The sequence below is a fragment of the Sphingomonas rhamnosi genome, assembly GCF_036663615.1.
In the GTDB taxonomy this organism is placed as follows: domain Bacteria; phylum Pseudomonadota; class Alphaproteobacteria; order Sphingomonadales; family Sphingomonadaceae; genus Sphingomonas.
In genome coordinates this window covers 346,030-403,700 of sequence record NZ_JAXOJJ010000003.1, presented here as the reverse complement: position 1 = coordinate 403,700, position 57,671 = coordinate 346,030, and the positions used below count along the sequence as shown (strand labels likewise).

Below are 57,671 nucleotides of genomic sequence, written 5' to 3'. Positions count from 1 at the left end.
ACGAGTTGCCCGACCTTGAACCCCATCCGGTCGATGTCCGACCGGTTCATGAGGATCACCTGGCGGGTGTTCTTGATGCCGCGGAAGCGATCGTCATAGCCGTAGACGGTGGTGTTGAACTGGTCGTTGCTGCGCAGCGTCATCAGCCGGAACGTGTCATGCCCGTCGCCGGGCATATCCGCATCCTCGTCGAGCCCGGTCGGCGTCACGAACTCGGCGAAGCCGCTCTTGGTGCGCCATTCGCGCCGCTTGACGGGCATGTCGCGCTGGAAGCCGCCCGGCTCCCACATCCGTGTCTCGTAATCGTGGAAGTCCGCGGGCAGCGTCTCGCCGATCTCCTTCCGGATCTCGGCATAGTCGGCCATGTAATCGTCCCAGCGCACGCGCGGGTTCGCGTCGAACACGCGCTTGCCGAGTTCGCAGATCAGCCGGATCTCGCTGATGAGATGCGGCGACGGCGGCGTCCGCAGCCCGCGGCTGCCATGCACGCAGGCGGTGGTGTCCTCGATCGACAGCACCTGCTGCCCGGCGCTGGTCTCGTCGATCTCGAGCCGGCCGATGACCGGCAGGATATAGCTGATCTCGCCGGGCAGCAGCGCGCTGCGGTTCAGCTTGGTGATGACGTTGACGGTCAGGCGCAGCTTGCGCCACGCCGGCTCCATCTGGCTGTGATCGGGGATCGCGCGGACGAAATTGCCACCCATCATGATGAACGCCTGCACCTCGTCGCGCAGGATCGCCTCGCACGCCTCGACGGTGTTGTAGCCGGGCTCGCGCGGGGGCTCGAAACCGAATTGTTCGCCGAGCCGGTCGAGCGGGAACAGCTCGGGCTTCTCGGTCACCCCCATCGTCCGCTGCCCCTGCACATTGGAATGACCACGCACCGGACAGATGCCCGCGCCCGTGCGCCCCATATTGCCGCGCATCAGCAACAGGTTGACCAGCATCCGCACGGTCTCGACCCCGGCATGATGCTGGGTCAGCCCCATGCCATAGACGCCGATCGCCGCGGTCGAATGCGCATAGACCTTGGCGGTGGATTCGAGGTCCGCGCGGGCGAGCCCCGAATGCCGTTCGATGTCGCCCCAGTCCTGCACGCGCAGCCAGTCGGCGAAACCGTCGAACCCGCGGGTGTGCTCGGCCAGGAACGCCGTATCGAGGATCGCCGGTTGCCCGGCCGCGACGGCCGTGTCGTGTAGCGCCAGCACCGCCTTGCAGATGCCGGTCAGCGCGGCGAGATCGCCGCCTGCCCGGACCTGGTGATATTGCGAGCTGATCCGCGTCTCCTTCCCGGTCAGCATCTCCACCGGCGACTGCGGGTTGACGAAGCGTTCCAGCCCGCGCTCACGCAGCGGATTGTAGGTGATGATCGCCGCGCCGCGCTCGCTCGCCTCCTGGAGCGGATGGAGCATGCGCGGCGAGTTGCTGCCGGGGTTCTGGCCGAAGAACATGATGCAGTCGGACTTTGCGAAGTCCTGCAGGTCGACCGTACCCATGCCCTGCCCGATGCTTTCCGGCAACGCGACCGAGGTCGTCTCGTGACACATGTTCGAACTGTCGGGCAGGTTGTTGTTGCCGTACAGCCGCGCGAACAGCTGGTAGAGATAGCTGCCTTCGTTGGACAGGCGCCCCGAACTGTAGAACACCGCGCCTTTCTGTTTGTCCTCGACCGCGCGCAGTTCGCGCGAGATCTCCTCGAGCGCATGCCCCCAGGAGACCGGAACATAGCGATCGGACTCGGCATCGTAGCGCAGCGGATGGGTCAGGCGGCCGGGCTGTTCGAGATGATAATCGTCCCAGCCCAACAGCTCGGTGACGGTGTGCTCGGCAAAGAAGGCAGGCGTGCAGCGATGCGCGGTGATCTCCCAGGCGACCGCCTTGACGCCGTTCTCGCAAAATTCGAACGGCAGCGGGCTCGCCGGCTTTACCCAGGCACAGCTGTTGCACTGGTACCCGTCCACCTTGTTGTGGCGGGTGAGCGCGAGCGCGCCGCTCGCCGCGACGCCCTCGCGGGTGAGGATCTCGCGCACGGAGTTCGCGGAGCCCCAGCCGCCGGCGGGAAGGCGATACGGCTTGAAGGTGGTTTTTTTCAACGGAAATGCCCCGAGCTGGGAGGAAAGGCCGGGAAACATCCCGCATGCCCTGACGTTCTTTCCGACGTTGATCCCGGCGTCGTTTACATACGTTGCTATGATGCGCCGGTTAGGGAGAATGGTGATGACCGTCGGACGCGATTATCTGCTGAAACAGCCCTCCGGGCCTTCCGCGCCGAAACTGTTTCTCGACACGCGAATAATACCGGGTGCGGTGAACCTGGCCGGCGGTTTCGAAGTCGCGCTGGATCGGATCGCGAAACGGACCGGCCTGCGCCCCGCCATGATCTTCACAGGCGGCATCGCTGCCGCCTGTTTCGTCATCTTCGGCCTGCGGCGCCCACGAGACCGCGCGACGGCGGCGCACCGCGATCGCGCCATGCCCGCGTTGATCGACTGACCTTCGACGGCCATCCGATCCTGCGGGACCGGTGCTCATGACGGCCGAGTCTTACTCTACCTGTCCGGCATGCGATGCGGGTCCGTCCTGACGCAGCACGGTTTTGAGGTTCATGAATTCATGTAACCCGAACGGGCCGAGTTCGCGGCCGTGCCCGGACCGCTTGATGCCGCCGAACGGCGCCTCGGGCGAAGAGGCGAGCATCTGGTTGATCGCGGTCATGCCTGCCGCGATATCCCGCACGAACCGCGCCTGCTCTTCGGGATCGTTGGTCCACACCGACGATCCGAGGCCGAAGGGAATATCGTTCGCGATCCGGATCGCATCATCCAGGTCCGCGGCGCGGAACAGCATCGCGACCGGGCCGAAAATCTCTTCGTGCAGGAATGTGCTATCCGGCGGCACGTCCACCAGAATGCCTGCGGTCAAATAGGCGCCGGGCATGTCCAGCCGTTCGGCACCGAACAGCAATTTGGCGCCCTGGCTTTGCGCTTCCGCAACCTGATCGATCACGGTGTCGCGCTGCGCGATGCTCGACAATGGGCCCATGTCGGTCGCGGGATCGAGCGGATCACCCGCCTTCACCGCCTTCATCGCCGCGGAGAACCGATCGAGGAACGCGTCATAGACATCGGTGTGGACGATCATCCGCTTGGCGCAGATGCACGATTGCCCGCTATTCTGGATACGCGCCTTCACCGCCTGCGCCACCGCCGCGTCCAGATCAGCCGATGGCATCACGACGAACGGGTCGGAACCGCCGAGTTCGAGCACGACCTTTTTCAGCGCGCGACCGGCCTGTTCCGCGACGGCGACACCGGCCCCTTCGCTTCCGGTCAGCGTCACCGCCGCGACGCGATCGTCGGCGATGATGGCGGCCACCGCGCCCGACTTGATCGCGAGGTTCTGGAACACACCTTCCGGCGCGCCGGCGGCGATCACCATCTCCTCCATTGCAGCAGCGACGCCCTGCACGATGCTCGCATGTTTCAGCAGCGCGACGTTGCCCGCGAGGATGGTCGGGGCGAGGAAGCGCACCGCCTGCCAATAGGGGAAGTTCCAGGGCATGATCGCGAGCACGGGTCCCAGCGGAAGCCAGTGCACCTCCGCCGTCCCGCCGCCGCCGAGAGCGAAGGTTTCGGGCTCCAGCAACGCCACGCCCTTGTCGGCGTAATAGCGAAACGCCGCCGGGCATTTCTCCACCTCGGCGATGGCAGACGCCAGCGTCTTGCCCATTTCGGCGGTGGCGAGTCTGGCAAGACGATCCTTGTTGGCGTCATATTGGTCGGCGATGCGGTGCAACAGCGCGGTCCGATCGGTCAGATCCGTCGTTCGCCACTGGGCGAAGGCGCGCGCCGCTGTTTCCAGCTTGGTCTCGACCTCGGCGTCGGTCAGTTCGGCATAGGTAGCGATCTGTTCGCCGGTTGCCGGGTTCACGCTTCTGAACATGGACTATCCTTTTCGGTGATGTGGTGCGCCAGTCGACCGCGCGGCAGTTTCCGTCTCTCAGCACCCGAGCCCCGACGGCGAACAGGACCCACAACGGTTTGGCGGCAATGCCCAACGTCCAACGCCTGGCGGTCGGCTTGTGCCCAACCGACGCACCGAATTCCGCGCTGGCCGGACTTTAACATGGGTGATGGGACGCTCTGATTTTCCCAACTAATCAGCCGTGACTTTGGGCTGGCGGGACGCAGACGAATAATGACCACTCGGCCAGCACGCCATTTAGCCGGAACTATCGTCCTTGTTGCGGAAGAAGACTATACGACGGCAGAGATTCTAAGGGAAAACCTCGTCGACAGGGGCGCGATCGTCGTCGGTCCTGTCGACAACCTGTCCAGCGCATTACTCATTGCCGAAACCGTCAGCCTAGACGGCGCAATCGTAAATTTGACGTTGCAGGGAGAATTTACCTACCCCTTGCTCGATCAGTTGTCCGCCAGAGACATCCGTTCATTTGTCATCACCGACTCCGATCATGCTGCGCTGCCAGCATATTACCGTAGCGTCACCATCCTGCGGAAGCCTGATCCTCTTGGATCCTTGCACCAACATCTAAGGCCGGTTCGGCCATACGGCAGTACATGAAGGCCCCTGCCCGTGTTGGCAGCGGCTTGATGCGTACCGCGACATGATGCAGGCGTGCGCGCCAGAGCGGAACCGAGGGTCATTCTTCCGGGCGGGACGATGAAAACCGACCGAACGAGCAGCCGCGCCGCCGCGAGGTCGGCGCGGGCCGCGACGAACGCGTAGCCGACCCCACCGCGTAATGAAGTCGGGGACATGAAGGTGGGAGACATGGCAGACACGGGAGCGCCCCCGATCCGCATCGGCTGTTCCGGATGGGTCTATCCGCATTGGCGCGGCCGCTTCTATCCCGAGAAGCTGGCGGCGAAGAATTGGTTCGCCTTCTACGCCGAGCATTTCGACACGGTCGAGATCAACAACAGCTTCTACCGCCTGCCCAAGCCGGAAACGTTCGACGCATGGCGCGATCAGGCGCCGGACGGGTTTCGCTATGCGGTCAAGGCCAACCGTTTCCTGACCCAAGCGAAAAAGCTCAAGGATTGCGAAGAGCCGCTCGCGCGGATGATGGCGCCGTTCCGCCATCTCCAGCCCGCGCTGGGCCCGATCCTCTACCAACTCCCGCCGCGCTTTCGCGTGAACCTCGACCGGCTCGAGCGCTTCCTGACGCTGATCCCCAAGGACGTGACCAACGTCTTCGAATTCCGCGATCCCAGCTGGTATGTCGATGGAGTGTTCGCGCTGCTGGACCGGTACGGCGCGAGTTTCTGCGCGCACGACATGCTGGACCTGCAAAGCCCGCGACTGGCCATCGGCAGCGCTGCCTATGTCCGGCTGCACGGCGGCGAGGGAAAATATTGGGGGCGTTACGCAGACGAGCGGCTGCTCGAGTGGGCGGACTGGCTGGTCGACCAGACCCACCAAGGCCGCGGCGTCTGGGTTTATTTCAACAACGATATCGACGCCCACGCGATCCACGACGCGCTGACGTTGAAGGCGATGGTAGCGCAGCGTCCGAGGGTAAGCTCCGCCCCTCTTTAAAACGCATGATGTTAGCCCAAATCCGTCCGTCCGAGCGGAGGCAACGGATACCGCTGGGCCTGGACGCTCGGATTTCCCCGGAACGCACTAGGCTATCGGCGCGGCGCCAGGATCCGGTCGAGACGCCGCACCTCGGCGATCGGCTCGAAATGCGGATAGCGCAGGCCGTGCGTGTAAGCGATGTCCACGGTGCGGTGCCGTTTGCCGTCCTTGACGATCAGCAAAAGTGGTTCGCCGTCCGCTGCCCCTGCGATCGCGCGTTTGAGGCCGTCGGGCGTGTAATCCTGACCGTTCACGGCGAGCAACGACGCGCCCGCTACCAGTCGCGCATCGAACGCCGGGCTGCCCCAGATCACCTCGTTCAGCACGCCATCCGACGATACGGTCAAGCCGATCGAGAACATCAGGTTCAGCGACCCCATGGCCGCATCGGATCTGGCGCCGTAATCGGTCGGCGTGTCGCGATAGACGAGCCGGTAGCCGCCACGCTCGACTCCGCCGAGCGGCGCGCCACCGCCCTTGCGTTCGAGCTTCTCGGTCAGGAACCCCGCCCAGTCGTGCGCGGCCAGTTCGTCCAGCGTCGCTACCACCTCCGCAAAGTCGTAGGGCCGCGTAACGTAGCTGCCGTCGTCCATCCCGAAGAACGACGCCGCAAAGTCGTCTAGCGAGCGCACGTCGTCGCTGAATTCGCGGATCATCGTGTCGATCTCGAGCCAGACCAGCTGGCCTTCCGAATAATAATCCTCGCTCCGCTGCCAGCTGGCCCAGGGCAGCGGCGCGCGGGCGGCGATGATCGGGTCGCGGGTGGTGTCGCTCATCGGTCGCCAGTTGCGCCCGCGGCGGATGTCGTAGCTCGCGGCGGTCTGGGCGATCGCGCCGATCGCCATCTCGGGCGTCCACAGCCCCGATCGCGCCGCCAGCACCTGCCCCCAATACTGGGTCTGGCCCTCATACACCCACATCAGGCTGTTGCGGATCGGCTTTTCGAAGGTAGGCGTCCAGCTGTCCGCGCCGCGGCGGAATTTGCCGTTCCAGCTATGCGTGTATTCGTGCGCGATCGTGTCGCGCTTGGGTGCGCTGCCTTCCCAGTCGGTAAAATAGTTGGGCACGGTCGCGGTCTCGCTGGAGCGATGATGTTCGACGCCGATCCCGCCGAGTTCGTCGCTGAGCGCCAGCAGGAAGTCGTAATGATCGTAGTGCCGCGCACCGAACAACAGATCCGCCTCGGCGACGAGCGCGCGGTGTGGTGCGACCTGGTCGTCGGTGAACGCCAGCTGGTCGGCGCGGTCGGCGACGATGTTCATCCGCACCGGACCACGGGCGTCCAGTTCCACCCGGCGAAAATGCCGCCCTGCGAACATTGGCGAGTCCACCAGCACGTCAAGCGAGACGGGCTCGAACAATGTCGTATCCCCAGATACCGACGCCACCGCGAGTGCGCAGCCGAACTGCCATTCCGGCGGCAGCGTGACGCCCGCCTCGACGGTGATCTGCCGCGAATAATAGCCTGCGGGATAGAGGAGGACGGTGTTCCATTGCAGGTTGAGCATCGCCGGGGTGACGACGACCCGGCCCTGCGCCGAACTGGTCGGCGACAGAAATTGGAATTCCGCCTCGATCTCGTCGGTGCCATCGGGCACGTCGATGTGGAAGGCATGCACCTCGACCGGGTCACGACGCCAAGCGAGCCGCTCGCCGCCTGCGGTGATCACGAGCCCCGCGAACAGCTCGATCGGCGCCTCGGGCGAATGATAACCCGGAAGCCATTTTGGGTAGAGCAACGTCGTCAGACCAGCGCGCGCAACGGGAATCGTCTGGCGGGCGTTGAAGATCCGCCGGTCGGTGTCGGTCGCGTCCACCTGCACGCGGAGCGTCCCCGGATACGGCACGTCTTGCGGGCTGACGATGGGAACGGGTTCTGCAAAGGGTTTCGGGAACATGGTCATGGTGCCGGGTCGCATACGCGCGGCCACGTCACGACAATGTATGTGTATGACTGGAACCAATGCGGTTGATCCAAGGCAGTCTGACCGAGGTCACCCCGTCGTTTTGACAACGTCGTGCGGGTTCATACACACGAACGATACAACGACGATGCCGACAATGATCAGCATGAACACCACGGTCTCCGTAAGGCCATGGCTCGACGGCTCGCGGAAGGCGGCGAGAGCCAGCAGGCGATCAAGGCCGTCGGCGGCTGGAAGGGCGATGCTGAGGTGACGACGTACACCGCCAGCGCCGATCAGCGGCGCCTTGCGAGCGGTGCGATTGGCCGGGTTTCGTCAGCTGCTTTGGCTAACCGTGCTGACGAGTTAGCCAAACGGGCATCGCAAACCCCCGAAAACAAGGAGTAAACTGATGGTGGTGGCGGAGCGGGAGGGAACCGTCATTTAGGTCTTAGTTATTGAACTGTAGGCTATTTCTTCAGGGATTTTTCATTGATACCATGTATTATACCATGCCGATTGATTAGCTGCCTGGACAGCGTGTTGTTCAGCCTGGTCTGGATTCTCGCTGACCTCAATGCACGGCAGCTGCGCCGTCTGGCGGTGGCGCACAAGCGGTGGGGTGACCTTGGGGCCTTACAGCTAGATAACGACGGCACACTCAGGAACTTCCCGTCGTAATCGTCGAAGAAGCCAACGCACGCGGAACGATTGGCGACAAAGAGAGGAGTCCGAGGTCGTGCACAGTCGCCGTCCGGCCCCGAACCTGTTCTACCACATCCGTACCGTCCCAAGGCATATGTCGGTGCCGCGCTCAAACAACAGGTCTCGACGTTGCGCAACGATAGCGGGAACCGGGCGTACATCAGTACGACCAGCCGGATCAACTCGTACGACGAATTGAAGTAGCGGAACGGACTAACGGGTTTGCGCGGACGAGGCATTTGCGCCCTCTACCCGGCTTCGCCTAACGATCGGTGCATTTGATCTGACAGTACCCACGCCAACCCTAACCATCGGAATATCGGCTGACGGTGCCCCGTAGAGTAAAAAATAGGGCGGCGCGGGGTACGCGCCGCCCTAGGCGGGGGGGACTAGGAAGGGGGCGTCAGAAGCGGACGCGGGCGCCGAACGCGTAGCGGCGGCCGGTGGTACGGTATTCCTTGGTCCGGCTTTCGACCGTCGAGTAGATGAACTCGTTGGTGTCGGTGAGATTGAGTGCCTCGGCGGTCAGCGACACGTTACTGGTCAGCGCCAGCGAGACGCTCGCATCGAGCTGTCCATAAGGCGCGAAATACTCCGGATCGCCGTTACGGCCGCTGGCGACCTGAAGGAAGCGGTCGCGCCAGGTATAGGCAATGCGTGTCTGTATCGGTCCCTTTTCGTAGAAGCCGACGGCGGAATAGGAGTTCTTCGACAGGCCGGCGAGGCCGTAGCTGACGCCCGTGACCGCGTTGGCATAGTTCGCGTTGCTGCTCGTATAGGTATAGCTCGCCTCCGCGCCGAAGCCACTGAACAGACCCGGTAGGAAATCGAACACCTGGCGATAGCCGATCTCGACACCCTTCACCGTCGCGCCAAGGCCGTTGGTCGGCTGGGTCACTTGGAACGTCACCTGATCGACCCGCTGCGGCGTGGTCTGCAACGCGACGAACGAGTCGATCGACTTGTAGAAAGCGGTCGCCGACAGCAGGCCGAGCTTCTGGAAATACCATTCGAGCCCGAACTCCGCCTGCGACGCGCGGAACGGCTTCAGGTCGGGATTGCCGCGGCGGATGGTCTCGTTGCCCGGGTTGGTCTGGATGCTCTGCGCCGGCGACAGGTCGGTCAGCGTCGGCCGGGTCATCACCCGCGACGCGGCGAACCGTGCGACGAGCTTGGGCGTCACGTCGAGGCGCACGTTCGCCGATGGCAGGTAATCGGTGTAATGCCCCGAGAAGTCGATCGGGACCACCGGGCTGACCGTGATGAGGTTCTGGCCGAGACCGTTGGGTGCCGCGCTGAGGATCGTTCGCGCCGCACCCGAAGAGGTGAAGCGCGTATCCTCGATGCGGACGCCGGTGTTGGCGGCGATCGGCATGCCCGCGATCTCGCCCTTCAGGTCGAGCATGACATAGCCGAGCCAGACGCGTTCGCCGACGCGCGAGCTCTGCGAGGGATCGTAGCTCGCGTCCTCGAACAGCGATTTCCCGGCCGGCGTGCGGAAATCGCGCAGCGCCTGGACGAGCGTCGCCGGATCGTAGTTGATCCAGTCGCGGACGATGTTGGCGTCGCTCTTGCCGAAGAAATTATAATTGGTCGGCGTGAACAGCGTTGCGGGCATCGGATAATAGGTCGTGCCGCCGCAGAACGCGCACTGGCCGTTGAACGACTGCGCGGTCGTATCCACCGTCTTGTTGCGCAATTGCCGCGACGCGCCGACGCTGATCGCCACCGGGCCGCCATTGTCCCACTTGCCGTCCAGCTTGTATTCCAGCGTGTCGTCGCGGCGTTTGTCGCCGCCGACGATGAAGTAATGCGCGCCGATATGCTGCGTATCGACGGGTGCGTTGGCGTAGTTCGGGCTCGAGAACGCGTAGTCGTAGAGCGGGCTGCCCGAGCGGCGATCGTAGGACATCGTCATGCCGGTACGGCGGATCGTCGTGAAGTAGTTGTCGTCGCGGACGTTGGTGTCCGCCTGCGAGTAGGACACGTCGCCGACCAGGCGGAAATCGCCGGTCTTCCATTCGAGGTTGCCGCCGATCTGATAGGTGTCGGAGCGGCGCGGAGTCTGCTGGATGATCTCGTCGACGGTGCCGCCCTCGATCTTCTGATAGACCGCCGAGCCGTTCTCGACGACCTGATCGACGATCCGCCCGCCGCTGAAATCATAGGCGAGACCGATATATTTGTCGGTCTGGCGCAGCCGCGAATAGAGACCGTCGACGGTCAGCGTCAGATTCTCGACAGGGCGATACTGCATCGTGCCATTCAGGCCGAGGCGCTCGCGATCGCGGAACACGAAGAAGGGCGAGAGGTTGGACGGCATGTCGACATTGGAGAAGGGCGTGACGCCAGGCCCCGTGCGGTTGTAGAAATAGTCGCCGGGATTGATACTGCTACGCTTCACATGGCCTGCGCCGATGGTGAATTCGTCGCTGCGCTGGTCGCGGTTCTCGTAGGACGCGACGACCGCGACGCCAAAGGTGCCGGCCTTGTTGTGGTAGCTGACCACCCCCGACAGTTCGGGGCCGACGTCGCCCGACAGCTGGTTGTAGAAGCCGCGCGCGGTGCCGGCGATCACCAGCGGCTTCTGGTCGAGCGGACGGATCGTGCGGACGTTGACGGTCGCACCGATGCTCGCGCCGTTGATCGCCGCGGTCGGGCTCTTGTAGACGTCGGCGCCGACGATGAGCTCGGACGGCAGGATGTCGAAGCTGAAGCGGCGGCCGGGGTTGTCGGTGGCGATGGTCCGCCCGTTGACGGTCACCGCGTTGAAATCGGGACCCAGCCCGCGCACCGAGATGAACTGGCCGTCGCCGCGGTTGCGCTCGATCGTCACGCCGGGAACGCGCTGCAGCGATTCGGCGACGTTCTGATCGGGCAGCTTGCCGATATCCTCGGTGGTGATCGAATCGACCGAGTTGACCGAGCTGCGCTTGATGTCGAGCGACTGCTGGATCGTGCGGCGGATGCCGGTGACGATGATGTCCTGTTCGCTGGCGTCGGTGGGCATCGTCGCGGCCGACGATGCGGGTGAGGTCGGATCGTCGGCGGGCAGCGTCGTCGCGACGGGCAGGTCCTGGCTGGCCGGGCTCGTCTGTGCCAGCGCAGGCACGATGAGGCCCTGCGCCAGGACGCCCGTCGCCACGCCTGCCAGGATACGGAATGCGGTCGCCTTCATCATCACTCTCCCCAGTTTCGGTCGCCTTGGGCTTGACCGAGAGATGCCAACTACACCTTCTGATATTTCATAGTAGACACGTGAAATTTGTGGTGCAAGTGGAGAATGCAACGCCGCGGATGTGATCCGTGGCAGCAAGGAGAACGCGATGACCAGCACGCCTCAGCACGATATCTGGCCGCGCGACGCCGCCGCGACGCTGATCGGGCGTATCGATCTCGGCCAGGGGCCGACCCCGGTTCTGGTGCGCGATGGCGGCGTGTACGACATGTCCGCGATCGCCGGCACCAGCGCCGAACTGATCGAGGAACGGCTTTTCGCACCCGAAGCGGGTACCCGCCTGCCCTTCGCCGTCGATGCGCTGTTCGCGGCCGATCCGCCCGCGCGGCTGCTGAGCCCGATCGACCTGCAATGCATCAAGGCCGCCGGAGTCACTTTCGCGGTGTCGGCGATCGAGCGCGTGATCGAGGAGCAGGCCCGCGGCGACCCCGACCGCGCCGGCAACGTCCGCGCGCGCCTGGAATCCGCGCTCGGCGGATCGATCCGCTCGGTGATCCCCGGATCGCCACAGGCGGACGCACTCAAGGCCGCGCTGATCGCCGAGGGCGCCTGGTCGCAATATCTCGAGGTCGCGATCGGCCCCGATGCGGAGATCTTCACCAAGGGACCGGCGATGAGCAGCGTCGGCTGGGGTGCCGAGATCGGCGTCCGCGACGATTCCGCCTGGAACAACCCCGAGCCCGAGATCGTGCTCGCGGTCGCCGGCGATGGCACGCCGGTCGGCGCGACGCTCGGCAACGACGTCAACCTGCGCGACTTCGAAGGCCGCTCCGCGCTGCTGCTGGGCAAGGCGAAAGACAACAACGCCGCCTGCGCGATCGGACCGTTCATCCGCCTGTTCGACGCCGGCTATTCGATGGCCGATGTCGACGCGGCAGAGGTTTCGCTGACCATCACCGGCACCGACGGCTATCGTCTCGACGGGCACAGCTCGATGCGCGAGATCAGCCGCCCGCCCGCCGAGCTCATCCGCCAGGCGCTCAGCCAGCACGATTACCCCGATGGCTTCGTGCTGTTCCTGGGAACGCTGTTCGCACCGACGCAGGACCGCGACACGCCGGGGCGCGGCTTTACGCACAAGATCGGCGACGAGGTACGGATCGGCAATTCGTCGCTCGGGACGCTGGTCAACCGAGTCACGCATTGCAACGCCGCGCCGCCCTGGACGATGGGAACGCTCGCGCTGATGCGCAATCTCGCCGGCCGTGGCATGCTGCGCGCATGACGGCCCTTCTCGTTCCCGATCGCCGGCTGGTCGCCGCCGGCCTGTCCGCCGCACTCCTCGCGCCCGCTGCCTGGGGCAAGGCCGCCTCCCCGCTGCTGTACGACGTCCGTCGGTTCGGCGCGCGCGGTGACGGCCGCACGATCGACAGCGCCGCGATCAACCGCGCGGTGGTCGCGGCACATCGCGGCGGTGGCGGCACAGTCGTAATTCCGGCCGGACGCTATCTGTGCTTCTCCATCCGGCTGCTCGATCATGTCTCGCTCTACCTCGCGGCAGGCGCGATCGTCGAAGCCGCCGATCCGGCGACGCACGGCGCGCAGTACGACCTGACCGAGAACGACCTGGACGAACAGTTCCAGGATTTCGGCATCACCCATGTCCACAACAGCCTGGTCTATGCCGACGGTGCGACCAACATCGCGATTCTGGGGCCGGGCATGTTCCACGGCCTCGGGCTCGACCGCGAGGGGACCGGCGATCGCTGGCACGGTCGCGCCGGCTGGCAATCGCCCGCCGCGCTGGGGATGACGCCACGCGAGGCGCGGCTGCGCGATCCGGCGGAACGCGCGCAGGAGGGGCGCGCCAACAAGACGATCGGCATGCGCAATTGCCGCAACGTCATCCTGCGCGACTTCACCGTGCTGCAGGGCGGGCATTTCTGCGTGATCGTGCACGGCATGACCAACATGCATATCGACAATGTGACGATCGATACCGACCGCGACGGCATCGACGTCGACTGCAGCCGCGACGTGCGCATCACCAACTGCGTCGTGAACGCGCCGAAGGACGACGCGATCGTGCTGAAGAGCAGCTATGCGCTCGGTCGCAAGATCGCCACCGAGGACGTGACGATCAGCGGGTGCAAGACGATGGGCTTCCGGATGGGAACCCTGCTCGACGGGACCTACCAGCCATCCGACTATGGCGCGCCCGACAAGCTCGGGCCGCTCGGCCGGATAAAGCTCGGAACCGAAAGCAATGGCGGCTTCCGCAACATCCAGATCACCGACTGCACCTGCACCAACAGCCGCGGGATACTCATCGGCGTGGTGGATGGCGGCACGCTGGAGGATGTGCGGATCGCGGGCATCGTCCTACGCAACCCGGTCAACCATCCGCTGTTCGTGCACCAGGCCGCGCGGATGCGCGCGCCGGCGGGTACGCCGGTCGGCCAATGCCGTCGCGTGCGCTTCAACGACATCACCGTCTCCGGCGCCGATCCGCGTTTCCCCTGCGGCGTCGCCGGCATCGCCGACGCGCCGGTCGAGGATATCAGCTTCTCCGGCATCCACGTGCAGCATCGCGGCGGCGGTACCGCGGCCGATGCTGCGCTGGTCCCCGAGGATCGCCGCGTCACCAGCCTGGAGGTGAGCTTCATGCGTACGCTGCCCGCGTTCGGCTTCTATGCCCGCCATGCGCGGCGCCTGACGCTGCGCGATTTTCACGTCTCGACCGATACGCCGGACGCGCGTCCCGCAATCGCGCTGGACGACGTGCAGGGCGTCCTGATCGACGGGCTCGTGTCGCAGCGCAACCGCAAGGACGCGGTGGTCGCGCGCGGCAGCAGCGGCGTTTCGCTCGGTGCGGTGGAGCAGCGGTCGTGAGCGCACGTCCGCGCCTGCTCGTCACGCGCCGGCTGCCCGAGGCGGTCGAGCAGACGATGGCCGAGCGCTACGATGCGACGTTCAACACGGACGATGTGGCGTTGACGGCCGACCAGCTCGGCGACGCGCTGGCCACTTACGATGCGATCTGCCCGACCATCACCGACCGTTTCACGCCAGCGATGTTCGAGCGGCAGAACCGGTGCCGCATCCTGGCGAACTTCGGCGCGGGGTTCGAGCATATCGATCTGGATGCCGCGCGCGCCGCGGGGATCGCGGTCACCAACACACCCGACGTCCTGACCGAAGCGACCGCCGAACTCGCGATCCTGCTGATGCTCGCCGCCGCCCGGCGCGCGGGCGAAGGCGAGCGTCAACTGCGCGCCGGCGACTGGCATGGCTGGCATCCCACCCACCTGATTGGGCAAGGGTTAAGCGGCAAGACGCTCGGGCTGGTCGGGTTCGGACGCATCGCGCAGGCGACCGCGCGGATCGCGAGCGCCGGGTTCGGCATGAATATCCTCTACACCAGTCGGCGGCGTACCGACCCGGAGGTCGAGCAACGGCTCGAGGCGACCTTCGTCGAGCGTCTCGACGATCTCGCCGCCAGCGTCGACGTGTTGTCGCTGCACGTCCCCGGCGGCGCGGAGACGCATCACCTGGTCGACGCCGCGCTGCTGGCACGGATGCAGCCGCATGCGATCGTCGTGAATACCGCGCGCGGGCCGGTGATCGACGAGGCCGCGCTGGCGCACGCGCTGGCAAACGGCACGATCGCAGCCGCGGGGCTCGACGTCTACGAACGCGAACCGACGGTTTCGCCCGCGTTGCTCGCCTGCGGCAACGCCGTCCTGTTGCCGCATCTCGGCAGCGCTACGATCGAGACGCGCGTCGCGATGGGAATGCGCGCGCTCGCCAATCTCGACGCATTCTTTGCCGGACAGGACCCGCCCGACCGTGTCGCCTGACGCAGCGGGGCTGATCGCGCGGCTGGCGACCGATGCCGCGAACGCGAGCGACGGACCGGTGGTGATCGGCGTGTGCGGCGCGCAAGGAAGCGGCAAGAGCACCGCCGCGGCACTGGCTGCCGCCACGCTGACCGCGCACGACCTGCCCACCGCGATCGTTTCGATCGACGATATCTATCTCACGCGCGCCGATCGGCAGAGACTGGCGGCCGACATCCATCCCTTGCTGCGCACGCGTGGCGTGCCCGGCACGCATGATGTGGCGTTGGGGCTGGAGGTGATCGACGGGTTGAAGGACGGCCAGTCGGTCCGCCTGCCCCGCTTCGACAAGGCGAGCGACGATCGCCGACCGATGCGCGACTGGCCGCTGTCGCCACCCGGCTGCCGCGTGATCCTGTTCGAGGGGTGGTGCGTCGGCGCCAGGCCACAGGCCGACGCCGACCTCGTCGCACCGGTGAATGCACTGGAAGCATCGGAAGACACCGACGGTCGTTGGCGCCGGCATGTCAACGCGCAGCTTGCCGGCGAGTACCAGGCACTGTTCGCGAGGCGTGATCGGCTGATGCTGCTCGCTGCGCCCGACTTCGCCGTGGTGGAGGCGTGGCGTACGCAGCAGGAACGCGACCTGCGTGACGCTAGCGGTGGCGGGGGCCGGGGCGGCATGACGGATGCCGAGATCACCCGCTTCGTGCAGCATTACGAACGGCTGACGCGCCATATCCTGCACGATATGCCCCGCTACGCAGACATGACCGCATATCTCGACACCAATCGCCGCATCACTGATATCTCTATTGATCGATCTGATCTCTCGGCTTAAAGTCGGTCTCGCGGCGCGCTCGACATCGAAGCGCGCTTGAGAGGAGCCGAGATGGTCGCGTTATACGACCGCCAGTACAGCGCGCGGGATCTTGCGGAACACGGTGGCAGCCTGTCGCAATTCGCGGGCGTGCGGCTGATGACCCTGGGCGACGGCGTCGAGCGCGGCATCCGGCTGCTGGAGTTCCGCACCGGCACCGGCCTGCGCTTCACCGTGCTGGTCGACCGCTGCATGGACATCGCCGATTGCGAGCATCGCGGCCGGGCGATCGGCTGGCATTCCCCGACCGGTTTCCGCCATCCGGGCCTGCACGACTATGAAGGCGAAGGCGGCCTCGGCTGGCTGCGCTCCTTCTCCGGGCTGATGGTCACCGCCGGGCTCGACCACACGCTGTTCATGCACGACGACGATGCCGGCCATTACAATTACGGCCCTCGCGCAAAAGTGGCGTCATCGCTGCACGGGCGCGTCGGCACGATCCCGGCGCGACTGACCGGCTATGGCGAACGCTGGGAGGGCGACCGCTGCATCCTGTGGTGCGAGGGCGTGATCCAGCAATCGACGATGTTCGGCGAGGACCTGCATCTCCACCGCCGGATCGAGGCGGATGTCGGCGGCGACAGCATCCAGCTACACGACCGCGTCGTGAACCACGGCTTCTCGCCGACGCCGCACATGTTCCTCTATCACATCAATCTCGGGCACCCCGTGCTGGCCGAGGGCTCGCGCTATCTGGCGCCGCTGCGCGAGACGGTCTGGGCGGCGCATGCCGGCGCCGATTATGCCGCGAGCGGGGTCGGGTATCGCCACATGCCAGCCCCCCAGGCACGCTTCCATGAACAGGTCTGGCAGCACGAGATGGTGGCAGACACCGAAGGCCGGGTGCCGGTTGCGCTGGTCAACGACGCGCTCGGCATCGGCCTGCTGGTCGAGACGCGCAAGGACCAGTTTCCCGCCCAATATGAATGGCAGGCACTTCAGGCGGGCCAGTACGCGCTGGGCATCGAGCCATCGACCAACCACGTGCTCGGCAAGGGGTTCGCGCGCGAGCGCGACGAGCTGATCTGGCTTGAACACGGCGAGGATCGGCACTACGACACGGTTTTCACCGTGCTCGACGGCGGGGATGCCATTGCGGCGGCCGAAGCCCGGATCCGTGCGATCCACGATCAGCCGGGCGAGGATTTTCCCGAGCCGAGCAACGTCTACCCGCCGATCCGCGGGCGCGAGACCGCGGCGTGAGCATCGCGGGCAAGCGCATCCTCTATACCGGAGCTGCCGGCGGGCTTGGCGCGCCATCGACGCTGCACTTTCTTGAGGCGGGCGCTACGGTCATCGCCGCCGACCACAGCCAGAACAAGCTCGACGCGCTTGCTGCGACGGTGCCGGAACAGGCGCGCGCGCGCCTGGTGGCGCTGCACACCGACCTGTCCGATCTTGCCCGGTTTCGCGCTGATCTCGACGGCGTCCTCGCGGACATCGGCGGCATCGACGTGTTCATCAACAACGCCGCGATCTATCCGTCGAAGCGCTTCGAGGACTATACGATCGAGGAGCATCAGGCGGTGCAACGCGTCAACGTCGACGCGGGGATCGTCGCGGTGCAGGCTGCGCTGCCCGGCATGAAGCAGCGCCAATGGGGCCGCATCCTCAACATCGCCAGCGTCACCGCTTATGGCGGCTGGGCGCTGCTGTCGCCCTATGTCGCGTCGAAGGGCGCGCTGATCGGGCTGACGCGCGCCTGGGCCCGCGAGTTCGGCGGCGACGGCATCACCGTCAACGCGGTCTCGCCCGGCGCCTTCCCGACCGATGCGGAAAAGATCCATCCCGATCCTGATGGTTATGCCCGCTTCGTGCTGGATCACCAGGCGGTCAAGCGGCGCGGCGCGCCCGCCGACATCGCCCGCGCCCTCGCCTTCCTCGCGTCCGACGACGCGGGTTTCATCACCGGCCAGACGCTCAACGTCGATGGCGGCTGGATCATGCACTGAGGATCTTATGGGTATTTTGAGCGGCTATCGCGTTCTCGACTGTTCGATCGCGATGGCGGGGCCGTTCGCGGCCCAGCGTCTGGGCGACCTCGGCGCCGACGTAATCAAGGTCGAACCCGTCACCGGCGAATGGCAGCGCTTCCGCTCCGCAGGCGGCGCGCTAGGCAATCGCATAAACACCTCCTTCCTATCCCTAAACCGCAACAAACGCAGTCTCGCGGTCGACCTGAAGAGCGCCGAGGGCAAGGCGATCCTGCTCGAAATGGTGAAGACCGCCGACGTCTTCATCCAGAACTACCGCCCCGGCGTCGCCAAGCGGCTGGGCGTCGATTACGCCACGCTCAGCGCGATCAATCCGAAGCTCGTCTATGTCTCGATGTCGGGGTTTGGCGAAAGCGGGCCCTATGTCGACCGACCGGGCCAGGACCTGATCCTGCAGGCGATGTCGGGCGCGATGCTGTCCGCCGGCCGCGAGGGCGATCCCCCCGCCCCTGCCGGCCAGTTCCTCGCCGACGCGGTCACCGCCTATTCGGCGTTCGAGGGCGCGTTGGCCGCGCTGCTCCACCGCGAGCGCACCGGTGAAGGCCAGCTGGTCGAGGTCAACATGCTCGACGCGGTGGTGACGTTCCAGATGCAGGAGATGTCGGTCTTCACCGCCGGCGGCAAGCCGCAGACCCGCTCGGCCGAACCGCATGCGCACAGCTATATCCGCTCGCCCTACGGCGTGTTCGCGACCGCCGACGGTTTCATCGTCGTCGCCTTCGCCAGTCTCGCCAAGTTCGGCGAACTGATCGGCGAGCCGAGCTTTGCCGCGTTCGAGGACGAGGAAAGCGACAGCTGGACGCACCGCGACGCGATCTTCGCCGCGACGCGCGAACGGCTGAAGCATCGGCCGAGCGCCGAATGGCTCGAACTGTTCCGCGCGCACGACGTCTGGTCGGGCCCGGTCTATGGCTATGCCGACGTGGTCGCCGACCCGCAGGTCGCGCACAACCAGACCTTCGTCGAATATGACCACGACAGCGAAGGGCGCGTGAAGACCCCGGGGTTCCCGATCCGCTTCGCCCGCACGCCCTCCACGGTCGAGCGCGGCGCGCCGCAGATCGGCGAGCACAGCCGCGAGATCTTGGCCGAGGCCGGCTACGACGACGCTGCTATCGAGCGGCTGCTCGCGGCAGGCGCGGTGCGGCAGGATTCGGGCGCGGCCTGATGCACTATCGCGGCCTGACCTGGGATCATCCGCGTGGCTATCGCGCGCTACAGGCTGCCGCCGCGGGGCTGACGGAACGCGAGAACGGGCTGACGCTCGACTGGGATACGCATTCGCTCGAAGGGTTCGAGGCGCATCCGATCGCCGATCTGTGCGCGCGCTACGATCTGGTCGTGCTCGACCACCCGCATGTCGGAGAGGCAGTGGACGTCGGTTGCCTGGTGCCGCTGGAAACGCTGTTCGACGCGGAGCAGATCGCCGATTGGGGGGCCGCCTCGATCGGTCCGTCGCTTGTCAGCTATCGCTATGCCGAGCGGCACTGGGCCTTGCCGCTGGATGCCGCGACGCAGGTGATGGCGGCACAGGCAGATCTGCTCGACGCGCCGCTGCCGGAGACCTGGGCGGAAGTGCTCGCGATGTCCGAGCACCGGCCGGTCGCACTGTCGCTCACCGGTCCACATGCGGCGCTCACCTTCCAGTCGATCGTCGCCGCGATCGATGGCGCGCGCGTGCGCGATCCTGACCGCTTCGTGCACGACAATAGCGGGGCAGCGGCCCTGGACATCATGGCGCCGCTCGCATCCCGGACGCCCGACACGGCGCGCGACCTCAATCCCATCGCGCTGCTTGAGCGGATGCGTCACGACGACGACGTGGTGCTGTGCCCGCTGGTCTATGGCTATGTAAATTATGCTGCGCCCGTCGACGGCGGCCGGGCGATCCTGTTCGGCGATGCCCCGGCCACCCATGCGGGCGGTCGTCGCGGCTCCACCCTGGGCGGCACCGGCATCGGCATTTCCACGCGCGCCGAAGTCTCGCCGGCCCTGCTCGACCACCTCCGCTGGCTGATCAGCGACACCGCGCAACGCGACTTCATCCCCACGCACGACGGCCAGCCGAGCCGGCGCTCGGCGTGGAGCGACGACGCGGTAAACGCGCGCTGGGGTGATTTTTATCGCAACACCGCCGCCACGCTCGAGGACGCGTATGTCCGCCCGCGCTTCCCCCACGCGATCGCGCTGCAGACCGAAGTGTCCGCGATGCTCCGCGACGGACTCGCAACGGGGACGCCGCACGCGACGCTGCTGGGCGCGATGCAGGATGCCTATCGCCGCCATCGCCCGCTGGCCGCCGAACTCTAGGATCACCATGACCGACAATATCCTGTTCACCGTCGATGGCGCCGTCGCGACGATCACGCTCAACCGGCCGGAGAAGCTCAACGCTGCGACTCCGGCGATGTCCAAGGCGATCGTGGAGGCGGTGGGCGAGTGCAATCGCAGCGACACGATCCGCTGCGTGATCCTGACCGGTGCCGGCCCGAAGGCGTTCTGCGCCGGCTCCGACATCGCCGAACTCGACAGCTACGCGACGCCCTGGGACTTCCGCAATCGGGACGATTATTGCGACGCGATCCACACGCTGCTGAAACCCACCATCGCCGCAGTCAACGGCTATGCGCTCGGCGGCGGGCTCGAGACCGCATTATCGTGCGACATCCGCATCGCGTCGTCCACCGCGCGCTTCGCGGCGCCCGAGATCAAGCTCGGTTGGATCGGCGGCGGCGGCATGGCGGCGATGCTGGCGCACTCGATCGGCATGTCGAACGCCGCGCTGATGATCATGACCGGCGATCCGGTCGATGCGGAAACCGCGTTGCACTGGGGCCTGATCAGCGAAGTCACCGCGCCCGAGGCGTTGATAGACCGCGCGCGTGCCATCGCCGAGGCCATCGCCGCGCGAGCGCCGATCGCGGCGGAGACCGCAAAGCTCAACCTGCGCGCAGCGGTGTCGATGCCGCTCGACAAGGCGATGGAGTATGAGCGCGACCTGCAGACGATCTGCTTCGCCACCGCCGATGCGGCGGAAGGCCGCGCCGCCTTCAGGGAAAAGCGTGCGCCGATCTTCCGGCGCCGCTGATTACTTCACCGAGCGGATCGGCAGGACGAACATCGAGCCTGCGAGCACGAACAGGATCGCGGCGACGAAAAGCACGCGATAATCGTTGCCCGACACGCTCAGCATCCACGCCGCCATCACCGGGCTGAGTATTTGCGGGATGTTGACCGCGGTGGTCAGGATGCCGAGATCCTTGCCGGTCGCATCGTCGTCCGCAGCCCCGTCGGCCCGTGTGGGCAGCACCTGAGTCATCAGCGCCATGTCGACCGACATGAACGCGCCGTACCCGAGGCCGATCAGCACCGCGTAGATATACATGCCCTGCATCGTCGGCATCAGCAGTGGGACCATCAGCGCCACGCCCATCGTCAGGCTCGACAGGAACACCAGCGGCTTGCGCCGGCCGATGGCATCGGAGACCAGCCCCGATCCGAACCCCGACAGCACCAGCGCAACGAAGGTGATCGACGACAACGTCGCGATCGTCCGGTTCGAGTCGGCGACACTCAAATGGATATGGTCCTGCAGGATGTAGAGCAGGTAGGTGACGATCCCCTGATAACCCATGTAGATCGTGAACCGGCCGAGGAACGCCCAGGCGAAATCAGGATGCGCGCGTGGGCTGATCCAGAAGGATTTGAAGAACGACCGCAAGTCGAGCGGCGCGCGGGGACGCGGCGATTCCGTGATGCGCGGTTCGGGGTTGAGCAGCACGAACAGGATGCAGACGACCGCGATGGCGCCAGCGAACAGCGCATAAGCGAGCACGATATGCGCGGCGATCGACCCGGCAAGGACGATGCCCACTGTTCCGCCCGCGGTCATCCCGGCGCCGACGAACCCCGACGCGGTGCCGCGCTCCTCGGGACGGAACCGGTCCGCGACGATCGTCGTGATCGCCGCCTGCATCGAATTCAACGCGACCGCGGCGACCACCCACAGCGTCGTGATCAGCCAGAGGTCACGCACCTGCGACACCGCGAACAGGCTGGCACCGCCGATCAGCGCGCCCGCGACGATCCACGGTGTCCGCCGGCCCCAGCGCGTCCGCGTCCGATCTGAAAGTGCGCCGGCAATCGGAGTCGCGAGCGTGCTGAACACCGAGGTGACCGCGAAGACGATCGCGAGATCGCGCGACTTGTGCTCATGGTCCAACGCCTCGATCTGGTTGGGCAGCAGCACCGACAGCACGCCGCAATAGAGCGCGAGGAGGACGAAGAAGACCGCGGTCAGCGACCCAAGCAGCACCCACTTGGCGCGCCCCACGGCATGCCGTTCGCCCGCCAGCAGCGCCGCGGCATCGTCCGCCCGCATAGCCATCGCTTCGTCCATCGGTCTTCTCTCCCTGGGCCTGCGACGGGTTCGTCGTCAGGCGCTCGCCAGCCGTGGCAGCATCGGTGGCGCGCCCATGGCGCCGCGATCGACCAACATCGGACGGTGCCAGTCCCGCCGTGCCGTGTCGCTCAGCACCAGCCCGTGGCCGGGCGCCTCAGATCCCCAGATGAACCCGTCGCGCATCGGATAGGTCGTCTCGACCAGATGGTCGAAATTCTGGTAGCTGTATTCGAGCCAGTCGACCTCAGGCAGCGCGAGCGCCATGTTGACGCCGATCTCGAGGAAGCTGTTCCCAAGCGAGACAGGCACACCCATGTCGGCGGCCAGCCAGCCGATCCGCATGACGTCGGTCACATGGCCATGCACGTTGAGCATGTCGGTCGCGCCCGCTTGCATCAGCGCGCGCTTGCCCGATGCGTCGAGATATTCGCCCGAATTGACCAGCGTAGGCCCAGCGGTTTCGCGCAGCACGCGCAGGCCGTCGAAATCATGGCGCAGCACCGGGTCCTCAACCCAGAAGATCGGATGCCCGGCGGCGCGCATCGCGTCGAGGTTGGCGATCGTCTGCTTGGGCGACCAGGCTTCGTTGGCGTCGATCATCACGGTCGCGCTCTCGCCGACCGCTTTGCGGAGCAAGTCGAGGCGGTGGATGTCGCGGTCGAGGTCGGGATGCCCGGCCTTGATCTTAAACGCCGTGAACCCCTGCGACGCGGCGATGCCGAACAGTTCGGAGAAGTCGTGATCGGACAAATGGAAATCGAGCCCGCTGGCATAGGCGCGCGCCTTGTCGCGACGCGCGCCGAGCAGTTTCCAAAGCGGCAGCCGGACCGACTTCGCGAACAGGTCCCAGACCGCCTGCTGCAACGCCTCCTCGCACGGCAGCGACAAGCGCCGGATGTTGCCCCCGCGCGGCCGTGAGACGCGGTGCGCCACCGCCCCGGCCAGATCGCCCTCCAGCGTCGGCCAGACCTCAGTACGGAACATGCGCACCATCTCGGCTTCGTCGGGCAGCGGGTGGAACAGGCTCTGGATGAAGCCCAGGCCCACCGAGCCATCCTCGCCGACGAGTTCGAGCGCGGCGACGTTGACGTCGTCGGCGCGGACCTGACTATCCCCGATCAGGCGATCGCGAAGGAACTGGAATCGGGTGATTCGGAAGTCGACTATGCGCATGATCGACGGTACACTCTTTCCAGATGGTCGTTTTGAAATATCAGTACTAAGGTGAGATATGGCAGCTAAGGGAACGGTGCAAGCGCAATTTTCGGGCGTCGAGAGCACTGCCGTCATACCGGTGGAGACGGTGCGGCTGAGCGATATCGCCTATCGAAAAGTGCTGGAAGGACTGTTCGACCGGACGGTGCCGGCCGGCGCGTTCGTGTCGCAGAACGACCTCGTCAACCTGCTCGACATCCCGGTCCAGCCCTTGCGGGATGCGCTTCGGGTGCTCGAGGCGGAGGGCGTGCTGACGATTCATCCGCGCTCAGGCATCCAGTTTCTCAAGCCCGACCTGGAGCTTGCGCGCAGTACCTATCAGTTCCGCACGATCATAGAGCGGCCCGCCGCAAAGACCTTTGCCGAGACGGGCAGCGCGCAGGAGATCGCGCTGCTGACCAAGGATCATCGCACGCTGATGAAGCGTATCGAGGAGGGCCAGTTCGACGCGCGAGTCACGGCGCGGTTAGGCGAACTGGAGGAGCGGCTGCACGGCGGGATGATCGCCAGCTTGCGCAATCCGTTGGTCGAAACGACGGCGCGGCGGCTCAAGAACTATGTCACGCTGATCCGGCTCGATCGCCTGATGACGCCGCCGTTGGCGCTGCGCACGCTGCGCGAGCATCTCGATATCCTCGAAGCCGCCGGCGCCCGTAATGGCGATGCTGCGGAACTCGCGGTTACGAACCATTTCCAGGCAGCACTGCAGCGCATCCTCGGGATGTTCTAACGCGCATGCGCATCTTCGACTCGCATCAGCATTTCTGGCGGCTGGATACGCCGGGCCATGCCTGGCCCGACGCCGACTGGCCGTCGATCCACCGCGACTTCCTGCCCGACGATCTGCGCGCCGCCGCTCGCGGCGTCGATCTCGTCGGCACAGTGCTGGTGCAATCGCAGCCCGACGATCGCGATACCGACTGGATGCTCGCGCTGGCGGCGCACGATCCGCTGATCGAGGGCGTGGTCGGTTGGGTCGATCTCGCAGACCCCGGTGCGCTCGCGCGCATCGCCGAATTGGCGACGCACCCCAAGCTCAAGGGCCTGCGTCCAATGCTGCAAGGGATGGCGGATACCGAATGGATCCTGTCGCCCGCGGTCGGCCCGGCTATCGAGGCGCTGATCGCCGCAGGGCTGCGCCTCGACGCGCTGGTCGAACCGCGTCACCTGCCCGTCCTGCCCCGGCTCGCGGCGCGCTGGCCGGAGCTTGCGATCGTCATCGATCACGCTGCCAAGCCGCCCGCGGCGAGCGGCGGCCTCGATCCTTGGCGCGAGGCGATTGCCGTCTGCGCGCGACTGGGCATGTCCTGCAAACTCTCCGGGTTGCGCACCGAACAGGCGCCCCGCCAGTCCGCGCAAGAACTCGCTCCGTACGTTACCCATCTCGTCGACTGTTTCGGCGACCGCCTGATGTGGGGCAGCGACTGGCCCGTGCTGATCCATGCCGGCGACAGCTACCATGACTGGATCGAGACATGCCGACAGCTCGCCGGCGTCGATCCGGCGGGCGAAGCCTGGCTGTTCGAAGGCGCCGCCCGTCGCTTCTACGGGCTTGAGGGTTGACACTGACGTATTAAATAATTCATCTGAAATATCAGTTGGAGCGGATCATTGGTGGACTTGGCCTCTTTGGGTGCGTTGGGTTTCGGCGCTGGATCGATCGGCAACCTGTATCGGGCCATGTCGGACGAGGCCGCGGCGGCAACGCTCGACGCTGCCTGGGATGCCGGTCTGCGCTATTTCGACACCGCCCCGCATTACGGCTTCGGGCTTAGTGAGAAGCGCGTCGGCGCGGCGTTGGCACGCCTCGATCCGCACGAGACCGCGGTGATCTCGACCAAGGTCGGCCGCCGGCTGAACCCGGTGCCGCACGCCGACCTGACCACGCTGCGCCAAGCCTTCGCCAGCCCCGAACCGTTCGAAAGCGCATTCGACTACACCCGCGACGCGGTGCTGCGCTCGCATGACGAGAGCAAGGCGCGGCTGCAACGGACGCGGATCGATATCCTCTATGCGCACGACATCGGCCGCTTCGCGCACGGCGACGCGCATGAGCAGCGGATGCGCGAGTTCCTCGACGGCGGCTACCGCGCCATGCGCGAACTGCGCGACAGCGGCGCGGTCGGCGCGATCGGAGTGGGCGTCAACGAGACCGCGGTGTGCGAAGAGGTCCTCGCGCATGGCGATCTGGACGTGATCCTGCTGGCCGGCCGCTACACCTTGCTCGAACAGGCGCCGCTGGACAGCTTCCTGCCCCTGTGCACGCGGCGCGGCGTCAAGATCGTCCTCGGCGGTCCGTATAATTCGGGCATCCTCGCCAAGGGCGTTCGCGGCGGTGGCGAACTGCATTACAACTACAGCCCCGCCCCGCCCGAGATCGTCGCACGTGTTGCCGGCATCGAGGACATCTGCGCGGCGCACGCGGTGCCGCTGGCCGCGGCCGCACTGCAATTTCCGCTCGCGCATCCGGCCGTCGTCTCGGTGATCCCCGGCATGGCGAGCCCACACCAGGTGGCCGAGGCCGTGCGGCTGATGGCGCTGCCGATCCCCGCGGCGCTGTGGAGCGACCTCAAACAGGCGGGTCTGATCCGCAAGGACGCGCCGGTGCCAACCCTTCAACCCACAATCTAGGATCATCCGCATGGGCCGCCTTCAAGGCAAGATCGCCGTCGTCACCGCCGCCGGCCAGGGCATCGGCCGCGCCAGCGCCGAACTGTTCGCGCGAGAAGGCGCGCAGGTCATCGCCGCCGACATCAATCCCGACACGCTGGCCACGCTCGAGGGATGCGCGACGCACGCGCTCGACCTGACCGACGGCGCCGCGATCCGCGCGTTCGCCGAGACGATCGGTGGCATCGACATTCTCTTCAACTGCGCAGGCTTCGTCCATGCCGGCTCGCTGCTTACCACCGACGAGGAGGATTTCGACTTCTCCTTCGATCTCAACGTCCGCTCGGCGTACCGCATGATCCGGGCGTTCCTGCCCAGCATGATCGCGCGCGGCGGCGGCTCGATCGTCAACATGGCCTCGGTCGCTGGCACGATCATCGCGGTGCCCAACCGCTTCGTCTACGGCGCGTCGAAAGCGGCCGTCGTCGCGCTGACCAAGTCGGTCGCACTCGACTTCGTCGGAGACGGCATACGCTGCAACGCGATCTGCCCGGGCACCGTACAATCGCCGTCGCTCGACCAGCGCATGGCCGCGACGGGCGACGCGGACAAGGCGCGGTCCGATTTCGTGGCCCGCCAGCCGATGGGGCGGCTGGGCGATCCCGCCGAGATCGCGGAACTCGCGCTGTATCTGGCGAGTGATCTGTCGTCCTATACGACGGGCACCGCCAACGTGATCGACGGCGGCTGGTCGAACGCATGAGCCAGCGTATCTGCCTTGCGCTCGATCTGGTCGATGATGCCGAAGCGATCGCGGAGTATGAGCGCTGGCACCGGCCCGGGAACACGCCGCCCGCGGTCACGCAATCGATCCGCGATGCCGGCATCACCGACATGCAGATTTATCGTGCTGGCACCCGGCTGTTCATGATCATCGAGGCCGACGACAGCTATGCGCCCGAGCGCAAGGCCGAGGCCGATGCCGCGAACCCGGCCGTCCAGCACTGGATCGCGCTGATGGCGCCGTTCCAGCGCCCGGTCCCCGCCGCCGGGCCACGCGGTAGCTGGATCGAGATGGATCGCATCTTCCGGTTGACCGAGCACCGCGGCACGGCAGACCCCGCCCCATGATAGCCCCCGCATGATCGCTGGCGCATGATCATCGCCTCGACGCTCGACTTTCGCGAAGCCGCGCGTCGACGGCTGCCCCCCTTCCTGTTCCATTACGCCGATGGCGGCGCCTATGCCGAGCAGACGCTCGCGCGCAACACCGCCGACCTGGCCAGCCTGGCGCTGCGCCAGCGCGTGCTGCGCAACGTCGCTGATGTCGATCTGACGACCAGCCTTTTCGGGCGGACTCAGGCGATGCCGGTGGCGCTCGGGCCGGTCGGCATCGCCGGCATGTTCCGCCGTCGCGGAGAAGTGCAGGCGGCGCGGGCTGCCGCAGCGGCGGGCGTCCCCTTCTGCCTGTCCACCGTGTCGATCTGCTCGCTTGGCGAACTGACGCGCGCCGTGCCGAGCCCGATCTGGTTCCAGCTCTACGTCATCCGCGACCGCGCGTTCATGCGCGACTTGGTGGCGAGCGCGCGAGAGGCGGGTGCACAAGCGCTCGTGTTCACGGTCGACATGCCGGTGCCCGGCGCGCGCTACCGCGATGCGCATTCGGGCATGTCGGGCGCACGGGCGCCGTTGCGGCGGGCGATGCAGGCGCTGACGCATCCGCGCTGGACGTGGGACGTCGGTATCCACGGACAGCCGCACCGGCTCGGCAACCTAGAACCTTTGCTCGGCAAGGCGAGCGGCATGAACGACTATATGGGCTGGCTCGCCACCAATTTCGATCCGTCGATCGGCTGGGCGGACCTCGACTGGATCCGCAGCGAATGGAAGGGCCCGCTGATCATAAAGGGCATCCTCGATCCCGACGACGCACGCGCGGCGGCCGATATCGGCGCGGACGGGATCGTCGTTTCCAATCATGGCGGCCGGCAACTGGACGGCGTGCTATCGTCGGCACGGGCGCTGCCGGCGATCGCCGACGCGGTGCGCGACCGGCTGACGATCCTGGCGGATTCCGGCGTACGGTCCGGTCTGGACGTCGTCCGCATGCTCGCGCTCGGCGCGCAAGGCGTGCTGTTAGGCCGCGCGTGGCTTTACGCGCTTGCCGCACGCGGCGAGGCCGGTGTCGCGCAGTTGCTCGACCTGATCGACCGAGAAATCCGCGTGGCGATGGCGCTCACCGGTGTGCGCCGTATCGACGAGATCGACCGCTCGCTGCTCGCCTAACGCGCGGGCATCACGTCGATCGCCGAAACGATCGCCTCCCCCGTGTTACCGCGGAAATCGAGCTTGAGCACACCGCGCTCGGCGACCGCGGGCAGTTCGATCCGCGTCGCGCGCAACGGACCACCGGCCAGCGCGGCCACGTCGATGCCATCGCGGCGCGCGCCACCGGTGACGACCACCGAGAAGACGCGTTTGCCTGGCGCTTCGGTCGGCTCCATCAGGTGCAGCGTCACGCGGTAGCGCCCGTCGGGCACCGGCAGCGCATAGGAAAAGGCCGAACCCGCCCGCCAGCTTGCGTAGAGCTCCGGTGCGGCCGCGCCCACCACCGTCTTCGTCGCCTTTGGCGTTGCCCCGGCGCCGCTGGCGTACAATTCCTTCTGATACGGGTTCAGCGTGAAGCCGGTGCCACCGGTGAAGAACGCGTCCGAACCGTAGCGCGTGCCATCGGCGAGCGTCACGCCCGTCAGCGAACCCGTCCGCAGGTGCAGCGCATCCGCAGGCCCCACATAGCGCCAGCGCACTTCGTCGGTCACCGACTTGCCGCCGACCCGCGCCGAGACCGTGACGCGGTTATCCCCCGCTGCCAGCCGCACACCCGGCCAGGTGCAGACGTGATCGGCGCAAGTCGCGCTGCCGATTGGCCGCCCGTTGACTGACAGCATGGCCTGCCCAGCGTTGCTGTAGGCGCGAACATCGGTAACCGGATAGGCGCGATCGACATAGCGCCGGCCGGTCAGGTACAGCAACGGGTCGCTGCTCCACGCCGCCTTGTAGAACCAGAAGGCGTCTTTCCGGACCTTGCGATCGAACGTCACCAACCCCTTGGTATTGATGTCGAAGCTGTCGCCCTCCTCGCGCAGGTCGCTGGTCGCGTCGAACATCTGCCAGACATAGCTCCCCCACAGGAAGTCGAGCGGGGCGAGCCCCTTCCACGACAGTTCGTGGACGGCGCTCTGCACTTCCTCGGGTTGCGGGCGATAGATGCTCTCGATCCGGCCGCCATAGGGGTTGTCGGTATGCTGCGAGATCGCCCCGCCCGCGCCATATTCGCCCACGCCGATCGGCAGTTGCGGCCGCTGGCGATGCAGCGCGGACATCACAGCGCCGAGCTTGCCTGCTTCCTCGGCATGACCGGAGCCATACCAGCCGAGATAAAGATTATACGCGACGGTATCCGCGGTCCCCGAGGTACGATCGACACCTGTTTCGCGCTCGCCCGGCAGCGGCTCGCAGCAGACCGCGATGGTCGTCGGCCGCTCGGGGTCTTCGACATGCGCCAGCTGGTCGAGATTGCTCATCAGCGGCCGTGCGTTGGAGGGAGTCAGTCCCTTCGACGTCCAGTTGGTGATCTCGTTGCCGATCGACCAGGTCGCGACCGACGGGTGGTTGTAGTTCTGACGGATCAGTTCGCTCAGCTGCTGCCGCGCGCTCGCCACCATTTCGGGACTGGCATCGCGTTCGCCGGGAAGCGCGGCCAGGTTCACCAGTCCCAGTTCGGCCCACAGGACCATGCCGTCGCGATCGGCGAGATCGTAGAAGGGCTGCGCGTGATTATAGTGCGACAGCCGTACCGAGTTGGAGCCCATCTCCTCGATCAGCGCCATGTCCTCGGCATGGTCGGCGTCGGACAGCGCCCAGCCCTTGTCCTGCCGATCCTGGTGCCGCGTCACGCCGTGCAGCGGCGTCGGCTTGCCGTTCAAGATGAAACCGCGCGCCGCGTCGATCTTCATCGTACGCAGGCCGAGCGGTTGCTCGACGCGATCGAGCAGCCGCCCCGCGCTGTCGAGCACCTCCACCGTGGTGCGATAGAGATAGGGGTCGGCGCGTCCGTTCCAGCGACGCGGCCGCGCGATGGCCAGGGTCGCGAGGCTTTCCGATGCACCGCCAGCGGGCACCTGCACGCGCCGCTCGTCGGTCGCGACCTGCTTGCCGGCCGCATCGGCCACACGGGTGCGCACCGTCAGCGGCGCGAGACGCGCACCTGTGTTGCGCAGGCGGGTGCGGATCGAGACGCTCGCGGTCCGGTCGTCCAGAGAAAGCGTGCGTTCGTAGACGCCGGCGCTGCCGAGATCGAGCAGGTCGACATGCTGCGCGCCGACGACCATCATGCTGACCGGCCGATATAGTCCGCCATACATGAAGAAGTCGCCCGAGATCGGCACGATATGCCGCGTCGCGCTACCCGGGTCGGGCTTCGAATTGTCAACGCGAACCGCCAGCACATTGTCGCCGCCGTCCTGCAAGGCATCGGTCGCATCGAAGCGAAAGCGCGAGAAGGCGCCCTCGTGGCGGCCGAGCCGCTTGCCGTTCAGCCAGACGTCGGCGACGATGCTGGCGGCATCGAACTGCAGGAATACGCGCGCACCCGCCGCCCTGCGCGGTGCGGCGAAGTGGAGGCGATACCAGCCTATCCCGCGAACTGCGTTCGCATCCGCACGACGGATCGTCTGATAATTGCCGAGCTTGTTCCAGGTGTGCGGCACAACGACCGAGTCCCAACCGCGATCGTCGAACGCCGGCGTCGCAGCCGCTTCGCCCGCGGGACCGCCAAGCTGGAACTTCCATCCCGTCGCGAGTGCAATTTCGCTGCGTCCGGCCTGCGCCTGGACCGCCACGGGGGCGAGCATCGCCGCAAGTACCGCCGCTCCGTGCATCGTCATCCGAGTATGTGCCATGCTAGCCCCTTTTCCGCGCCGCCGGGACGCTGCGCTTGCCAAGGAACCGGTCGGCAAAGCCGATATAGCGAGCCCAGTCCCAGGCGGTGATGTCGTGCGCGCCGGTGCGCAGGTGATAGCTGATCCGCGACGAGATGGCCGCGCCGGCCGCCGGCATGACGTGGCCATCGAGCCCTTCGCCTGTCAGCATACGGTAGACCGGGTCGGCACCCGCAGCGGCGAGGAACTCGCCCTTCGGATCGGACCACCAGTCCTCGCTCGCGCTGGCGATGTAGACGGGTCGCGGCGCGATCAGCGCGACGAGTTCGTGCGCGTCGACCGGCAACTCGGCCTCGCGATCCGCATAGGTCTTGAACACCGGCGCGAACCAGTAATTGTTCATTACCCGGATCGTCTCGCCGAAGCGGCGGCGATACAGCGATGCACCGCCCTCCCCCGAATCGTTCGCGATGACCGCCGCGAAGCGCTGGTCGCTGGCTCCTGCCCACAGGGCGACCTTGCCATAGCGCGAATGGCCGATCGCGATTAGCCGGTGCGCGTCCACCGCGGGATCGGTGACTAGGTAATCGACCACGCGGCTCAGCCCCCAGGCCCAGGTCGCGATCGCGCCCCAGCGATCGGGTGCGCCGGGGCTGGTGCGGAACCAGGGCTGGATGCTTTCAGCGACTTTGCCGTCCCCATCGGGATAGAGGTCGCCGGTGAAATAGGTCGCAACGCCGTATCCGGCGCGCAGCAGCTGCTCGACCGGCCACTGGCTTGCGTCGGTACCGCGAGACTCCGCTGTGGCGCTGCCCTTGCGGATGCCGCTCGCCGGCGTCACCCAATTGTGCGTGATCGTCACCGCGGGATCGGCCGTGACCGCCTGGTTACCGTGGAAATTCGGGCCGACGAACACCGGCACCGGCCCCTTCGCGTTCGCCGGAAGGTACAGCAACACCATCAGCTGCGGCCCGTGTTCGGTGCCGTCGATCAGCACGCGCACCTGTCGGCGCACCGCCAGCCCGCCGAGCGCATGGCGATCCGTCTCGACTACCACGAAGCGTTGCCGACGCGGCGGCGGCGGCGCGACGCCGTAGATACTGTGCTCGAACGCGCGCAGCAGTTCGGGCCGACGCTCGCGCTGCCACATCCGCGCGCTGGTCACCTGCCGCCCGTCGGCCATCCGCAACGCATCCGGCAGCGTGTAGGCCGACACTTTCGCCTCGTCGCGATTGCCGTCCAGCTGCGCCGCCGCCGGCGTGGCGGCGACCAGCACGCCCGCGATCGCCAGCCTCGAGAACAGGGACATCGGCACGGTCTCCCCGTTAGAAGTTGATGTGGAAGCCGAGTTGATAGCTGCGATCGAGCTGGTTGGAGACGGTCGGGATGTCGGGCGATCCGTAATACTGGACCTGATAGGCCGACGACAGGTTCACCGCGTCGAACTTGATCGAGAGGTGGGGGTTGAGCGTGTAGGTCGCCGAAAAGTCGAGCGACTCCTGCGGCGCATTCCACAAGGTGCGACCAGCGGTATCGGCGAAGTTGGTCTGCACGCTCCGCGACCGCCAATTGTACGAAACGTGGAGCGATACCGGCCCCTTCTCGTAGATCCCGGTGACGTTGTAGGCGTTCTTCGAAAGCAGATCGGCGGGCACCGACACCGGCTGGCCGACGACCGGCAACGCGCTGTAGACATGCGTGAAATTGCCCTGGAACGCCAACCCGCTGAGCAGCCCCGGCAGGAAATCGAAGAACTGCTGATAGGTGACTTCGAAGCCCCGGATCTTCCCCGCGCCGGTATTGCGCGGGCGGGTGATCTGGTAGGGCTGGCCGTCGATCTGCTCGGTTTCCGCGAATTTCTGCGTGAAGCCGGTGACATCCTTCTGGAAGGCCGCCGCCGCGACGTAGTTCGACTTGCCGAAATAATATTCGAGCGAAGCGTCATACTGATCTGCACGCGTAGGGGCGAGATCGGGGTTGCCGCCGCTGCCCGTCTGCGACGGCACGTTGAGCACCAGCGCCGGCGACAGGTTGCCGAATTCGGGACGCGTGATCGCCTTCGAATAAGCGAGGCGCAGGAACAGGTCGGGCGTGAACTTCGCGCGCACGTTCACGCTCGGCAGCCAATTGTCATACGTCGCCTCGCCCGTCACCGGCACGAAGCCGGTGCCGCTGACCGCGTAGACCGACTGGCGGTTGCGCGTCGCAACGTAGCGAAGGCCGAGATTGCCATCGACCGGCAGGCCCAGGGTGAACGCGAACTGCGCCTGCGCATAGGCGGCCAGGGTAGATTCGCGATACTCGTAATGGTTGTTAAGCGGATAGGCCGGGTCGTCGCGGCTGACTCCGACGAGATCGCGCGTGGCCTCCATGTCCTTGATGTACCGGTCCTGGATCTGCAGCCACTGGTTGATCGGCAGGTTGTGGTCGGTGAAGAGGTCGCCAGGCGTCAGCGAACTGACATCGCCGAGCGGTTGCGCCAGCCTTACCGTCTGGCTGATGCTGTAGACGTCGTTGATGACCGTGTGCCTGGCGTAACGGGCGCCGACGAGCAGCGCGGTGAGCGGGCCGTCTGTCATCTCGTATTTCGCGTCCAGCCGGAACGACGGCTCGCGCCCCAGGCTCTGCTGTCCGAGGTCCGAATAGCTGACCGTGCCGGTATAGGCGGCGGGCGAGGTGAGATCGACCCCGGTCACCCCGACGATCGGCGTCGCGCCCGACAGGTCGATGGTGGCGCCGGGCGCGCGGGTCTGAATGATGACGCTGCGCGAATAGAACGGCCCCTTGCTCTCGATATACGAGCCCTCCCCCGCTAGCGAGAAGGCGCCGCTGCTCCAGTTGAAACCGAGCGCGGCAGCGATATTGTGATAGGGATTGTCCGACGCGCCCGTCGACGAGCGCACGAGTGCGTTGGCCAGCGTATAGCGGTCAGGGATGTTGGTCCCGTCCTTGAACGCGACCGGATCCGCCGTGGTGGCGCCGTCGGTCTGCACCGACAATTGCTGCGTATAACTGTGCCCGCCCGAATACGCGTAATTCACGTCGGCATGGAGTTCCAGCGTATCACTCGGCGTCCACTGCACCGCGCCATAGGCGGTCGTGCGCGTGCGCGTGCCCGTCTCGTAGCGCGGACGCACCTGGCTCGGCAGCGTCACCACGTCGCCGGCATCGTTCGGAAAGACGCCGTCGCCGTCGCGATCATACAGGTTGCGGTTATCGGCATAGACGTTGGTCGACACCTGGTAGCCCGCGGAATAGACGCGCTCGAACTGCCCGCCGGCCAGCACCCCCACTTCGCCGATCGGCGTGTCCCAGCGGTTGCTCACGACTCCCGAAAGGCGCGGCGACGCCTTGTTCTGGAAGTCGCTGTAATTGGCGGCGCCGGTCAGCGCCATGTGGAAGCCCTTGAAGTCGAACGGCCGCGCGGTGTGGATGTTGATGAGGCCGCCCAGCCCGCCCTCGATCTGATCGGAGGTCGCAGTCTTGTAAACGTCCAGACCGGACAGGATGTCGGCGGAAAAGTCGAGCAGGTTGGCGCTGCGGTTGGTGGTGGTGAAGAACTGGCGGCCGTTCACGGTCGTCAGCACCTGCTTCAGCCCGTGGATGACGTAGCTGTTGCCCTCGCCACGCGTGTTGCGCGAGACCTGTACGCCGGGAATCCGCTGGAGCGTCTCGGCGATGTTGGTGTCGGGCAACTTGCCGATATCCTCGGCGACGATCGAATCCTGGATCTGGTTGGACGACCGCTTGAGATTGGCGGCGTTCTGCAACGATGCGCGCAGGCCGGTGACGACGATGTCCGGTTCTTGCGGCGCATCCGTCACCGCGGCCTGGCTACCGGCGGCGCTACCTGCCTGCGCCTTTTGTGCGGGGTCTTCCTGCGCTGTCGTCGGCAGCGCTGTCTGCGCGCCTGCCGCCGTCGCGCATAACGCCACCCCACCACACGATACCATCAGGTAGAAACTGCGCTTCATAACCGACCTCTCCTGCGCTTCTACGCTTATCGGTATTTCAGATAGCAGCTGTGGTATCTCAGGCAAGGTCAAACTCGCTGACGGACTTCGCTCACTCCACGCGTACCGAATCGACAGCCAGTGACGGGGCCGTGGCGATATCCAGCACAGCCTCATACGCGCCCGCGTTGATCATCCCCGGCGTCTCGACCGCGACATCCTGCCACCCTTCGCCGCCGGCAAAGCGGACCGGCAGGCGAACGACATCGACGCCGCTCGAATCGCGCAGTCGCCATTCGCCCTGCAGCGCCGTGCCGGCGTTCCAGAAGCGCAGGCGGAAGCGGTGGCTCCCTGCGACATCGGTCAGCACGGGCCAGGCGATCCGGCCGGCGCCCGATCCGAACTGGACGTAACCCTGTCCGCCATATCCTTTCAGGCCTGTCGCGACCGCGCCGCCCGTGACCTTGCCGGCTTCCGCTTCCTTCAGCCCCGCATCACGCGCGAAGCTGAACTGCCCGGGGGCGTAGGGGGAAACCAGTGCGCGGCGGAACAGCGTCGGCATGTCGGTGCGCAGCGTGATCCGTTCGTCCGCCGCCAGCTTGCGCTGCGCGAAGTGCACAGGCGTGACGCGCTCCGGCATGGCAAGCCCGGCGGACAGGGTGGTGGCAGTCCAGCCTGGGGGTGGGGGCCCCTCACCTGCCACCGCGAGATAAGCCATGATCGGCACCTTCGCCGTCGCCACCAGGTCGCCCTGCTCACCCGCTGTCAACGCTTCGGCATCGAGCAATTCATACGGCAGACCGGTCCACCGCGCTTTGGTGGTCGTCGACGCCAATTCGGCATTGTCGACATAGCGTCGCAGCATCGGCGCCGCCTCCGGCCCGACGGCCAGCAGGTCGCTGTCGATCTCCGGCGCCGCCCCGCGGACCGGTCCCGCCCGGGCGATCGCGATCGCCGAGATCATCGCCTGTCCCGCCTGCGTGCGCGGGAATGCGATTTCCATGACCCCGCCCACCGCGGTGACCGTCACGACCTTCTTCAACGCCGTTTCGAAGCCGGCCTCGGCGAACACGTCGAGGTCACGCAGCACCGCCCGGCCATCCACCGCCACGTCGAACCGCCGCCAGCCGCGCGCGTCGATGCCCGTCCGCCCGTACCAGGGCTCGGCGAAATAGAGCTCCACGCGGTAGCGGCCGGCTGGCACCTTGAAATGATAGCGCAGCGCGTCTCGGCCATACCGGCTCGTCTGGAAAAGGGCCGGGGTGTCGCTACCGGCGATGGTGTCGAAGGTCTTGGTCCGGCTGCCGAGCGCGGGATCGAGCTCCGGATAAGTATCCGCCCAACTGGTCCAGCCCCACTCGGCGCCCTTCACCCAGTGGCGGTCGCCCGACCAAGTCTGGCCCGCGGCATCGCGCAACGCCGCACCGCCTGCATTCACCCGGTAGAGATAGGTCATGCCGGCAACGCCCCGCGTGAGCCCCGGCTGTCCGGCACCCGGCACCTTGCTGCCCGGCGCCGACGGCAGCAGCGGCAGGCGAACGCTGTCCGTAGCGCGCGCATCCACGCACCGGGCCATCAGCGTGTCGTAGCGCACCGCGACCTTTTCCCAGCGGAAGCGCTGCTCGGCATCGCGGCGACGCTGACCGAGCGAGATGCGGCCCGCAGCGTCGTTGAACAACTCTACCGTGTCGCAGTTTGAATAGACCTCGATCCCCGACCGCACCCCCGGGGTCGCCCAGCGGTCGGGCCATGTATGCGAAACGAGGTAGACGATCGGCGCGACGCTGCGCGGAACCTGCCGCGCACGGAACATGTAATAGACGTCGAGCGGCTCGCCCCACAGCGTCATCAGCCCCTTGTTGTTGGCAGGGCCGACATGGTCGAGCTCGCGCACCCCGTCCCAGATCTGCGTCCCGTCGCTGCGCATCGGCCGCCCCGGATTCTCATGGGTGGTAAGCAGCCAGTGGAACTGGCCGACGCTGCGCTCGGCAACGCCGTCGGCCAGCCGCGCCTTCTTCTGCATCAGCGCCGCCATCCGATCCTCGGAGAACGGGCGCTCGCCATAAGGCGCCTCGGCATGCAGCCCCAGGCTGCGCCATGCGCCATATTCGCCGACCAGCGCCTGCTTCACCATTTCCTCGCCGTAGCGATCGGGGTCGCCGCCATAGGTGCCGGACCAGTTCTGCGGCACGTTCCAGTCCGTGCCCTCGCCGCCATTGCACGTCGTTACCAGCCGTTGCTCCGACGCGGTCGGGTCGAGTGCGCGAATCACCGCCACCGCCTCCTCCGCGAATGCCTTTGGCAAGCGGCTTTCGTTCTGCAGCCCCCAGAGGAATACGGCGGGATTGTTGCGCCGCTCGCGCACCCAGTCGCTCATCAGCGTCTTGAAATTGGCACGAAACGCCGGGTTGTCGAACCACAGATGCGAGCTGAACTGCGGCCACCACAACAGTCCGTCGTGCGCGATCTTGTCGCCATAAGCGAGATTGTGCGGGTAGTGCGCGTCGCGAAACGCGTTGAACCCCGCCGCCTTCACCTGCTCGACGCGTGCCGAAACCTGAGCGGGCGAGAAGCTATGCGAGGCGCCAAGCAGATGCTCATACTCCCCCACGCCCCGGACCGAGAACGGTGCGCCGTTGAGATAGAGCCGCCGCGCGCCGCTGGGATCCGCCCGGATCTCGACGCTGCGGATGCCGTAGGGCGTGCTGGCCTCGTCGATCACCCGCCCCCCTTCCATCAGGCGCGCGCGCAACGTGTAGAGCGTCGGCGCGGCGGGCGACCACAGACGCGGCTTGGCGATGGCCGACAGCGCGCGATCGATCGTCTGCGATCCGCCCGCAGCCAGCGCGATGTCGGCCTGTTGGCTGGCGACGACGCGGCCGGCCGGATCGAGCATCTCGCCGACCAACCGGAAGCGGCGTTCGCGCGCCGAGCGGTTCTCGATCTCGGTCCGCATCGTCAGCTGCGCCTGCCGCGTGTCGATCGCACCGATCCGGCCCCAGGCGTAGATGCCGAACGGACGGACGCGTAGCGCGTCGCTGCGAACGACGCGGACCGGACGGAAAATGCCGAAGGGCTGCGAGCCCTCGCAACAGCCGCCGTCGGCCTGATCGTCGCCGGACACCCATGGGAGGTCGGTGATCCCCGCCGGATTGTCCACGCGGACGGCCAACACGTTGTCGCCGCGCCGTACCGCCTCGGTCACGTCCACCGTGAAGGCGGTCAGACCGCCGGCGTGACGGCCGACCGGCCGGCCGTTCAGCCACACCGTGGCATAGCTGTTCACGCCCTCGAACATCAGCGCGATGCGCTCGTCGGCCCGCGCTGGATCGATAGTCAGGTGCGTGCGGTACCAGGCCACGCCGTGGCGCGCGCCGCGTACCACCTGCCGGTCATAGGCATAGCCCTGCCAGTTATGCGGGACCGACACCGTCTGCCACTTGCTATCATCCACACCAATTCGCGCCAAACCATCGTTGGACTGTCCCGTCGCATCCGCATCGAACAGGACGGTCCGCCAGACGGTCGCCACGGCGCTCTCTTGGCGTGGCCCGGCGTGAGCGGAGCTGGTCGTCACCATGGCGGAGACGAGCAGCAGGATCGTCGCCAATGTCCGTGCAACCAAGCTGCGGTTCCAATCCATGACGATTCCTCTGATATTTCTTATATTGCTTTTGATATTGCAACAGCGATAGCAGTTTGCTGATGTCGCTGCATACCCCTTCGATCGACCCCATGATCACCCGCCGGTCCTTGCTGCAGTCAGCTACTGCGGCAGCCATCGTGTCGACCTCCGGCATCGCCGAGGGCGCAGAGCCATCCGATGCGGTGTCCAGCACTGACCCTGCCACGCTGATGTGGCATGCCAAACCTGCCGGCCAGTGGCAGGAGGGCTATCCGATCGGCAACGGCCGCATCGCCGCGATGATCCTCGGCCAAGTCAAGCGCGAGCGCGTGCAACTGAACGAAGGGACGCTGTTCTCTGGCGGGCCGTACGCCAACGTCAATCCGGACGCGCGCGCCGCCCTGCCCAAGGTGCGCGACCTGATCTTCGCCGGCCGCTACGCCGAGGCGGAGGCGCTTGCGGAGCAATCCGTACAGGCCAGACCGATGCGGGAAATGTCCTATCAATCGGTCGGCGACCTGCTGCTCGACTTTGTCGACGTCAACGAAACATCGATCGCCGAATATCGCCGCGAACTCGATCTCGACGCGGCGATCACCACCACGACGTTCGTCTCCGACGGCGTGCGCTACCGTCGAGAGGCGTTCGCGTCGGCGGTGGACGATGTGATCGTGATCCGACTAAGCGCCGACCGTCCCTTCTCGCTGGATTGCCAGCTTGCCAGCGGCCAGCGCAGCCGGGCCGAGGTGACGGGTGATGGCAGGCTGATGCTGCAGGGCGTCAACAACAGCGATTTCGGCATCCCCGGCCGCCTGCGTTTCGCCGCCGGTATCGAGGTCCTGCCGGAAGGCGGCACGATGACGCGCGACGGCATGGCAATCCGTGTGCGCGATGCGCGCGCGATCGTCGTGCTCGTTGCCATCGCCACCAGGTTTCGCTCGCCCGTCGATGTGGGCGGTGATCCCGCGGCGCTGGTCGTGCGCCGTTTGGCCGCCGCACGCGCCAAGAGCTGGCCGGCGTTGCGCGACGCGCATTGCACCGATCATCGCAGCCTGTTCCGACGCCTGTCGATCGATCTCGGCACCAGCGACGCGGCCAAGCGCCCGACCGACCAGCGTGCCGAACACGCGGTCGATCGCGACGACCCGGCGCTTGCCGCGCTGTTCGTGCAGTTCGGGCGCTACCTGCTGATAGCCTCCTCGCGTGGCGGCGAGCCCGCCAATCTGCAAGGCAAGTGGAACGACAGCAACCGCCCGCCCTGGGGTTCCAAATACACGATCAACATCAATACCGAGATGAACTACTGGCCGGCCGATTCCGGCAATCTCGCCGAATGCGTCGAGCCGCTGACCCGGATGGTCGAAGAACTCGCCATCTCCGGCGCGCATACCGCGCAGGCGATGTACGGCGCACGCGGCTGGGTGGCGCATCACAACACCGACCTGTGGCGGGCCTCGGGGCCGGTGGACCATGCCCGCACCGGGCTGTGGCCGATGGGTGCGGCGTGGCTGTCGTGCCAGCTCTGGGATCACTGGGACTTCCACCGCGACCCCGCCTATCTGCGCCGTATCTATCCGCTGCTGCGCGGCGCGGCGCTGTTCTTCCTTGATACGCTGGTCGAAGATCCGGCCAGCGGCACGCTGGTGACCAATCCCTCGCTGTCGCCCGAGAACGACCATGGCCATGGCAGTACGCTGTGCGCAGGCCCCGCGCTGGACCGCCAATTGCTGCGCGACCTGTTCGACCGCACTGCCGACGCCGCCAAGCTGCTGCGCCTTGACGCACCGCTTCGCCGGCAGCTGATCGAGACACGTGGCAAACTCGCACCCGATCGCATCGGCAAGGCGGGGCAGCTGCAGGAGTGGCTGCTCGACTGGGACGGCGACGCCGTCGAGCCGACTCACCGCCACACCTCGCACCTCTACGGGCTCTACCCGAGCCAGCAGATCGACCTCGACGAGACGCCTGCCCTCGCGGCGGCCACCCGGCGTTCGCTCGAGCTACGCGGTACGGAGGCGACCGGGTGGGCGCTGGCCTGGCGGATCAACCTGTGGGCGCGGCTGCGCGCCGCGCCGAACGCACATGGACTGGTCCGCCGGTTGCTGCAGTCGGCGCCCAATGCACCCGGCATGCTGGGGCTGCAGCCACCGTTCCAGATCGACTGCTTCTTCGGCGGCACGGCGGGCGTGCTCGAGATGCTGGTGCAGAGCCGCACGGACATCATCGACCTCCTGCCCGCGCTCCCCGCCGCCTGGCCGACCGGGCGGCTGACCGGCGTCCGCGTACGCGGCGCCTGTACGCTCGATCTCATATGGCGCGACGGACGCCCGACCAGCTTGGTGCTGCAACCGGAACGTCACGGCCAGCGTAAGATCCGGTTCGCCGGCAAGACCACCAACGTCCGCCTGTCCGCAGGACGGCGCCAGGTGATCGACCTGACGACGCTGGCCTGACGCCTCAGCGCCCGGTCGCGCCGACGGCCCCATACCGCACCGGGCCCGCTGACGGTTCGATCCCTGCTGCGTCGATCACGCGCTGCGCCTCGGCGGGCCAAGCGCTGCCGGCGACGCGGTGATCGTCGAGGATCAGATTGTCGCCATAGGCATCCCAGACGCCGCCGATCGCGTCGGTGTTGTGCCAATTGGCGACCGCGCGGTTGCCGTAGGTCACGCGGAGCGGATAGGACGCCTTGACCGTATTGTCGTTCAGCCACTTGCCCGCGCCGTCGACGACGTTGTTGCGCACCGTGATGCCCTTCGACCCCTCGTCGAGATACAGCGCGATCTTGCCGGCGATGTCGAACACATGGTTTTCGGCGATGACCGTGCCCGGGCTGGCCGACAAATTGTAGATCGCGCCGCCATCCTCGAACAATCGCTTGGCACCGTAGATGCGGTTGTACGCCACCACGCTATTCCGGTGCGTGGTCGCCGTGTCGTAGACCAGATTGGCGGGATGGTCGTAATAGCCGCGCTCGGCCATGCGGTAGATCGGGTTGCCGCCTAGGTCGTTCAGGCCCCAGCCCCAGCCTATCCCGATCGCGTCATAAGGGACGTCGGAAATGTCGTTGTGCAGGATCAGCGCGTTGTCGACATAGGTGCTCAGGATCGCGCTGTTGTCCTTGAACACCTTGCTGACGCTGGCGACGCGGTTGTTGCGGATCACGATGTTGCGCACCGCGAGACTGGCGTTGTCGGGATGATGCGCCGACCGCCCGATCCCGCCGGCGACGATCGCGCCCGCGGCCAGATCGGTGAACACGCTGCGGCTGACGGTGATCGATCGCGCGCCTAGCCCGACGCCGCTCGCATGACCCGCGGCGTCGTTGCCAATGCCGATCCCGACCTGGCCCAAATGCGCGAACACGTCGCCGTCGAACGTGATCCGCTCGGCGGCCGACACCTGCACCGCGCCGGGGATCTGCGCCCAGTCGTTGCGCCGCGTCTCGAACGCGCGACATCCCCAGCTACACGTCCCGATCGGGTCCACCGGATAGCCCGGCGTGACGCCCGTCATGTACGCGCCACTCTGCTGGTTGGCATACCCTTCCGCCGACGACGGCCCCAGCCAACTGGTATAGGAAAAGCGCAGGCCGGTGAAATTCAGGTCGCGCACCGGCCGTTCGGGCGTGCCGCTGATCGACACCAGATAGGCGAGCCGCGGCAGTTCCACCTTCATCCGCGCCGGGTCGGCGCCCGTCGGCGGGCGCAGATACAGCGCCCCCTTGCGGGGATCGAGATACCAGTCGCCAGGCGCGCGGACGAACGCCAGCGCGTTGCCGAGGTAGAGCCGCGCATGTTCCGGGCTGACCGGCTTGCTGATCGTGTCATAGCCCCAGATGTTGTTGGCCCAGCCGGGTTGCCGCATGACCAGCTTGGCGCCGCGGATCGCCTGCGCCACGGCGATGCGATTGGTAAAGAAGCCGGTGCCTTCCACCTCCAGCCGGTCGGGCTGATCGACGCCGCGCAAGGTGGCGAGCGTTTGCGAATCGAGCGCCAGCCCCTCGTTATCGAAGCGTACCTTCGTCCGATCGATGGCGATGCGCGCGCGCTGCGCCAGCACGTCGTCGACCCATATTTGCCGCGCATCGGTACCCGCGGGGACGCTGGCAACATACAGCCCCCGCGCTTTGTCCTGCAGCCGCCACTGCGTCACCGCGACGCTGCCGGACAGCACGGGATTTGCACCGTCGGCGGCGCGCCAGGTTACGCTGTGGCCGTCCTGGCCGCCGTCTACTGAGCGGAACGCGAGCGGGCGGTCGAGCCGGTACACGCCATCCGCGAGCGTGACGGTAACGTCGGCGGCTGCGTTGCGTGTGCGCACCGCCTGTTGCGCGCGCTCGAGCGTGCGGAAGGGGCGTGCGGCGGAGCCATCCGCGGTGTCGTTGCCATCCGGCGCGACGAACAGATAGACCCGCGGCGCGGGCACACGCTCGTCCCAAGGCTGTTTCTGCGCAAGGGCAGTGGCGGACACGGCGAGCGACAACAGGCTGGCGGAATAGAATAGGCGCATCGGACGCTCCGTACGTGAAGGGTTTCGCATGATCAGACCCGGCGCAGCCGGACGGCGATCCAAGGCTTGCCGGGCAATGCCAGCGTCGGGCGCTTGGCGTCCTGCTGGTCGTAGGCCCCCGCTTGCGCCATCGCGAACTCGCCCTCCACCGGCGTGACCGTCATGTTCCAGGTGTCGAGGATGTCGGCGCGGTAGCGATGCAGTGGTTCGCCGGGCTTGCCGGGCACGATCACCTTCCATTCGGACGGCGCGGCGTCGCCGAAATAATGCAGGTAATATTCGAACGGTTTCCCAGCGATGTGATACTCCCACCAGGTCTGGATCGGCTCGATCCCGGGCACCGGCCCGTCTTCCAGCACGCGGCGCAGGAAGGCTAGGCGCGGCGCGCTGTTGCCGACTAGCTTGCCCCCCTGCCCCAGCCACGAACCATCCGCATTGCGTCCGGGCGCGAACGTCTCGCTATGCCCGACATAGGTGCCGCCAATCGTGCCCCACCAGAACGCCGACACCATCTTCTCACCGGTCAGCCTGCCCCAGCGCGCGTCGATGTCGCCCTCGTAGCAGACCTCGTCGAAGATCACCGCCTTCTCGGCGAAGCTGCGGTGCAACTGCGCGGGGATATCGCCGCTGATGGCCGCGCCGTTCTGGATGCTGGCATGCGTGATCCACGGCTTGCGGTTGTCGTAATAGACGTGGAGGTTGTGGATCGACCGCAGCCGATCGTGCGGGTCCGCAGCGACCAGCACCTGGAACAAATGATCCCAGTCGGCGACGGTCTTGGTCTTCACCAGGTCGTATTCGTTGGCCATCGACCACCAGACGTTGCGGAACGCGCCGAAGCGCGCCGCAACGTACCGCACGTAGCGCTCGTCGTCGGCGCGCGTCATGTCCGAATAGCCGCGCTTGGTGTCGTAAGGGTGATACAGGATGACATCCGCCTGGATGCCCAGCGCGTCGAGGCGGCGGATGCGATCCTCGAACCGCCGGAAATAAGCGGGGTCGAACCGCGCCGGGTCCCAGTCGCGCAGGCCCGCGCCGCTGCGCACGAACGGGTCGCTGGCGATCGACGGCACGTTGGGAAACACGCACATCCGCATCTTGTTGAACGGCGCGTGCGTCAGCGTCGCCAGCGTCTGCGCACAGCGTTCCTCGGACTGCAGCGCCCAGGAATAACAGGTCGTGCCGATCTGGCGGAACGGCGCACCGTCGGCATGGACGAAATGATAGCCGTCGTCGGTCATCCGCACCGGACCGTGATTACCGGCGGCTGGCGCGATGCAGTCGAAATCGCCGCGCACGCCGCTCAGCGCCGACGTGCTGCCCTGCGTCGTCCAGCTCCACCGGCCGACGGTCGGCGGACTGAACCGGATGCGGAAGACACCCGCGCCGTCGTAGAAACCCGGCACCACGATCTCGGTCGTGCCCTGGCGAAAGGTCGCCGCGACCTCGACGTCGACGAACGGATTGCCCGTCGAAGGACCATGCAGCACGATCTCGTGCACACCCCATCGTTCGACGCGCGACGGCGCACGCGTCGCGGCGGCCAGCGCACCGCTGCCTGCGGCACCCGCTCCCATCGCCACCGATCCCGCCAGCATCTGCCGCCGCGTGACTGCCAAGCTCCTGCTCCCATCGTTGTTGGCACTCAGGATAGCAGCGGGATTTACAATATCAATCTCTTGTGGTGAGATATCACAATGAGGCGCCATCGCGCTCGGAGAGGACTTGATGACGACCACCCCCGCCACGCTGCACGAGAAACCGGACGGCGATGCCTCCCCCTGGAAGAACACCATTCTCGCAGGGCTCGCCAATTATATCGACGCCGGGTCGATCGTCGCGGGCTCGGCGGCGCTGGCGCTGTGGGTCGAGGCCTACAAGCTGAGCAACAACCTGGTCGGCATCCTCGGCGCGTTCGGCCCAAACGCCATCTCGGCGGGCATCGGCGCACTGATCGGCGGCCGCCTGTGCGACCTGCTCGGTCGCAAGAAGATCTACCAGTACGACATGCTGTTCTACGCTTTCGGCATGCTGTGGCTCGTGTTCGCGATCAACGCCTGGATGGTCGTGATCGGCTTCTTCCTGGTCGGGCTCGCGGTAGGCGCGGACATCCCCGCATCCTGGTCGCTGATCGCGGAGCAGGCGCCGGACGACGCGCGCGGCAAGCATAGCGGCGTCGCGCAGGTGCTCTGGTATCTCGGGCCGACGGTGGTCCTGCTGATGTTCCTGATCTTGTCGCCACTCGGGCTGCTCGGCGCGCGCATCGTCTTCGCCCACCTTGCGATCCTCGCCGTCGCGCTGACCTTCCTGCGCGCGAAAATGCATGAATCGGAACGCTGGCTGGAGGCACAGGGCACCACGGAGCAACCCAAGCCGCGCGCCCGCCTGCGCGACCTGTTCACCCGGCAACATCTGCGCTCGATGGCGTTCCTGGCTGGCATGTACGTGTTCTGGAACCTGTGGGCCGGGGTCAACGGCTTCTTCTTCCCGTACATCCTGCGCACCGTCGGCAACCAGACGCAGGCGACCGCCGTCGCAGTCCAGTGCCTCAGCTTCCTGATCGGTATGGCCTCGATCGCGTTCGTCTTCATGCGTCTTGCCGACCGCGTGAACCAGCGGAAGCTGTTCCTTGCGTCCGCCGTGATCCAGGTAATCGGCATGTCGCTGCTGGCGCTGTTCCCGATGACCCTGCCACTGGCGCTGCTCCACGTGTTCCTGATGTCGTTCGGCCAGGGCTTCGGTGCGCAGAGCTTCTTCCAGCTGTGGAGCGCGGAGATGTTCCCCACGCTGTTGCGCTCTACCGCGCAGGGCGTGATGTTCGCGGTCGTCCGCGTGACGCTGGGCGTCTTCAGCTTCTTCGTACCGGCGCTGACCGCGACCGGATTTACGACGCTGGCGTGGATCCTGACCGGTTTCCTGTTCCTCAGCGGCCTGATCGGATTCCTCGGCGCACCGCGCAACGAGGGCAAGTCGCTCGAGGAGATCGCCGCCGAGCGCGCCGACGCCTAGGCGGACGCGCGGGCGATGGCGTCGTGCCAGCCCGCGCGGATCTCCTGCGCGGCGGCGGCCGGCAGCGACGGCGAGAACCGGTCCTGAGTCCCGCCGGGCCACGTCGGAAAGCCGAGCGCATCGGCCGCCATCCGCGCCGCGCCCAGCGCGCTCGCCTCGACCATCGCCGGCCGCAGCACCGTGCGCCCGGTCAGGTCGGCCAGCATCTGCATCAGCACCGCATTGCACGTTGCCCCGCCATCGACGGATACCTCCGGCACCGCGACGCCCAGGTCGGCCTCCATCGCATTCAGCACATCGCCGATCTGCAACGCGATCGCCTCGAGTGTGGCGCGCGCGACATGCGCCGGCCGGGTGCCTAGCGACATGCCCGCGATGATCCCGCGCGCTTGGCTACGCCAATGCGGCGCACCGAGCCCCGCCAGCGCGGGCACGAACACCACGCCCCCGCTGGTCTCGACGCTGCTCGCCAAGGCGGTCAACGCCGTTTCGTCGGCGACGCCGAGCAGTTGCGCGGCGAACGCCGCCGCCTGCCCCGACACCGAGATGTTTCCTTCCAGCGCGTAGAGCACCTCGCCGCCACGGCTCCAGGCGATCGTTTCCGACAGGCCATGCCGCGAGCGCACGCGCATCGCGGTCGGCGTCATCACCGAACTGCCGGTCCCGATCGTCACCTTGGCGCGTCCCGGCGCGCGGATGCCGTGGCCATATAGCGCCGCGTGGCTGTCGCCGAGCATCGCATGGACCGGGACGCCGGCGGACAAGGCCGAGACGCCGACGGCGACCGATCCGAAAAGCGAATCGGACGATCGCACGTCGGGCAACAGCGTCGGCGGCACCGCGAAGATGCTCGCCAGCCGCGTGTCCCAGTTCAGCGTCTCGAGACCGAGCAGCTGCGTACGGCTGGCATTGCTCGCATCGGTGGCGTGGACGTGACCGTCGGTCAGCTTCCACAACAACCAGCTGTCGATCGTGCCACAGCGCAGCTCGCCCCGCATGGCGCGGTCGCGGGCGCCTGGCACCTCGTCGAGCAGCCAGGCGATCTTCGCCGCCGGGAACAGCGGATCGAGCCCGAGTCCGCTGATCGCCCCTACGGCGTCGGCATGGCCCGCGACGCGCAATGCCTCGCACCGCGCGCTGGTTCGTCGGCACTGCCAGATCGGCGCCGGCGCCACCGGCTCGCCGGTGACCGCGTCCCACAAGACGATCGTCTCGCGCTGGTTCGAGATGGCGACCGCTGCCACCTTCGCACCAGGGGTCGTGGCAAGCACCGCGGCAATCCCGTGTTGCACCGCTGCCCAGATGTCGGTCGCGGACTGTTCCGCCCAGCCGGGATGCGGGTGCGACACCTGCATGGCGCGCGACGCGTGCGCGACGACCGCGCCGGTATCCGCGTCGACCAGCAGGACCTTGGTGTTGCTGGTGCCCTGGTCGATCGCCAGGATCAGCGGCGACATCAGCCTCGCCCGGACAGCAATTCACGCGCCGCCGCGGCGATGCCGTCCGCCGACAGGCCGTATTCCTTCATCAGCCACGCCGCCGATCCGGTCGGCAGGAACCCGGGAAAGCCCAGCATCCGCATCCGCACCGGCGCATGCCGCGCACAGACTTCTGCCACCGCGCCGCCGAGCCCGCCATGCGCGAGCCCCTCCTCCGCAGTGACGATCGCTCCCGTCTGCGCCGCACGCAAGATCGCGGCTTCGTCGATCGGCGAGACCGTGGCCATGTTGACGACCTGCGCCGCGACACCCTCAGCGGCCAGCGCTTCGGCCGCGGCCAGCGCATGGTGCACGAGTGTGCCCGTGGCGATGATCGCCACGTCCCCGCCGCCACGCAGCAGTTCGGCTTTACCGATCTCGAAGCGCGCGTCGGTGCGGTCGAGCGCGGGGACCGGCATCCGGCTCAACCGCAGGTATACGGGTCCGTCATGCGCCACCGCCGCCTTGACGGCTTCGGCGGTCTGCCAGGGGTCGGCGGGGACGATCACCGTCAGCTTGTCGATCGCGCGCAGCCAGGCGACGTCCTCGATGCTGTGATGCGTCGCGCCCAGTTCGCCATAGGCGACGCCCGACGAGATGCCGCACAGCTTCACGTTCGCTTGGCTATAGCCGCAATCGACCTTGATCTGCTCCATCGCGCGCGCCGTCAGGAAGCATCCCGCGCCGCTGACGAACGGCACCTTGCCGCCATTGGCGAGCCCTGCGCCGACGCTGACCATGTTCTGCTCGGCGATGCCGACATTGATCAGGCGATCGGGGAAGCGGTCGCGAAACGCGCCCAGCTTTGACGAGCCGACCGAATCGTTGACGACCGCGACGATCCGGTCGTCGTGCGCCGCCAGCTCTTCCAGCGTCTGCACGAACGCGTCCCGACAATCGAACAGCGCGCTCATGCCGCCAGCTCCGCTTCGAGTTCGGCGAGCGCCTGCGCATATTGCTCGCCGGTCGGCACGCCGTGATGCCATTTGGCCTGATCCTGCATGAAGCTCACCCCCCTGCCCTTCGACGTCCGGGCGATGATGCACAGTGGTTTCGCGCGTGGTGCGGCGGCGGCGTCGAACGCGTCGAACGCGTCGAACGCGTCGAGCAGCGCGCCGTGGTCGTGGCCGTCGATACCGACGACATCCCAGCCGAACGCCCGCCACTTGTCCGCGAGCGGCTCCAGCGCATTGGTATCCTCGGTGCGCGCGCCCTGTTGCAGGCCGTTGCGGTCGACGATCACCGTCAGATTGCCCAGCCCGCGGTGGCCTGCGAACATCGCCGCCTCCCACATGCTGCCTTCCTGCAACTCGCCGTCGCCCGTGAGCGCGAAGACGCGGAAATCGGCCCGGTCGATCTGCCCCGCGACGGCGATGCCGACGGCGACCGGGAACCCATGGCCGAGCGGCCCGGTATTGGTCTCGACCCCCGGCAGATAGTTGCGGTTGGGATGGCCGTTGAGCATCGACCGCGGCTGCAGATAGGTGTCGAGCTCGCTCTCGGCGAAGAAGCCCGCGCCGGCCAACGCCGAATAGAGCGCACCGGTGCAATGCCCCTTGCTGAGCACGAAGCGATCGCGGTCGGCCGCCCGGGGGGCCGCGGGATCGATCCGCAGCACGTCGAAATACAGCGCCGCGATGATGTCCGACGCCGACAGGTCGCCGCCCGGATGACCTTGGCCCGCCTCGACGATCATCCGCAGCAGTCGCTGCCGCATCCAGTTCGCGCGCTCGCGCACATGCGCCACGCGGTCCTCGCGCGATGCCGCCGACCGGTTCGCCATGCTCGCCTCGTTCATCGTCGTCTCCATCTCTGGACGGCAATATGTGATATATCAGTGAGGTTGACAAGGATATTAGCGCTGCCTAGCGATAGCGTATCGGACGCCGTGGCATCGCGGTCGCGGCCCTAAAAGAAGAGAGGACGCGCATGGCCAGCCAACAGAAATACGGTGCCGGCATTTGGCATTTCGCCACCTATGTCGATCGCTACGCGACGGACGGCTATGGCCCCTCGCGCTCGCTGGTCGAGATGATCGACATGGCCGGCTCGGTCGAGGACCTGACCGTGGTCGACCTCAATTATCCGTTCGCCGATCCCTCGCTCTCCCTCGACACGGTCGAGGAGGCGCTGCGCCGCAACAACCTCTCGGTGATCGGCATCACCCCGGAAATCTACACGCGCCAGTTCGCCAAGGGCGCGTTCACCAACCCCGATCCCGGTATCCGTCGCCTCGCCAACGAGATGGTCAACGACGCCGCCAAGGTGGTGCGTCGCTTCGGCGCCGATTACGTGAAGCTCTGGCCGGGGCAGGATGGCTGGGACTATCCGTTCCAGGTCGATCACGGCAAGCTGTGGCGCCACAGTATCGAGGGCATCGCCGAGCTCGCGCACCAGAACCCGGACCTGAAGTTCGTCATCGAATACAAGCCGCGCGAGCCGCGCGTGCACATGAGCTACGACAGCGTCGCGCGGACGCTGCTCGGCATCGAAAAGATGAAAGCGCCCAATGTCGGCATCCTGCTCGATTTCGGCCATTCGCTGTTTGGCGGCGAGAGTCCGGCGGATGCGGCGCAGCTCGCGATCGACCACGGCCGCCTGTTCGGCATGGACGTGAACGACAATCTGCGCGGCTGGGACGACGACATGCTCGCCGGCTCGGTCCACCCGATCGAGCTGTTCGAATTCTTCTACACGCTGCGCAAGAACAAGTGGGAAGGCGTCTGGCAACTCGACCAGTTCCCGTTCCGCGAGGACCCGGTGGCAGTGGCCAATTCGGCGATCGGCTTCCTCAAGCTGATCGAGCGTGCGCTCGACAAGCTGGACTTCGAGGCGATGCAGGCCGCGCAGGATCGCCACGACGCCGTGACCGCGCTCGAACTGGCGCGCAAGGCGCTGTTCTCCTCCTACTGATCGTGGGGCGGCCTGCACCGCCCTCGTGATACGGATCCTGTCATGACCGAACTCTCCGCTGTCGATCTGCGCACCGACTATATCCGTACACCGATCGGCATAGAGGCGCCGCGACCGCGATTGTCGTGGCGGATCGAGGGCGATGGCCGCGGTGTCGCGCAGGCGTCGTGGCGCGTGCGTGCCGCGACGAGCGCCGCGGCGTTGCACGAAACGACGCTGCTATGGGATAGCGGCGAGCGGACCGGATCCGCCAGTTTCGACATCGCCTATGACGCACCGACGCTCGGATCGATGCAGCGCGTCTGGTGGAACGTCGAGATCACGGACACGCACGGGAACCGCGCCCGGTCGGCGTCCACCTGGTTCGAAACCGGGCTACTCTGCGCCGACGATTGGCACGCGCAGTGGATCGAGGCGGAAGATCCGCACGCCGCTGCCGATCGCGCCGCTGCGCTCCAGTGGATCTGGGCGGCCGATCCGCTGGCCCCCGGCGTCCACGGCTTCCGGCTGGACTTCACCGCACCCTACGATCTGGTCGCGGCGGAGGTCATGGTCACCGCCAAGGATCATCTGCGCGGCGCGTGGATCAACGGCGAGGCGGCCACACTTCCGGCAAGCTTCGGTTGGGGCACGCTGATCCCGGTCAACGGCGCCGTCCGTCCCGGCGCCAACAGCCTGTGCATCGCCGCGGAGGCGGACACCGAGGGATTCTTCCCCGTCGACGGCGGCGCGGTAGCGGCGCTGGTGCGGCTGCACCGACGCGACGGCAGCGTGGTCCGGCTAGTCAGCGACAGCGCATGGCGCGTCACCGCGGACCCGCCCGAGGGGTGGACAGACCCGGCGTTCCACACCACCGACTGGCCGATGGCCGGGCGCTCGGGATCGGCGGCCGCCGGCGACCCGCGCCCGCCCGAACCCGCCGTCCATCTCCGTCACGCCTTCAACCCTCGATCAGCCATCGTCGGCGCGCGGCTCTACGCGACCGCGCTCGGCGCGTATGAGGCCCGTATCAACGGCACGCGCATCGGCGATGGCCTGCTAGCGCCAGAGATCAGCGTCGCGCAGGACCATGTCCTCTATCAATGCCACGACGTCACCGATCAGCTCGTGGCGGGCGAGAACGTGCTGGGCTTCACCGTCGCCGACGGCTTCTACGCCGGCGCATTCGGCTGGCGGATGGAACGCTACGGCTTCGGCCCCGCCCCGCGCCGAATGCTTGCGCAACTCCGGCTCGATCTCGCCGACGGCACCACGGAATGGATCGTCAGCGGGCCCGACTGGACGTCGGCGACCGGCGCCATCTTTAAGTCCGATATCTACGGTGGCGAACATCATGACGCACGGCTTGAGCCGGCGGGGTGGGACAGGCCCGGCTTCGACGATACCGGCTGGCGCGCCGCCCCGATCGGCGCGACGCCCAACGGCGCATTGATCGCGCAGGTCTCACCGCCGCTGCGTCCGCTTCAGACACTGGTCCCGCAAGCAATCACCGAGCCTTCGCCCGGCCGGTTCGTCGCCGATTTCGGCCAGAATTTTTCCGGCCATGTCCGCCTGTGCGTCGCGGGATACGCGGGCGGCGTCGTCACGCTGCGCTTCGCCGAACTGCTCGATGCTAACGGCCATGTCGACCAGGCCAATCTGCGCCTGTCCACGGCGACGGACCGATACGTGCTGCGTGGTGATCCCGACGGCGAGACGTGGGAGCCACGCTTCACCTATCACGGCTTTCGCTACGTCGAGCTGGAGGCGTATCCGGGCACGCCCTCGCCCGGCGACGTGCAGGGCATTGTCGTCCACAGCGACTGTGGCGATACCGGCACAATGACCCTTGCCCACCCGCTGCTGCAGCGGATCTGGGCCAACGCGCTATGGAGCCAGCGGTCGAACTTCTTCGCGGTGCCCACCGACTGCCCGCAGCGCGACGAGCGGATGGGTTGGATGGGCGACATCCAGGTGTTCCTCGACGCCGCCGCGTTCAACATGGACGTCGATCCCTTCATCCGCCGCTTCCTGCTCGAGGCGCGCGCAGCGCAGCGACCCGACGGCGCCTATCCGATCGTCGTTCCGCAGCCCCTGTCGTTCCCCGACGTCGTGACCGCGGGATGGAGCGAAGCGGGCATCATCCTACCGCACGGCCTGTGGCAGCGTTATGGCGACACCGCCGCGATCGACGAGAACTGGGCCGCGATGGAGCGATGGATGGCGTTCGTCGCCCGCGACAACCCCGATCACGTCTGGCGCCACGAGCGCGGGCTCGATCTCGGCGACTGGCTGTCGGTCGATGCGATCAAGCCCGACGACGAGACGACGGCGCGCATCCTCTGCGCCACCGCGTACTGGGCCTGGTGCGCGCAACTGATGCGCGAGATGGCCGAGGCGACGGGCCGTACGGGAGACGCCGCGCGTTACGCGGCCATTCGCGAAACGATCGGCGCTGCGTTCGCGACGGAACTGGTCGATGCCGACGGTCGTGCGGGAAATGGCAGTCAGACCAGCCAGGTGCTCGCCCTGTTCATGAATCTGGTCCCGACTGAACGCCGGGATGCCGCCGCGCAGCTGCTCGCCGACGACATCCGCGGACGCGGGATGACGCTCTCCACCGGCTTTCTCGGCACGCCCTATCTACTCGACGTGCTGGCGGATGCGGACCGGTGGGACGAGGTCGCCGGACTGCTGCTGCAGACCCGCTACCCGTCCTGGGGCTATATGCCATCGGTCGGCGCGACCACGGTGTGGGAGAGGTGGAACGGCGATGTCGGCGACCTGTCGATGAACAGCTACAACCACTATGCCTTCGGCGCGGTGGTCGGATTCTTTTACCGCCGTTTGGCGGGGATCGCCGCGGCGGCGCCCGGTTTCCGCCGGATCGCGGTTCGGCCGCACTGGCTGCCGCAGGTCGGCCGGGTGGAAGCGCGCTATGACTCGGTCGTCGGCACGATCGCCACGATCGTCGACGGCGACGATCGCGGGCTGTCGTCGCTGTCCCTGACGGTCCCGGCCAACGCCGTCGCCGACATCGAACTGCCGGCCGATGACGGCTGGGTCGAGGGCGGCCATCGCCTGAACCACAACCCCGATATTCGGGATCTTGCCGTCGAAGGTGCGCTGCTCCGCTGCACCGTCGGATCGGGCACCTACCGGTTCACACGGTAGCGCAGCTGACGAAAAGGCGGCGGCGATAGTCGCCACCGCCTTTCCATTTCTAGAACTTGAACCCGAACCCGGCGGTGAACTTCCGACCGCTGTACGAGCTGTACAGCGAGTCATGCCGCACCGAATCCACGTAGAAACCGAGTTCCTGGTTGGTCAGGTTCTGCGCCTCCAGCGTTAGGCGGAACTGCGGCGTCACCTGATAGGACATCGCCGCGTCCACGAACACCGACGAGATGTTGCCCTGAACGTCGCTGCCGGCACGGCCCGACGGTACGCGCAGCAGGAACCCGTCGCGATAATTCGCGCTGCCGCGGACGCTGAACTTGCTGTCCTCGTAATACAGCGTCCCGCTGACCGTGTTCTTGGAAAGGTTGATCAGGTCGTTGCGCACCGTCGTGGTACACGTTGCGTTGGTGCAATAGACGATCTTCGAATCCACATAGGTATAGCTGCCGAGCACGCCGAGGTTCGACAGGAAACCCGGCAGGAAGTCGAGCCCGGCCTGGACGTTCACCTCCACGCCCTTCAACGGCCCGCCGGGCGTGTTGGTCTTGTTGGACACGGTGAAGATCGTGCTGCCGTCGATGCCCTGTGCCCCGTTTAGCAGGGAGATCGGCAGCCCGGTCTCGCTGTAGGGAATGTTGCGCTGGAGCGTCTGGATGAAGCTGTCGATGTCCTTGTAGAAGGCGCCGATCGCGATCGTCCCGCTCTTGCCGAAATAATATTCGAGGCTCACGTCCGCGGTCTTCGCCCGGATCGGGTCGAGCAGGAAATTGCTGGTCGACAGCGTTCGCGTGTTCGCCGCGATCGACACGGTGCCCGGCAGCAGGTCCGACAGTTCCGCGCGCGCCATCACCTTGGCGGCCGCCGCGCGGAAGATCAGATTGTCGCTCAGATCGGCGGTGACCGTTACGGACGGCAGCCAGTCGTCATAGCTGCGCTTGAGCGTCGGCAGGTTGGCGAGCAGGTTCCGCCCGACCTGGTCGGTATGGACATAACGCATGCCCATATTGCCGCGCAGCCGGAACGGCAGTTCGTCGGTGTCGAAATCGATCATGCCGTACGCCGACTTGATCGTCTCTGTGAGGTTGGCCGACGTCGTCGGCGTCATCGCATACAGGCCTGTCTCGCTGGTGAAGCCGAGGACGGAATCGAGCTTCTCGTAATCGGGCGCCGCCCATCCGGAGATCGTATCGGCCGGAAGCGAGCCGCCGAAGCCGGTCAACGGGCTGGTTATCTGCGCCAGCGTCGTGCCGGCGGGCAGCGTCGGCGCCAGGTTCTGCGTCACGCGGCTGGTGCTGAAGGTCTCGTACCGCGAGTCGCGGTATTGACCACCGGCGCGCAGCGTGACGCCGCGCAGGATCTCCCAGGCCGCGTTCAACTCGGCGTTGGTGTTGTTGAACTCGTCGCGCGCGCGCGCCATCGCCAGCGTCCCGTTGGTGGTGCCGTCCGCGGACGGTGGACCGAACACGAAATTGCCGGGGTTGTTGACGTCGGCGCCCCAGTTGATGACCGGGAACCGGCCATTGTCGCGGAAGTCGAACGAGAAATTGTTCACGTTGTTCGCGAAGATGCCGATCTGCGTGCGGATCGGACGGTTGATCCGCGTGCGCGACATGCCGACGAAGCCGTCGAGCTTCACCGCGCCGAAATCCTGCGAGGCGGATGCGTTCACCTGGCTGAAGGTCGTCGTGTATTTGGTGTAGGTCAGATCGTTGGTGATATCGACGCCGTTGAACAGGCCATAGTCGAGCGTCCCGTTGGGATCGCGCACCGCATCGACGACCGATGTTTCGGCGCTGCCATGCTGGCCGGCGTTGCGCGAGAAAGAGATGGCGGTGATCGACTGATCGCTGCGCGTCACGTCATAGCGCGAGAACAGTCCGTCCAGCGCAAGCTTGGTATGCTCGGTCGGCTGCGCCTGCAGCGTCAGCGTCGCCCCGAGGCGCGAATAATCCTGGTCGGACCGGATAAGCCGGGGGCTGCGCGGCACGAAGGTGGTGGCGCTGTCGACCGTCGCGTAATTGGCGTTGTTCACGGTCGTGTTCGGCAGGCGCGGGTTGCCGGTCGAGCAATTGGCCGCCGTCGTCCCGTTGAGCGCGCTGTTGCCCGGACTCTGCGGTGCGAAGCCCGCGGGCGAGCAGAAGCGGTTGAGGCTGCCCTGCAGCGTATCGATCGCCGCCCAGCCCTCTTCGCGCGTGTAGCGGCGGGTATAGGCCGCGGAGGCGGAGATCCCGAACGTATCGTCGAGGAACTTCTTCGCGACCAACCCGGTCACGCGCGGACTGAACCGGTCGCGCAGGTCGTCATACGTCCCCTGCCCACTTACCGCGAACGTGAAGTTCTCCTTGTAGCTCAGTGGCCGCGGCGTCTGCAGGTCGACGGTTGCGCCCAGCGACCCTTCCTCGACATCCGCCTGGCTGGTCTTGCGCACCTGCAGCGAACTAAACAGTTCTGAGGCGAAGGTGCTGAAATCGAACGATCGCGACGAGACATAGCCCGATCGGATATCGGACGAACCGGTCGAGCTGGCACCCTCCATGCCGTTCAGGCGGACCCGCGTGAACTGTGCGCCCAGGCCGCGTACCGAGATGGTCTTGCCCTCGCCGCCGTCTCCGCGCGTGATCGCGACGCCGGGAACGCGCTGCATCGATTCCGCCAGATTCTGGTCGGGGAACTTGCCGACGTCCTCGGCCAGGATCGTATCCACCACGCCGACTTCCTGGCGCTTGATGAGCAGCGCATTGTCCAGCGACTGGCGGAAACCGGTGACGATGATGTCCTGCTCGCCGCCCTGCGGCACGCCCGGATCGACGCTGTCCTGCGTGGCTTGCGTAGCCGCCGTGCCCGCCGGATTGCTATCCGAGGCGGGTGCCGTCGTCTGAGCCTGCGCGGGAACTGCCATCGCCAGCCCGACGGCCAGCGCCCCCAACGATACCATCGCGCGCGAATTCAATCTGCCCACAGAACCATCCTCCCTATTGTCTCGATTTGTCGAGTTCCCGATGGACAAACCTGTAAGACAGAATAGAGATTGTGACAATATCAATATTCGTCACTGATAGATCAGTGCGAGATGGGAGGGCGAAGCCGACATGACGCAATCACGCCGTGAATTCGTGAAGGGTGCGCCTCTAGCCGCGCTATCTGCCTTGCCGGCATTTCCGGTCCTGGCCACGCCCCGCCAGCGAGTCGATATCCGCCGACACGGCGCCCGCGGCGACGGACAGACGCTCAACACCGCCGCGATCCAGGCTGCGATCGACGCCTGCGCCGCAGCCGGCGGCGGGATGATCGTGGTGCCCGCCGGGGTATTCATCAGCGGATCCATCGTCCTGCAACCCGGCGTCGGGCTGGAGCTTCAAAAAGGCGCCGTGCTAAAAGGCTCGCCGCACCTCGCCGACTACCCGCTCGTCCTGCGCCGCTTCGTCGAGGCCTATCCCGAGGCGCTGCGCATGGCGCTGGTCAACGCCACCGCCAATCACGGACTGCGCATCGTCGGTCCCGGCACGATCGACGGCAATGGCGAGCCGTTCTGGCGCATGTTCTTCAAGGCGCCCGAGGAGCATGTCGGCACCGTGAAAGTGGTCTACGCCTTCCCGCAGATCGCCTGGATCCAGGATTGCGACGACCTGCTGGTCAGCAGCGTGACGTTCAAGGACGCCGCGTTCTGGAACCTGCATTTGTACCGCTGCCGCCGCGTCGTGGTGGAGGATTGCCGCTACGAGGTGCCGCACGTCATCCGCGCGCCGAGCAG

Annotated in this window: 40 protein-coding genes and 1 pseudogene (2 of these 41 only partly in view); 24 read left to right on the top strand and 17 right to left on the bottom strand. The window is 66.5% G+C overall.

Features of this window, described 5'->3' with window-relative positions:
* On the bottom strand, nucleotides 1-2,093 hold the 5' portion of the coding sequence (locus U1701_RS09285) for an FdhF/YdeP family oxidoreductase (RefSeq protein WP_332782271.1). It extends 241 nt beyond the left edge of the window; 2,093 of the gene's 2,334 nt are visible here — the first part of the coding sequence; it begins with the start codon at nucleotides 2,091-2,093; its stop codon lies off the left edge, out of view.
* On the opposite strand from U1701_RS09285, the gene U1701_RS09280 reads away from it, so the two are divergent.
* Complete coding sequence (locus U1701_RS09280; RefSeq protein ID WP_332782270.1) at nucleotides 2,074-2,493, top strand: hypothetical protein; 420 nt, start codon at nucleotides 2,074-2,076, stop codon at nucleotides 2,491-2,493. The genes U1701_RS09285 and U1701_RS09280 overlap by 20 nt on opposite strands.
* A 51-nt stretch (nucleotides 2,494-2,544) precedes the next feature.
* Here the strand turns inward: U1701_RS09280 and U1701_RS09275 are convergent, their stop codons facing one another.
* The gene (locus U1701_RS09275; RefSeq protein WP_332782269.1) at nucleotides 2,545-3,942 is read right to left on the bottom strand and encodes an NAD-dependent succinate-semialdehyde dehydrogenase; all 1,398 of its coding nucleotides are present in this window, start codon (nucleotides 3,940-3,942) and stop codon (nucleotides 2,545-2,547) included.
* Nucleotides 3,943-4,197: 255 nt separating this feature from the next.
* On the opposite strand from U1701_RS09275, the gene U1701_RS09270 reads away from it, so the two are divergent.
* Together U1701_RS09270 and U1701_RS09265 are read left to right on the top strand one after the other, a co-directional pair.
* Nucleotides 4,198-4,584 carry a response regulator gene (locus tag U1701_RS09270; protein WP_332782268.1) on the top strand — a complete coding sequence of 129 codons (387 nt, stop codon included), beginning with the start codon at nucleotides 4,198-4,200 and terminating at the stop codon, nucleotides 4,582-4,584.
* A 210-nt stretch (nucleotides 4,585-4,794) separates the two neighbouring features.
* Nucleotides 4,795-5,562, top strand: coding sequence for a DUF72 domain-containing protein (locus U1701_RS09265; protein ID WP_332782267.1), 768 nt, complete (start codon nucleotides 4,795-4,797; stop codon nucleotides 5,560-5,562).
* 92 nt (nucleotides 5,563-5,654) lie between these two features.
* Here U1701_RS09265 and U1701_RS09260 read toward each other — a convergent pair whose 3' ends face one another.
* On the bottom strand, nucleotides 5,655-7,508 hold the full coding sequence (locus U1701_RS09260; protein WP_332782266.1) for a M61 family metallopeptidase: 1,854 nt from the start codon (nucleotides 7,506-7,508) through the stop codon (nucleotides 5,655-5,657).
* Nucleotides 7,509-7,622: 114 nt separating this feature from the next.
* Here U1701_RS09260 and U1701_RS09255 point away from each other — a divergent pair, with 114 nt between their 5' ends.
* Nucleotides 7,623-7,916 (top strand): tyrosine-type recombinase/integrase, encoded by a 294-nt coding sequence (locus U1701_RS09255; RefSeq protein WP_332782265.1) that lies wholly within the window; start codon nucleotides 7,623-7,625, stop codon nucleotides 7,914-7,916.
* A gap of 366 nt (nucleotides 7,917-8,282) precedes the next feature.
* Here U1701_RS09255 and U1701_RS18720 read toward each other — a convergent pair.
* Together U1701_RS18720 and U1701_RS09250 are read right to left on the bottom strand one after the other, a co-directional pair.
* Nucleotides 8,283-8,452, bottom strand: a pseudogene (locus U1701_RS18720) (IS6 family transposase); the annotation flags it as partial.
* A 164-nt stretch (nucleotides 8,453-8,616) separates the two neighbouring features.
* A complete protein-coding gene (locus U1701_RS09250) occupies nucleotides 8,617-11,391 on the bottom strand; it encodes a TonB-dependent receptor (protein ID WP_332782264.1) in 2,775 nt (924 codons plus the stop codon).
* 148 nt (nucleotides 11,392-11,539) lie between these two features.
* Between U1701_RS09250 and U1701_RS09245 the strand changes: the two genes are divergently transcribed.
* Genes U1701_RS09245 through U1701_RS09205 form a run of 9 tightly spaced genes read left to right on the top strand, consistent with a single transcriptional unit; the run spans nucleotide 11,540 to nucleotide 21,192 of the window.
* A complete protein-coding gene (locus tag U1701_RS09245) occupies nucleotides 11,540-12,676 on the top strand; it encodes a fumarylacetoacetate hydrolase family protein (protein ID WP_332782263.1) in 1,137 nt (378 codons plus the stop codon).
* Complete coding sequence (locus U1701_RS09240) at nucleotides 12,673-14,283, top strand: rhamnogalacturonidase (protein ID WP_332782262.1); 1,611 nt, start codon at nucleotides 12,673-12,675, stop codon at nucleotides 14,281-14,283. Before U1701_RS09245 ends, U1701_RS09240 begins: the two co-directional genes overlap by 4 nt.
* Nucleotides 14,280-15,251 carry a 2-hydroxyacid dehydrogenase gene (locus U1701_RS09235; RefSeq protein WP_332782261.1) on the top strand — a complete coding sequence of 324 codons (972 nt, stop codon included), beginning with the start codon at nucleotides 14,280-14,282 and terminating at the stop codon, nucleotides 15,249-15,251. Before U1701_RS09240 ends, U1701_RS09235 begins: the two co-directional genes overlap by 4 nt.
* Nucleotides 15,241-16,071 (top strand): kinase, encoded by an 831-nt coding sequence (locus U1701_RS09230; protein WP_332782260.1) that lies wholly within the window; start codon nucleotides 15,241-15,243, stop codon nucleotides 16,069-16,071. The genes U1701_RS09235 and U1701_RS09230 overlap by 11 nt, the downstream gene beginning before the upstream one ends.
* 51 nt (nucleotides 16,072-16,122) lie before the next feature.
* Entirely contained in the window at nucleotides 16,123-17,313 is a 1,191-nt protein-coding gene (locus tag U1701_RS09225) for an aldose 1-epimerase family protein (RefSeq protein ID WP_332782259.1), read from the top strand.
* Nucleotides 17,310-18,062, top strand: coding sequence for an SDR family NAD(P)-dependent oxidoreductase (locus U1701_RS09220; RefSeq protein WP_332782258.1), 753 nt, complete (start codon nucleotides 17,310-17,312; stop codon nucleotides 18,060-18,062). The genes U1701_RS09225 and U1701_RS09220 overlap by 4 nt, the downstream gene beginning before the upstream one ends.
* A 7-nt stretch (nucleotides 18,063-18,069) precedes the next feature.
* Nucleotides 18,070-19,272: a CaiB/BaiF CoA transferase family protein gene (locus U1701_RS09215; RefSeq protein ID WP_332782257.1), complete on the top strand. Its 1,203-nt coding sequence runs from the start codon at nucleotides 18,070-18,072 to the stop codon at nucleotides 19,270-19,272.
* A complete protein-coding gene (locus U1701_RS09210; protein ID WP_332782256.1) occupies nucleotides 19,272-20,414 on the top strand; it encodes a carbohydrate ABC transporter substrate-binding protein in 1,143 nt (380 codons plus the stop codon). The genes U1701_RS09215 and U1701_RS09210 overlap by 1 nt, the downstream gene beginning before the upstream one ends.
* 7 nt (nucleotides 20,415-20,421) lie before the next feature.
* Entirely contained in the window at nucleotides 20,422-21,192 is a 771-nt protein-coding gene (locus U1701_RS09205; protein WP_332782255.1) for an enoyl-CoA hydratase/isomerase family protein, read from the top strand.
* Here the strand turns inward: U1701_RS09205 and U1701_RS09200 are convergent, their stop codons facing one another.
* Both U1701_RS09200 and U1701_RS09195 read right to left on the bottom strand, forming a co-directional pair.
* On the bottom strand, nucleotides 21,193-22,503 hold the full coding sequence (locus U1701_RS09200) for an MFS transporter (protein WP_332782254.1): 1,311 nt from the start codon (nucleotides 22,501-22,503) through the stop codon (nucleotides 21,193-21,195). It lies immediately after the preceding gene.
* A 36-nt stretch (nucleotides 22,504-22,539) separates the two neighbouring features.
* Nucleotides 22,540-23,679, bottom strand: coding sequence for a mandelate racemase/muconate lactonizing enzyme family protein (locus tag U1701_RS09195; protein ID WP_332782253.1), 1,140 nt, complete (start codon nucleotides 23,677-23,679; stop codon nucleotides 22,540-22,542).
* 58 nt (nucleotides 23,680-23,737) lie between these two features.
* On the opposite strand from U1701_RS09195, the gene U1701_RS09190 reads away from it, so the two are divergent.
* The 6 genes from U1701_RS09190 to lldD are packed head-to-tail and all read left to right on the top strand — an operon-like array spanning nucleotide 23,738 to nucleotide 28,617.
* Complete coding sequence (locus U1701_RS09190) at nucleotides 23,738-24,451, top strand: GntR family transcriptional regulator (protein ID WP_332782252.1); 714 nt, start codon at nucleotides 23,738-23,740, stop codon at nucleotides 24,449-24,451.
* 5 nt (nucleotides 24,452-24,456) lie between these two features.
* Nucleotides 24,457-25,284, top strand: a complete 828-nt coding sequence (locus U1701_RS09185) for an amidohydrolase family protein (RefSeq protein ID WP_332782251.1) — start codon at nucleotides 24,457-24,459, stop codon at nucleotides 25,282-25,284.
* Nucleotides 25,285-25,341: 57 nt separating this feature from the next.
* The gene (locus U1701_RS09180) at nucleotides 25,342-26,352 is read left to right on the top strand and encodes an aldo/keto reductase (RefSeq protein WP_443026025.1); all 1,011 of its coding nucleotides are present in this window, start codon (nucleotides 25,342-25,344) and stop codon (nucleotides 26,350-26,352) included.
* A gap of 10 nt (nucleotides 26,353-26,362) precedes the next feature.
* Nucleotides 26,363-27,094, top strand: a complete 732-nt coding sequence (locus tag U1701_RS09175) for an SDR family oxidoreductase (RefSeq protein ID WP_332782249.1) — start codon at nucleotides 26,363-26,365, stop codon at nucleotides 27,092-27,094.
* The gene (locus U1701_RS09170) at nucleotides 27,091-27,462 is read left to right on the top strand and encodes an L-rhamnose mutarotase (RefSeq protein ID WP_332782248.1); all 372 of its coding nucleotides are present in this window, start codon (nucleotides 27,091-27,093) and stop codon (nucleotides 27,460-27,462) included. Before U1701_RS09175 ends, U1701_RS09170 begins: the two co-directional genes overlap by 4 nt.
* A 24-nt stretch (nucleotides 27,463-27,486) precedes the next feature.
* Nucleotides 27,487-28,617 carry an FMN-dependent L-lactate dehydrogenase LldD gene (gene lldD / locus U1701_RS09165; RefSeq protein ID WP_332782247.1) on the top strand — a complete coding sequence of 377 codons (1,131 nt, stop codon included), beginning with the start codon at nucleotides 27,487-27,489 and terminating at the stop codon, nucleotides 28,615-28,617.
* Here the strand turns inward: lldD and U1701_RS09160 are convergent.
* The 4 genes from U1701_RS09160 to U1701_RS09145 form a co-directional block, all read right to left on the bottom strand.
* Nucleotides 28,614-31,292: a glycoside hydrolase family 2 TIM barrel-domain containing protein gene (locus U1701_RS09160; protein WP_332782246.1), complete on the bottom strand. Its 2,679-nt coding sequence runs from the start codon at nucleotides 31,290-31,292 to the stop codon at nucleotides 28,614-28,616. The genes lldD and U1701_RS09160 overlap by 4 nt on opposite strands.
* 1 nt (nucleotide 31,293) lies before the next feature.
* The gene (locus U1701_RS09155) at nucleotides 31,294-32,580 is read right to left on the bottom strand and encodes a glucuronyl esterase domain-containing protein (protein WP_332782245.1); all 1,287 of its coding nucleotides are present in this window, start codon (nucleotides 32,578-32,580) and stop codon (nucleotides 31,294-31,296) included.
* A 16-nt stretch (nucleotides 32,581-32,596) separates the two neighbouring features.
* Complete coding sequence (locus U1701_RS09150) at nucleotides 32,597-35,245, bottom strand: TonB-dependent receptor (RefSeq protein ID WP_332782244.1); 2,649 nt, start codon at nucleotides 35,243-35,245, stop codon at nucleotides 32,597-32,599.
* A 91-nt stretch (nucleotides 35,246-35,336) separates the two neighbouring features.
* The gene (locus U1701_RS09145; protein WP_332782243.1) at nucleotides 35,337-38,867 is read right to left on the bottom strand and encodes a malectin domain-containing carbohydrate-binding protein; all 3,531 of its coding nucleotides are present in this window, start codon (nucleotides 38,865-38,867) and stop codon (nucleotides 35,337-35,339) included.
* Nucleotides 38,868-38,929: 62 nt separating this feature from the next.
* On the opposite strand from U1701_RS09145, the gene U1701_RS09140 reads away from it, so the two are divergent.
* A complete protein-coding gene (locus U1701_RS09140; protein ID WP_332782242.1) occupies nucleotides 38,930-41,302 on the top strand; it encodes a glycoside hydrolase family 95 protein in 2,373 nt (790 codons plus the stop codon).
* Nucleotides 41,303-41,306: 4 nt separating this feature from the next.
* Here U1701_RS09140 and U1701_RS09135 read toward each other — a convergent pair whose 3' ends face one another.
* Entirely contained in the window at nucleotides 41,307-43,361 is a 2,055-nt protein-coding gene (locus U1701_RS09135; RefSeq protein ID WP_332782241.1) for a right-handed parallel beta-helix repeat-containing protein, read from the bottom strand.
* A 32-nt stretch (nucleotides 43,362-43,393) separates the two neighbouring features.
* The gene (locus U1701_RS09130) at nucleotides 43,394-44,980 is read right to left on the bottom strand and encodes a DUF5060 domain-containing protein (RefSeq protein ID WP_332782240.1); all 1,587 of its coding nucleotides are present in this window, start codon (nucleotides 44,978-44,980) and stop codon (nucleotides 43,394-43,396) included.
* A gap of 109 nt (nucleotides 44,981-45,089) precedes the next feature.
* Here U1701_RS09130 and U1701_RS09125 point away from each other — a divergent pair, with 109 nt between their 5' ends.
* Nucleotides 45,090-46,370 carry an MFS transporter gene (locus U1701_RS09125; RefSeq protein ID WP_332782239.1) on the top strand — a complete coding sequence of 427 codons (1,281 nt, stop codon included), beginning with the start codon at nucleotides 45,090-45,092 and terminating at the stop codon, nucleotides 46,368-46,370.
* Here the strand turns inward: U1701_RS09125 and U1701_RS09120 are convergent.
* From U1701_RS09120 to U1701_RS09110, 3 genes are read right to left on the bottom strand one after another with little or no spacing between them, the layout of a single operon-like run.
* The gene (locus tag U1701_RS09120; protein WP_332782238.1) at nucleotides 46,367-47,827 is read right to left on the bottom strand and encodes an FGGY family carbohydrate kinase; all 1,461 of its coding nucleotides are present in this window, start codon (nucleotides 47,825-47,827) and stop codon (nucleotides 46,367-46,369) included. The two genes, U1701_RS09125 and U1701_RS09120, sit on opposite strands and share 4 nt — an antisense overlap.
* Nucleotides 47,827-48,762 (bottom strand): transketolase family protein, encoded by a 936-nt coding sequence (locus U1701_RS09115; RefSeq protein WP_332782237.1) that lies wholly within the window; start codon nucleotides 48,760-48,762, stop codon nucleotides 47,827-47,829. The genes U1701_RS09120 and U1701_RS09115 overlap by 1 nt, the downstream gene beginning before the upstream one ends.
* Nucleotides 48,759-49,646 carry a transketolase gene (locus tag U1701_RS09110; RefSeq protein WP_332782236.1) on the bottom strand — a complete coding sequence of 296 codons (888 nt, stop codon included), beginning with the start codon at nucleotides 49,644-49,646 and terminating at the stop codon, nucleotides 48,759-48,761. The genes U1701_RS09115 and U1701_RS09110 overlap by 4 nt, the downstream gene beginning before the upstream one ends.
* A 131-nt stretch (nucleotides 49,647-49,777) precedes the next feature.
* On the opposite strand from U1701_RS09110, the gene U1701_RS09105 reads away from it, so the two are divergent.
* Entirely contained in the window at nucleotides 49,778-50,761 is a 984-nt protein-coding gene (locus U1701_RS09105) for a sugar phosphate isomerase/epimerase family protein (protein WP_332782235.1), read from the top strand.
* 42 nt (nucleotides 50,762-50,803) lie between these two features.
* Nucleotides 50,804-53,914, top strand: coding sequence for an alpha-L-rhamnosidase (locus tag U1701_RS09100; RefSeq protein WP_332782234.1), 3,111 nt, complete (start codon nucleotides 50,804-50,806; stop codon nucleotides 53,912-53,914).
* 49 nt (nucleotides 53,915-53,963) lie between these two features.
* On the opposite strand, the gene U1701_RS09095 is transcribed toward U1701_RS09100, so the two are convergent.
* On the bottom strand, nucleotides 53,964-56,879 hold the full coding sequence (locus U1701_RS09095) for a TonB-dependent receptor (RefSeq protein WP_332782233.1): 2,916 nt from the start codon (nucleotides 56,877-56,879) through the stop codon (nucleotides 53,964-53,966).
* Nucleotides 56,880-57,009: 130 nt separating this feature from the next.
* Here U1701_RS09095 and U1701_RS09090 point away from each other — a divergent pair, with 130 nt between their 5' ends.
* A protein-coding gene (locus tag U1701_RS09090; protein ID WP_332782232.1) for a glycoside hydrolase family 28 protein crosses the window boundary here: on the top strand, nucleotides 57,010-57,671 show its beginning. It continues 706 nt past the right edge of the window; 662 of the gene's 1,368 nt are visible here — the first part of the coding sequence; it begins with the start codon at nucleotides 57,010-57,012; the stop codon falls past the right edge of the window.

Coding starts and splice junctions, on each gene's coding strand:
- U1701_RS09225 (WP_332782259.1), top strand. CDS start 16,123: ATGGTCGCGTTATACGACCGCCAGTACAGCGCGCGGGATCTTGCGGAA.
- U1701_RS09185 (WP_332782251.1), top strand. CDS start 24,457: ATGCGCATCTTCGACTCGCATCAGCATTTCTGGCGGCTGGATACGCCG.
- U1701_RS09125 (WP_332782239.1), top strand. CDS start 45,090: ATGACGACCACCCCCGCCACGCTGCACGAGAAACCGGACGGCGATGCC.
- lldD (WP_332782247.1), top strand. CDS start 27,487: ATGATCATCGCCTCGACGCTCGACTTTCGCGAAGCCGCGCGTCGACGG.
- U1701_RS09250 (WP_332782264.1), bottom strand. CDS start 11,391: ATGAAGGCGACCGCATTCCGTATCCTGGCAGGCGTGGCGACGGGCGTC.
- U1701_RS09100 (WP_332782234.1), top strand. CDS start 50,804: ATGACCGAACTCTCCGCTGTCGATCTGCGCACCGACTATATCCGTACA.
- U1701_RS09210 (WP_332782256.1), top strand. CDS start 19,272: ATGCACTATCGCGGCCTGACCTGGGATCATCCGCGTGGCTATCGCGCG.
- U1701_RS09265 (WP_332782267.1), top strand. CDS start 4,795: ATGGCAGACACGGGAGCGCCCCCGATCCGCATCGGCTGTTCCGGATGG.
- U1701_RS09195 (WP_332782253.1), bottom strand. CDS start 23,679: ATGCGCATAGTCGACTTCCGAATCACCCGATTCCAGTTCCTTCGCGAT.
- U1701_RS09270 (WP_332782268.1), top strand. CDS start 4,198: ATGACCACTCGGCCAGCACGCCATTTAGCCGGAACTATCGTCCTTGTT.
- U1701_RS09200 (WP_332782254.1), bottom strand. CDS start 22,503: ATGGACGAAGCGATGGCTATGCGGGCGGACGATGCCGCGGCGCTGCTG.
- U1701_RS09260 (WP_332782266.1), bottom strand. CDS start 7,508: ATGACCATGTTCCCGAAACCCTTTGCAGAACCCGTTCCCATCGTCAGC.
- U1701_RS09175 (WP_332782249.1), top strand. CDS start 26,363: ATGGGCCGCCTTCAAGGCAAGATCGCCGTCGTCACCGCCGCCGGCCAG.
- U1701_RS09155 (WP_332782245.1), bottom strand. CDS start 32,580: ATGTCCCTGTTCTCGAGGCTGGCGATCGCGGGCGTGCTGGTCGCCGCC.
- U1701_RS09160 (WP_332782246.1), bottom strand. CDS start 31,292: ATGGCACATACTCGGATGACGATGCACGGAGCGGCGGTACTTGCGGCG.
- U1701_RS09150 (WP_332782244.1), bottom strand. CDS start 35,245: ATGAAGCGCAGTTTCTACCTGATGGTATCGTGTGGTGGGGTGGCGTTA.
- U1701_RS09275 (WP_332782269.1), bottom strand. CDS start 3,942: ATGTTCAGAAGCGTGAACCCGGCAACCGGCGAACAGATCGCTACCTAT.
- U1701_RS09145 (WP_332782243.1), bottom strand. CDS start 38,867: ATGGATTGGAACCGCAGCTTGGTTGCACGGACATTGGCGACGATCCTG.
- U1701_RS09205 (WP_332782255.1), top strand. CDS start 20,422: ATGACCGACAATATCCTGTTCACCGTCGATGGCGCCGTCGCGACGATC.
- U1701_RS09120 (WP_332782238.1), bottom strand. CDS start 47,827: ATGTCGCCGCTGATCCTGGCGATCGACCAGGGCACCAGCAACACCAAG.
- U1701_RS09215 (WP_332782257.1), top strand. CDS start 18,070: ATGGGTATTTTGAGCGGCTATCGCGTTCTCGACTGTTCGATCGCGATG.
- U1701_RS09140 (WP_332782242.1), top strand. CDS start 38,930: ATGTCGCTGCATACCCCTTCGATCGACCCCATGATCACCCGCCGGTCC.
- U1701_RS09110 (WP_332782236.1), bottom strand. CDS start 49,646: ATGAACGAGGCGAGCATGGCGAACCGGTCGGCGGCATCGCGCGAGGAC.
- U1701_RS09240 (WP_332782262.1), top strand. CDS start 12,673: ATGACGGCCCTTCTCGTTCCCGATCGCCGGCTGGTCGCCGCCGGCCTG.
- U1701_RS09190 (WP_332782252.1), top strand. CDS start 23,738: ATGGCAGCTAAGGGAACGGTGCAAGCGCAATTTTCGGGCGTCGAGAGC.
- U1701_RS09105 (WP_332782235.1), top strand. CDS start 49,778: ATGGCCAGCCAACAGAAATACGGTGCCGGCATTTGGCATTTCGCCACC.
- U1701_RS09135 (WP_332782241.1), bottom strand. CDS start 43,361: ATGCGCCTATTCTATTCCGCCAGCCTGTTGTCGCTCGCCGTGTCCGCC.
- U1701_RS09115 (WP_332782237.1), bottom strand. CDS start 48,762: ATGAGCGCGCTGTTCGATTGTCGGGACGCGTTCGTGCAGACGCTGGAA.
- U1701_RS09170 (WP_332782248.1), top strand. CDS start 27,091: ATGAGCCAGCGTATCTGCCTTGCGCTCGATCTGGTCGATGATGCCGAA.
- U1701_RS09245 (WP_332782263.1), top strand. CDS start 11,540: ATGACCAGCACGCCTCAGCACGATATCTGGCCGCGCGACGCCGCCGCG.